This window comes from Pyxidicoccus trucidator (assembly GCF_010894435.1).
Taxonomy (GTDB): domain Bacteria; phylum Myxococcota; class Myxococcia; order Myxococcales; family Myxococcaceae; genus Myxococcus; species Myxococcus trucidator.
On the sequence record NZ_JAAIXZ010000001.1, the window covers coordinates 104006 to 161676 of the forward strand.

At 70.6% G+C, this 57671-nt stretch carries 45 protein-coding genes, 6 tRNA genes and 1 other RNA gene (1 of these 52 cut by a window edge); 34 read left to right on the forward strand and 18 right to left on the reverse strand.

The genetic code is table 11. The features are described from left to right. Positions 1-451: 451 nt before the first annotated feature. Positions 452-979, forward strand: coding sequence for a hypothetical protein (locus G4D85_RS00500; protein WP_164006837.1), 528 nt, complete (start codon positions 452-454; stop codon positions 977-979). Continuing rightward, entirely contained in the window at positions 976-1248 is a 273-nt protein-coding gene (locus tag G4D85_RS00505) for a type II toxin-antitoxin system RelE family toxin (RefSeq protein WP_164006840.1), read from the forward strand. Before G4D85_RS00500 ends, G4D85_RS00505 begins: the two co-directional genes overlap by 4 nt. On the opposite strand, the gene G4D85_RS50660 is transcribed toward G4D85_RS00505, so the two are convergent. The 3 genes from G4D85_RS50660 to G4D85_RS00520 form a co-directional block, all read right to left on the reverse strand. Continuing rightward, positions 1172-1519 (reverse strand): type II toxin-antitoxin system Phd/YefM family antitoxin, encoded by a 348-nt coding sequence (locus tag G4D85_RS50660; protein WP_420821685.1) that lies wholly within the window; start codon positions 1517-1519, stop codon positions 1172-1174. The genes G4D85_RS00505 and G4D85_RS50660 overlap by 77 nt on opposite strands. Before the next feature lie 211 nt (positions 1520-1730). Continuing rightward, positions 1731-2063 (reverse strand): hypothetical protein, encoded by a 333-nt coding sequence (locus G4D85_RS00515; protein ID WP_420821693.1) that lies wholly within the window; start codon positions 2061-2063, stop codon positions 1731-1733. Positions 2064-2112: 49 nt separating this feature from the next. Beyond that, complete coding sequence (locus G4D85_RS00520; RefSeq protein ID WP_164006846.1) at positions 2113-5856, reverse strand: tetratricopeptide repeat protein; 3744 nt, start codon at positions 5854-5856, stop codon at positions 2113-2115. Positions 5857-5947: 91 nt separating this feature from the next. Here G4D85_RS00520 and G4D85_RS00525 point away from each other — a divergent pair, with 91 nt between their 5' ends. After that, positions 5948-6364, forward strand: coding sequence for a hypothetical protein (locus G4D85_RS00525; protein ID WP_164006848.1), 417 nt, complete (start codon positions 5948-5950; stop codon positions 6362-6364). 403 nt (positions 6365-6767) lie between these two features. Here G4D85_RS00525 and G4D85_RS00530 read toward each other — a convergent pair whose 3' ends face one another. Together G4D85_RS00530 and G4D85_RS00535 are read right to left on the reverse strand one after the other, a co-directional pair. Further along, positions 6768-7691 (reverse strand): SDR family oxidoreductase, encoded by a 924-nt coding sequence (locus G4D85_RS00530; RefSeq protein ID WP_164006850.1) that lies wholly within the window; start codon positions 7689-7691, stop codon positions 6768-6770. Between the two features lie 38 nt (positions 7692-7729). Then, on the reverse strand, positions 7730-8584 hold the full coding sequence (locus G4D85_RS00535) for a lysophospholipid acyltransferase family protein (RefSeq protein ID WP_164006852.1): 855 nt from the start codon (positions 8582-8584) through the stop codon (positions 7730-7732). A gap of 138 nt (positions 8585-8722) precedes the next feature. Here G4D85_RS00535 and G4D85_RS00540 point away from each other — a divergent pair, with 138 nt between their 5' ends. Next, positions 8723-9376 carry an esterase/lipase family protein gene (locus G4D85_RS00540; RefSeq protein WP_164006854.1) on the forward strand — a complete coding sequence of 218 codons (654 nt, stop codon included), beginning with the start codon at positions 8723-8725 and terminating at the stop codon, positions 9374-9376. A gap of 23 nt (positions 9377-9399) precedes the next feature. Here G4D85_RS00540 and G4D85_RS00545 read toward each other — a convergent pair whose 3' ends face one another. The 3 genes from G4D85_RS00545 to G4D85_RS00555 are packed head-to-tail and all read right to left on the reverse strand — an operon-like array spanning position 9400 to position 12428. Next, positions 9400-10338: a polysaccharide deacetylase family protein gene (locus G4D85_RS00545; protein WP_164006856.1), complete on the reverse strand. Its 939-nt coding sequence runs from the start codon at positions 10336-10338 to the stop codon at positions 9400-9402. 26 nt (positions 10339-10364) lie between these two features. Next, a complete protein-coding gene (locus G4D85_RS00550) occupies positions 10365-11075 on the reverse strand; it encodes a glycosyltransferase family 2 protein (RefSeq protein WP_164006858.1) in 711 nt (236 codons plus the stop codon). Between the two features lie 39 nt (positions 11076-11114). Continuing rightward, positions 11115-12428 carry a protoporphyrinogen/coproporphyrinogen oxidase gene (locus G4D85_RS00555; protein WP_164006860.1) on the reverse strand — a complete coding sequence of 438 codons (1314 nt, stop codon included), beginning with the start codon at positions 12426-12428 and terminating at the stop codon, positions 11115-11117. Between the two features lie 236 nt (positions 12429-12664). Between G4D85_RS00555 and G4D85_RS00560 the strand changes: the two genes are divergently transcribed. From G4D85_RS00560 to ffs, 9 genes are all read left to right on the forward strand, one after another. Further along, complete coding sequence (locus G4D85_RS00560) at positions 12665-17311, forward strand: tetratricopeptide repeat protein (protein ID WP_164006862.1); 4647 nt, start codon at positions 12665-12667, stop codon at positions 17309-17311. 134 nt (positions 17312-17445) lie between these two features. Next, positions 17446-18726, forward strand: a complete 1281-nt coding sequence (gene serS, locus G4D85_RS00565) for a serine--tRNA ligase (RefSeq protein WP_164006864.1) — start codon at positions 17446-17448, stop codon at positions 18724-18726. 94 nt (positions 18727-18820) lie between these two features. Beyond that, positions 18821-18907 (forward strand) — tRNA-Ser (locus G4D85_RS00570). 42 nt (positions 18908-18949) lie between these two features. Beyond that, positions 18950-19039, forward strand: a tRNA-Ser gene (locus G4D85_RS00575). Positions 19040-19068: 29 nt separating this feature from the next. Continuing rightward, positions 19069-19145, forward strand: a tRNA-Arg gene (locus tag G4D85_RS00580). Between the two features lie 20 nt (positions 19146-19165). Further along, positions 19166-19633, forward strand: a complete 468-nt coding sequence (tadA, locus tag G4D85_RS00585; protein WP_164006866.1) for a tRNA adenosine(34) deaminase TadA — start codon at positions 19166-19168, stop codon at positions 19631-19633. A gap of 5 nt (positions 19634-19638) precedes the next feature. Beyond that, positions 19639-19725: transfer RNA gene (locus G4D85_RS00590), tRNA-Ser, on the forward strand. Positions 19726-19737: 12 nt separating this feature from the next. Continuing rightward, positions 19738-19824, forward strand: a tRNA-Ser gene (locus G4D85_RS00595). Positions 19825-19854: 30 nt separating this feature from the next. Next, positions 19855-19947: signal recognition particle sRNA small type (gene ffs, locus G4D85_RS00600), an RNA gene on the forward strand. A gap of 75 nt (positions 19948-20022) precedes the next feature. Here ffs and G4D85_RS00605 read toward each other — a convergent pair. Continuing rightward, positions 20023-21483, reverse strand: coding sequence for a glycosyltransferase family protein (locus tag G4D85_RS00605; protein ID WP_420821686.1), 1461 nt, complete (start codon positions 21481-21483; stop codon positions 20023-20025). A 116-nt stretch (positions 21484-21599) separates the two neighbouring features. On the opposite strand from G4D85_RS00605, the gene G4D85_RS00610 reads away from it, so the two are divergent. From G4D85_RS00610 to recR, 5 genes are all read left to right on the forward strand, one after another. Continuing rightward, the gene (locus tag G4D85_RS00610) at positions 21600-23138 is read left to right on the forward strand and encodes a phytoene desaturase family protein (RefSeq protein WP_164006869.1); all 1539 of its coding nucleotides are present in this window, start codon (positions 21600-21602) and stop codon (positions 23136-23138) included. Positions 23139-23208: 70 nt separating this feature from the next. Next, positions 23209-24423 carry a DNA polymerase III subunit gamma/tau gene (dnaX, locus tag G4D85_RS00615; RefSeq protein WP_164008988.1) on the forward strand — a complete coding sequence of 405 codons (1215 nt, stop codon included), beginning with the start codon at positions 23209-23211 and terminating at the stop codon, positions 24421-24423. A 172-nt stretch (positions 24424-24595) separates the two neighbouring features. After that, a complete protein-coding gene (locus G4D85_RS00620; RefSeq protein WP_205525370.1) occupies positions 24596-26035 on the forward strand; it encodes a DNA polymerase III subunit gamma/tau in 1440 nt (479 codons plus the stop codon). A 91-nt stretch (positions 26036-26126) separates the two neighbouring features. After that, the gene (locus G4D85_RS00625) at positions 26127-26444 is read left to right on the forward strand and encodes a YbaB/EbfC family nucleoid-associated protein (protein ID WP_164006871.1); all 318 of its coding nucleotides are present in this window, start codon (positions 26127-26129) and stop codon (positions 26442-26444) included. Between the two features lie 6 nt (positions 26445-26450). Continuing rightward, entirely contained in the window at positions 26451-27044 is a 594-nt protein-coding gene (gene recR, locus G4D85_RS00630; protein WP_164006873.1) for a recombination mediator RecR, read from the forward strand. 29 nt (positions 27045-27073) lie between these two features. Here recR and G4D85_RS00635 read toward each other — a convergent pair whose 3' ends face one another. Genes G4D85_RS00635 through G4D85_RS00645 form a run of 3 tightly spaced genes read right to left on the reverse strand, consistent with a single transcriptional unit; the run spans position 27074 to position 32495 of the window. Further along, complete coding sequence (locus tag G4D85_RS00635) at positions 27074-29032, reverse strand: protein kinase domain-containing protein (RefSeq protein WP_164006875.1); 1959 nt, start codon at positions 29030-29032, stop codon at positions 27074-27076. Positions 29033-29034: 2 nt separating this feature from the next. Then, on the reverse strand, positions 29035-31014 hold the full coding sequence (locus G4D85_RS00640) for a FecR family protein (protein ID WP_164006877.1): 1980 nt from the start codon (positions 31012-31014) through the stop codon (positions 29035-29037). Then, positions 31011-32495, reverse strand: coding sequence for an MSCRAMM family protein (locus G4D85_RS00645; RefSeq protein WP_240358991.1), 1485 nt, complete (start codon positions 32493-32495; stop codon positions 31011-31013). The genes G4D85_RS00640 and G4D85_RS00645 overlap by 4 nt, the downstream gene beginning before the upstream one ends. 355 nt (positions 32496-32850) lie before the next feature. Here G4D85_RS00645 and mglB point away from each other — a divergent pair, with 355 nt between their 5' ends. From mglB to G4D85_RS00705, 12 genes are all read left to right on the forward strand, one after another. Next, positions 32851-33330 carry a gliding-motility regulator GTPase-activating protein MglB gene (gene mglB / locus G4D85_RS00650; protein ID WP_002637270.1) on the forward strand — a complete coding sequence of 160 codons (480 nt, stop codon included), beginning with the start codon at positions 32851-32853 and terminating at the stop codon, positions 33328-33330. Positions 33331-33341: 11 nt separating this feature from the next. Continuing rightward, complete coding sequence (gene mglA / locus G4D85_RS00655) at positions 33342-33929, forward strand: gliding-motility regulator Ras-like GTPase MglA (RefSeq protein WP_015347803.1); 588 nt, start codon at positions 33342-33344, stop codon at positions 33927-33929. Positions 33930-34047: 118 nt separating this feature from the next. Then, a complete protein-coding gene (locus G4D85_RS00660) occupies positions 34048-34800 on the forward strand; it encodes a dihydrolipoamide acetyltransferase (RefSeq protein WP_164006882.1) in 753 nt (250 codons plus the stop codon). A gap of 10 nt (positions 34801-34810) precedes the next feature. Continuing rightward, on the forward strand, positions 34811-37252 hold the full coding sequence (locus G4D85_RS00665; protein ID WP_164006884.1) for a coiled-coil domain-containing protein: 2442 nt from the start codon (positions 34811-34813) through the stop codon (positions 37250-37252). Next, positions 37249-40644: a tetratricopeptide repeat protein gene (locus G4D85_RS00670; RefSeq protein ID WP_164006886.1), complete on the forward strand. Its 3396-nt coding sequence runs from the start codon at positions 37249-37251 to the stop codon at positions 40642-40644. Before G4D85_RS00665 ends, G4D85_RS00670 begins: the two co-directional genes overlap by 4 nt. Beyond that, positions 40641-42212 carry a tetratricopeptide repeat protein gene (locus tag G4D85_RS00675; RefSeq protein ID WP_164006888.1) on the forward strand — a complete coding sequence of 524 codons (1572 nt, stop codon included), beginning with the start codon at positions 40641-40643 and terminating at the stop codon, positions 42210-42212. The genes G4D85_RS00670 and G4D85_RS00675 overlap by 4 nt, the downstream gene beginning before the upstream one ends. Before the next feature lie 7 nt (positions 42213-42219). Beyond that, positions 42220-42504, forward strand: coding sequence for a hypothetical protein (locus tag G4D85_RS00680; protein WP_164006890.1), 285 nt, complete (start codon positions 42220-42222; stop codon positions 42502-42504). Positions 42505-42506: 2 nt separating this feature from the next. After that, a complete protein-coding gene (locus tag G4D85_RS00685) occupies positions 42507-43853 on the forward strand; it encodes an AgmX/PglI C-terminal domain-containing protein (protein WP_164006892.1) in 1347 nt (448 codons plus the stop codon). 13 nt (positions 43854-43866) lie between these two features. After that, positions 43867-44313 carry a cyclic nucleotide-binding domain-containing protein gene (locus G4D85_RS00690; protein WP_164006894.1) on the forward strand — a complete coding sequence of 149 codons (447 nt, stop codon included), beginning with the start codon at positions 43867-43869 and terminating at the stop codon, positions 44311-44313. Between the two features lie 97 nt (positions 44314-44410). Next, complete coding sequence (locus G4D85_RS00695; RefSeq protein ID WP_164006896.1) at positions 44411-44989, forward strand: hypothetical protein; 579 nt, start codon at positions 44411-44413, stop codon at positions 44987-44989. A 153-nt stretch (positions 44990-45142) separates the two neighbouring features. Continuing rightward, positions 45143-46414 (forward strand): porin family protein, encoded by a 1272-nt coding sequence (locus tag G4D85_RS00700; RefSeq protein WP_164006898.1) that lies wholly within the window; start codon positions 45143-45145, stop codon positions 46412-46414. 47 nt (positions 46415-46461) lie between these two features. Continuing rightward, on the forward strand, positions 46462-47073 hold the full coding sequence (locus G4D85_RS00705; protein WP_164006900.1) for a polysaccharide biosynthesis/export family protein: 612 nt from the start codon (positions 46462-46464) through the stop codon (positions 47071-47073). Here the strand turns inward: G4D85_RS00705 and G4D85_RS00710 are convergent. The 6 genes from G4D85_RS00710 to G4D85_RS00735 all read right to left on the reverse strand — a co-directional run bounded on the left by G4D85_RS00710 (position 47070) and on the right by G4D85_RS00735 (position 53330). Beyond that, positions 47070-47888 (reverse strand): inositol monophosphatase family protein, encoded by an 819-nt coding sequence (locus G4D85_RS00710; protein WP_164006902.1) that lies wholly within the window; start codon positions 47886-47888, stop codon positions 47070-47072. The genes G4D85_RS00705 and G4D85_RS00710 overlap by 4 nt on opposite strands. 17 nt (positions 47889-47905) lie before the next feature. After that, positions 47906-48472: a TlpA disulfide reductase family protein gene (locus tag G4D85_RS00715; RefSeq protein WP_164006904.1), complete on the reverse strand. Its 567-nt coding sequence runs from the start codon at positions 48470-48472 to the stop codon at positions 47906-47908. Position 48473: 1 nt separating this feature from the next. Continuing rightward, entirely contained in the window at positions 48474-49940 is a 1467-nt protein-coding gene (gene mpl / locus G4D85_RS00720; protein ID WP_164006906.1) for a UDP-N-acetylmuramate:L-alanyl-gamma-D-glutamyl-meso-diaminopimelate ligase, read from the reverse strand. Next, complete coding sequence (locus G4D85_RS00725) at positions 49933-51114, reverse strand: serine hydrolase domain-containing protein (RefSeq protein ID WP_164006908.1); 1182 nt, start codon at positions 51112-51114, stop codon at positions 49933-49935. Before G4D85_RS00725 ends, mpl begins: the two co-directional genes overlap by 8 nt. Beyond that, positions 51111-52022 (reverse strand): S66 peptidase family protein, encoded by a 912-nt coding sequence (locus G4D85_RS00730; RefSeq protein WP_164006909.1) that lies wholly within the window; start codon positions 52020-52022, stop codon positions 51111-51113. The genes G4D85_RS00725 and G4D85_RS00730 overlap by 4 nt, the downstream gene beginning before the upstream one ends. 108 nt (positions 52023-52130) lie before the next feature. After that, entirely contained in the window at positions 52131-53330 is a 1200-nt protein-coding gene (locus G4D85_RS00735) for an RsmB/NOP family class I SAM-dependent RNA methyltransferase (RefSeq protein WP_205525439.1), read from the reverse strand. A gap of 141 nt (positions 53331-53471) precedes the next feature. Here G4D85_RS00735 and G4D85_RS00740 point away from each other — a divergent pair. From G4D85_RS00740 to G4D85_RS00750, 4 genes are all read left to right on the forward strand, one after another. Beyond that, positions 53472-53544, forward strand: a tRNA-Asn gene (locus tag G4D85_RS00740). An 886-nt stretch (positions 53545-54430) separates the two neighbouring features. Beyond that, positions 54431-54556: a hypothetical protein gene (locus G4D85_RS50165; protein WP_275900258.1), complete on the forward strand. Its 126-nt coding sequence runs from the start codon at positions 54431-54433 to the stop codon at positions 54554-54556. A 330-nt stretch (positions 54557-54886) separates the two neighbouring features. After that, positions 54887-57094 (forward strand): FG-GAP-like repeat-containing protein, encoded by a 2208-nt coding sequence (locus tag G4D85_RS00745; protein WP_240358992.1) that lies wholly within the window; start codon positions 54887-54889, stop codon positions 57092-57094. Between the two features lie 386 nt (positions 57095-57480). Further along, positions 57481-57671, forward strand: the beginning of a protein-coding gene (locus tag G4D85_RS00750; protein ID WP_164006913.1) for a dihydrofolate reductase family protein. Its footprint extends 364 nt past the window's final position; the window shows 191 of its 555 coding nt (coding positions 1-191); it begins with the start codon at positions 57481-57483; its stop codon lies off the right edge, out of view.

Here is a 57671-nt window from a genome sequence, read left to right on the forward strand (position 1 = left end):
CCGCCCGCGCGGCGCCACGCCCGGCGCGCCACGAACAACCGCACCCCGCCCATGAGGGTGCCCACCACCAACGCGAGCATGAAGATGACCGCCACGGTGGTGATGCCGAAGACGACGCGCACGCCGAACTCGGTGATGCGGCCGGAGAAGTAGGCCGTGCGCAGCGGCTCCATGGCCCCGGCCATCTCCAGCGCGCGACTTGCTCCACCGCCACCCTTATCGGCGGAATAGCAGCGGACTCGGCTTCTCAGTCTCCTTCGAGAGGAAATCTTGAACCCGGCACGACTTGGGAGGTGTGCTTTGCGAGGAGCACTTCACTCGAAACCTAGCGCTCGGACGCCGACCACAACCGCTCATCTACACCTCCAGTGCTCAGCAAGGACCGAGCAGGAGGCCAGATAAGGAATTTAAACTTGTTGACCTAAATCGCTCCTTATGAGATAAAGGGATCATGGATAATCAACCCAAAGATCCCGATGAGAAGGAGGCCCTTCTTATCATGTTGACCGATGAGTTCATGCAATACAGCAAGCATGACCCTCAAAAATTCATAGCTATCGATATGCTTTTTGAGGAACTGGCCGGGCGAATGGACCACAAGCAACTTTGGGTCGTTGACGAACTGCTTGCGCTGCTCCGCACCGTGGGACGAGGGACGGTCATTGATGCGCTCCGCGCCCTCGACTCCATCGGCCTCGGGGACTTCGTGGTGGGACGCCGAGGGCAGCCCTCCCGCTTCCAGTGGAAATTTGACGCCCACTCCGTCACGGACGCATTGGAGGCATCGAAGTTCCAGGGAGCAACATCGCGCCAAAGCGGAGGCTCTCTGTCCGTCCAATCCAAGGCGCAGACACTGCTCAGCCACCACTTCCGGCTTCGACCCGACTTGACGGTGGAACTCCAACTCCCAGTAGACCTCTCTTCGACTGAAGCGGCGCGGCTGGCGGACTTCGTTCGAACCCTACCGTTCGCGCCATGACTTCGAAAAAGCCCGCCCTCTTTCGTATCGAATTCCTCGCTGCGGCTAGCAAACAATTGGCTGGCATCGCGCCGGTCCATCGCCGCCGCATCGCAGACAAGATCGACACACTCATCAGCAACCCACGTCCTTCAGGTGCCGAGTCGGTCAAGGGCAGCAACTACCTCCGCATTCGCATTGGGGATTACCGAGTCATCTACGAGATCGAGGACGACCGGCTGGTCGTCCTGGTCGTGCGAGTGGGGCACCGACGCGAGATCTACCGGTAGTGCGTTTGCCGGCAAGGCCGAGTTCCTCTTTCACTTTTTCCCAAGGAATGCGCGCCTGTCCCTCACTGTCTCGTAGTGCCTGCTCCGCAGCCGCGGAGTCGAGCCGGTCATCCAACGCCTCAAGCATCTCAAGATCCTCGACGGGGATGATGGCGACGAGCCTCTTCCCGTGACGAGTCAACACAACCCGCTCCTTGCCATAGGCAGCCCGGTTGAGAAGTTCCGCAAGTTCGTCGCGGGCTTTAGTGATGCTGACTTCCGCCATGTTCATTCCCCCAAAAACGTACGTTTCATACGTTATGGCAAGTCTCCTCCTTTTGCCACCGTTTCATACTCGGTAGCAGTAAGAGCCGACATGCACCTGAGAGGGCTCCAAGCCATTGGACCAGCGGCTGCCGCCATCTGGCCAATGCAGGTAGCCAATATCTCCTGAAGGAATCAGGGACTGAAGAATCAGGGGTAAGACGGTGCCAGAAGCGCGCTCAGCGCCCGCCCGCGCGGCGCCACGCCCGGCGCGCCACGAACAACCGCACCCCGCCCATGAGGGTGCCCACCACCAACGCGAGCATGAAGATGACCGCCACGGTGGTGATGCCGAAGACGACGCGCACGCCGAACTCGGTGATGCGGCCGGAGAAGTAGGCCGTGCGCAGCGGCTCCATGGCCCCGGCCATCTCCAGCGCGCGCGCCGGCAGCGAGTCCAGCGACAGCGACAGTCGCTGCAGGAACCGCGAGGGGAAGAAGCGCAGCGCCAGCTCCACCCCGAAGCCCACCACGAGGTAGAGCAACGAGAGCAGGAAGGCGTTGCCCCACATGATGCGCAGCAGCGAGGCAGCCTCGGGGCGGGTCGGGAAGGGCCTCACGCTATCTGGCCGCCTTCTTCTTCAGGGCCGGTAGCGCCTTCTTCACCCGCGCCGCCTCCGGTGAGCCATCCGCCAGCCGGAGGAAGGTCTCGTAGGACTCCACCGCCCGGGGCAGCTCCGCCGAGTCGCGCACCAGCACGTCCGCCAGCGCCAGGTGCGCCAGGCCGTCCGTGGGCTCCAGCTCCACGGCCTTCGCCAGCGCAGTCTTCGCCACCGGCTCCTGCCGCTGCTTGAGGGCCACCAGCCCCAGCGCCAGGTGCGAGCGCCCGGCATGCGGCGCCAGCCGCACCGCCTCGTCCGCCGCGGTGCGGGCGTCCTTCACCACGCCGGCCCCCAGCAGCACGCGCGCCATGGTGGCCTGCGCGAAGCCCTTGTCCCAGACGGTGGGCGCTCGGGAGGACAGGTCCTCCAGCGTCCGTGCGGCGGCGCGCCCGCCAGCGGGAAGCTGCGCGTAGATTTCGCCCACCCGGCCACAGGTGGCGTCGGGCCCCTCGCGCCGGGCGGCGGCGAAGGCCGCGTCCGCGTTGTCCACGTTGCCCTGGCGCAGGAAGGCGTGGGCAATCTCGCAGAAGGTGTCCGGGTCCTTCGGGTCCAGCTTGTTGGCGCGCTCGAGCGCCGAGAAGCCGCCCCGCGCGTCGCCCGCCGCAAAGAGGATGGCGGCGCGCAGCCGGTGCGCCTCCGCGTCGTCCGGCGCCAGCTTCGCCGCGCGGCCCACCGCCCCTTCCGCGTCCTTGCGGCGGCCGGCGTGGTACAGCGCCAGCGCGAAGCCCTTGTGTGCCCCCGCGCTGCCCGGGTTCTCCAGCTGCCACGCCTCGAACTGCTTGAGGGCCTCGGGCGTGCGGCCCAGGGCCAGCAGCGTGCGGCCCAGCGCGTCGCGGGACTCGCCGTGCGCGCCGTTGCGCTCCACCGCCTGCGTCAGCGGCTTGAGGGCCATGTCCGGCAGCCCGCGCGCCAGCAGCAGCCGCCCCAGCGAGCAGGAGCCCTCGTAGTCACGCGGGTCCTTCTGCGCCTCCTCGAACTGGGCCTGCGCCTTGTCGAAGGCGCGCTCACGCCAGTACACCTGCCCCAGCGCCAGCCGCATGTCGCTGCGCGGGCGCTTGGACGCCGCGAGCGCCTTCTCCAGCAGCTCGCGCGCCTGGGACGCGTTGCCCTCTGCGGCGTCCGCCAGGGCCAGCCAGGACACGGCCTCGGGCGGGTAGCGGTCATTCACCCGGGTGCGCGCCAGCTCCGTGCGGGCGCGCTTCCAGTCACCCAGCCGCGCGTAGGCCGCGCCACGCACCAGCGCCACCTTGCGGCCACCGTCCGCGTCCAGGCGCGTCAGCACCTCGCGCTCGCGGTCCCGGTCCAGCAGCGTGCGACCCAGTCCCTCGCGGGCCTCGTCGCTCTTGGGCTGCACCTTGAGGGCGGCCTCGTACGCGGACTGCGCCGCGTCCAGCTTGCCGGCCCTACGACTGGCGGCGCCCAGCGCGAGGTGGAACTCCAGCGCCATCGGCCCCTGCGTGCCCTTGGCCAGCAGGGCGCGGGCCTCCTCATGCTTCCCCTTCGCGGAGAGCAGCTCGCCGTGCACCAGTTGCTGGCGCGCCTTCAGCGCGGAGGGCAGCTTCGCGTCCTCGGCGAGCGGCGCCACGTCCGCCAGCGCCGCGTCCAGGTCCTGGTCCAGCGCGAGCCGCGCCTCGGCGAGGCCGATGCGGGCCGAGGGGTGCTCGGGAGACTTCTTGCGGGCGCGCTCGAACATCTCGACGGCCTGCGGGAAGTCCTCGGAGGCGAGGTAGTAATTGCCCAGGGCCACCAGCGCGCGCACGTTGACGACCGAAGCCCGCAGCGCACGGTCGAAGCGCTCCAGCGCCTTCTTCTCGTCCTTGTCCTTCGCCTCCAGCAGCAGCCGGGCGGCGAGCGCGTGGACCTCGGTGTTGTCCTCCGTGGAGGTGAGCAGCGCGCGGCGCGCGGGCTCGCGCCCACGGTCATCGGCCACCAGCACGTTGGTGGCGAGCACCAGGCCCGGCGAGCCCTCCTTCACACCCGGCTTCTCCAGCGCCTCCAGCGCCAGCCGCCGGTCTTCCGGAGACATGCCGTGGTCCGCGAAGCGCAGCGCGTGCGTCCAGGCGGTGAGCGCCCAGGCCCGGCTGCTGCTCTCGTCCATCTCCCGCGCGAGCTGCAGCTGCGTGAGCGCCGCCTCCAGCGAGGCGTGCGTGTCCTGGACGGTGAGGTCCTCGGCCCGGGCCAGCGCCTCGTTCAGCGTCTGCCCGCCGTTGTCCGCGCTGATCTTGATGAAGCCGACGATGATGATGGCCAGCACCACCACCGCCACCACGGCGCCGGCCATCTTCACGCCGTGCCGGGCGATGAACGAGGTCTTCGCGGCCTCGCGGTCCAGCTTCTCCCGCAGCTCCTTCTCGTAGGCGGCGGTGAGCGCCTCCGTGTCGGGCGCGCTGGCCTTGGCCTTCGCCTTCACGACGGGCGTGGCGGTCGCGGTGGCATCCGGAATGTCGTCGAGCAGCGAGCGCTTTCCACCTGACGGGCGCACCGCCGAGGGCGCGCGGGCGGCGACAGGGGCCTGCCCGGTGGGCTCGGGAGGCGGCAGGTCGCCCAGCAGTCCACCCGAGGCCGCAATCGTGGGCTTCGCGGTGGTGAACTCGCCGGACAGCAGCAGCGGCATCTCGCTGGTGCCCTCGGGCGGGGGGACGTCGAGCAGACCGGGGCCCCCAGCGTCCGAACCCCCATCACCGGAGGAGTCCTCCTCACCAGCGGCGGGCTCCGAGCTCCCCTCGGACGCGGCGGAAGCCTCGTTCTCGGACGAGCCTCGCGTCTCCACCGAAGCCGCGGCACCCGCGCCGTCGGCGGCGCCGTCCTCGTCATCCAGCGACAGGTCCAGCCCCGGCAGCTCCGTGCCGGACGCCGGCCGCAGCACGGGAACCGGCCGGTTCATCAATCCCAGCGAGGACGCCGCATCGCCCGCGGTGCCACCCGCCCCGACGGCGGCGTGTTCGCCCGTGGCGACACGGCCGGCCTTCCCGGACGCACCCGGTTGCCCGGCTCCGGCGTCGTCACCCGCCGCCGGCCCGGCTCCCGCCTCGGCCGCGCCCGGCGTGCGTGCGCCCGCATCAGTCCCAGCCGCCTTGCGCGCACCCGCCTCGGCGCCACCGTCCGCACCCGCCGGCTTCGCCTTCCCTGCTTCACCGAGCGCCGCCGAGCGCCGCCGAGCCGCCGCCATGGGTGCCGCGGCGTCAGCCACCTCCGCGCGCGCGCCCTCGGTGGACGCCGGTTCCTCGGCCTCGCCCTCGGACGACGTCTTGGCCTTCTCCAGCCCCATCAGGTCCGCGAAGACAGGGGCCGGGCCACCGGCCAGCGCCTGCTGGGCCTGCTCCAGCCACAGCTTCACGCGCCCGTCATTGGGCTGCAGCGCCACCGCCTTGCGGAGGATGGGCAGCGCCGAGCGGTACAGCCCGCGCTGCAGCAGCACCTCGCCAATGAGGTTGTACGCGTACGGGTTGTCCTTCTCGATGCTGATGGCCTGGTCGAACTGCTCCATCGCCTCCGCGGGACGCCCCAACTGGATGAGGGCCTTGCCCCACAGCACCCGGCCCACGGTGGACGTGGGGTGGTGGGAGATGCCCTGCCCGCAGACCTCGATGGCGCGCGCCGCGTCCCCCTTTTCCAGCAGGGCCTTGGCGAGCTCGACGAAGACGGAAGAAGTGGGGTCCTGCCGGAGGAGCTGCTCGTATCGCTCCACCATCGACTTGGCCATGTGCGCTCACGACTCCGGTACTCGGGAGGGGAGCGGGACCATAGCACCACGTCCTCGTCCGGGGCTGCTGGCGGGTGTTACCGTCCCACGCGTGAAACGCCTGCCTGCCCTCTTTCTCGTGCTCGTCCTCGGGGCGTGCGCAACCACGTCCAAGAAATCCAACCTGGAGGCACTCAAGCCCACCGTGGAGAGCTTCCACCAGCTCATCCGGTGGCGAGACTACCGCTCGGCCGCCCGCCTCATCGTCCCGGAGCGCCGCACGGACTTCCAGCGCGCCCGAATCGACCTGCACGACGAGAGAGACCTCACCATCACCGACTACGAAATCGAGGACGTGAAGCTGTCGGACGACGGGCAGCGCGCCACCGTGCAGAGCCGCATCCAGTGGATGCGCCTGCCGTCCGCATCCGAGCGCACCGCCCTCGTCACCTCGGAGTTCGTCTTCCGGAACGGGACGTGGCTGCTGGAGCGACAGCTCGACGGGCCCTTCGAGGGCGAGCTGCCGTAGAAAAGAAACCGCCCACCGTCTCGGGGCCGGCCGAGGCGGTGGGCGTCGGGTGCTCCCCAATGGAGCGCCCTACAAGAAACCGCCCACCGTCTCGGGGCCGGCCGAGACGGTAGGCGTCGGGAACTCCCCAATGGAGTGCCCTACAGGATGGCGGAGGCGACGCTGTGTCCAGGCCCGCGTCGCCGCGCCGTTTCGTGGGCTTCCTAGAGCAATGCGAGTGCCAGCCTCCTTGCGAGTCTTTGGAGGAGGACACGCCATTGGAGATTCAAGGACTTGCAATCCCAGACGCCTGGACGCCCGCCTGCTCTACCGCCCCGGTCCTGACATCACTGTCAGGGCGATGTGCAGGGGGCGTCACGTCAGGCGTGACACCCATGTCAGGGGGCCTCGGACTTTCCCGCCGCTACTCGCCCTGCACGGAGCGGATGGTGTCCCGCATGGAGTTGCGGGGCTTCCAGTCCACGTCCTTCGTCCAGCGGCTGCCGTCCACGGCACACAGGAACTGGATGTGGTCCAGCTCCGGGGGCGGGAAGTTGGCGAGCCGGTACTTGAACAGCGTGCGCAGCAGCGGGCGGGCCAGGGGGTGCGGCACGGGGATGGGGCTGTTGCCCAGCTCGCGCATGACGGCGGACAGGGGCACCTCGCCGGGTCCCACCACGTTGTAGACGCCCTTGGGCTCGGGGCGGAGGGCCTGCACCATGGCGCGCGCGACGTCCTCCACGTGGATGAGCTGCACCATGGGGTCGAAGCCGGCCATCACCCACGGGCGGCGCAGGCGCAGGTAGTTGGAGGGCGCGTTTTTGATGGTGGGCCCGACGATGTGGACGGGGCGGAGGATGACCGTCTCGATGTGGGGGTGCTTCCAGAAGAAGCCATGCGCGAGCATGTCCACTTCGATGAGGTCCCTCACCCCGGAGAAGCGGCTGGCCGCCATCAGCGGCGCGTCCTCGGTGAGGAAGTTCGAGTTGTCCGGACTGGGCCCGTAGACGTTGGCCGAGGAGAGGACCACGACCTTCTTCACGCCGTACTTCGCGCAGTACTCCAGCAGGCGCGTGGTGCCCACGACGTTGAAGGAGTGGTGCTCCTCCTCGCTCATCCGCGGGTCATGCATGATGCCCATGTGGATGACGGCTTTGACCTCGTTCTTGCGGAAGACGTCCTCCGCCTTCTTCTTCCGCAGGTCGAGCTCGTACATCTCCACGTCTTTGGGCCGGCCCACGAAGGGGCGCCGGTCGATGCCGATGATGCGCTCGTGCTTGTGGAGCAGCTTGGCGAGCGTGCGGCCGAGGTTGCCGCTGATGCCCGTGACGACGACGGCCGGTCTCATGGTGCCTGCCTCCCTAGCACCTCCACCACCTCCCGGGCTCACCAGAACACCCCACGACGCTCCTTGAGGCCCTGGTGCAGCATGGACTGAATCGCCGCCTTCACGGTGCGGACCTTCTTGTCCAGCTCGCTGTCCTCGTCATCCGCGCGTCCGGTGAAGCGCAGCGGGTCCCCGTAATAGATGCGGTACTTCGTCGGCAGGGGGATGGGCAGCCCCGTGGGCGTGACGGGGAAGGACGGGAAGCCGAGCAGCTTCGCCACCGGCTTGAGGTTCATCAGCGCGGGGGCCTGCTCCTCGGCGCCGACGACGGCAATCGGGATGATGGGCGTGTGCGTCTCCAGCGCGAGCCGCATGAAGCCCAGCCCGAACTCCTGGAGCTGGTAGCGCTGGGGCCACAGCTTGTTGATGCCGCGCTGGCCCTCGGGGAAGACGAGGATGGCCTCCTCCGCGTCCAGCAGCCGGCGGCAGTTCTCGGGGGTGCCCACAATCTGCCCCATGCGGGCCATGAAGGTGGACACGTAGGGCAGTGAGGGCACCCACTTCTCCACCATGCTGCGGATGGCGCGCGGCGGGCTGGCCTCCAGCATCATGGAGACGCCAATCATGGCCCCGTCCAGCGGCAGCTGGCCCGAGTGGTTGGACACCAGCAGCACCCGGCCCGCGGGCACCTTCTCGATGCCGTACGTCTCCACCCGGAAGTAGTTCCGGTAGAGCCACAGGAAGGGCGCCACGGCGGACAGGCTGTAGTCGAGGTTGTAGCCGAACGGGTCGACGCCGTACTCGTTCTCCGGGCGGGCGAGCGCCATGAGCCGGCCCTTCTGCTCGTCATTGGCGAGCCGGTCCGTCCAGTCGCGCAGGCCCTTCTTCACTCGGTCGGTCAGACGCTCCAGCATAGGGAGGGTTCTTTACACCACCGGCCCCCGCTCCGGGAGGGACGGAGTACGCTGGCGGACACGCCGGGCCCATTTCCCCCCGCGCATGCGAGTGTGTGACGCTCGTCCTGCCGTGCGTGGCTGATAGGAGGTTGTGCGGTGACGACTGCCGTGGCCCGGGCGCCGGCCCCGCTCCTGGCGCCCGTGGAACAGCGGGCTCCGGTGCTGCTCGTCCATGGCATCGACGACAACGCGAGCGCCTTCGACGCCATGCGCGAGCGGCTGGAGCGTGAGGGCTGGGCCCACGTCCACGCCTTCTCCCTGGTGCCCAATGACGGCTCGGAAGGAGTGCCCGCGATGGCCCGGCAGGTGGCCCGGGAGGCCGAGGCGCTCCGGGCGCGCACGGGCGCGCGGCGGGTGGACGTGGTGGGCTTCAGCATGGGGGCGCTCGTCACGCGCTGCTGGCTGCAGCTGCAGGGCGGGCGGCTGGTGGTGCGGCGCTTCATCTCCATCTCCGGGCCGCACGCGGGCACCCGGATGGCGTGGCTGCGCCGGGGCAAGGGCGTGCGGCAGATGCGGCCCCGGAGCGGGCTCTTGCGCGACCTCCAGAGTGACAGGCGCCCCTGGGGCGAGGTGGAGGTCCACAGCTTCTGGACGCCCTGGGATTTGACCATCTTCCCCGCCTCCAGCTCGCGGCTGCAGGGCGCCTCCGAGCGCACCTTCCCCGTCCTGCTGCACCCGTGGATGATTTCCGACCGGCGCGTCCTCGACGCGGTGGTGGAGGTGCTCGGCTCACCGGCCGTGGCCCGCTGAAGGCAGGCCCCTCTCGCGGGCCCTCAGAGGGTGGCGGAGAGCCGCCCGGCGGCCTCGCGCAGGGTGACGACGTCACACTCCGCCTTCAGCCAGCCGAAGACTTCGCGCAGCCGCTCCATTTTATGGGCGGCGCTCACGCGCAAGTCCCGCTGCTGCCGCACCAGCTCCAGGGGAACGCCGTCGGACGCGTCCAGCACGTCCACCCCGTGCAGCTCGAAGTTGAAGAAGGCGTCCTTGCGGCACGAGCGCCAGGCCGCGCGCAGGGCGGACAGCGGCAGCGTGGTGGCGAACGTGCCGATGAAGGGGAAGCGCACGCCCGGCGTCACCGCCATGGGCAGCTCCAGCACCGCGCCCGTCCCCCGCTGGTAGGGCCGAGCCGGGTCCGGCCGGTACGGCACCCGGGGCGCCAGCAGCACGCGCGGCGTGTCCAGCACCGAGCGCGAGGGCCGCCCCACCAGCGCCAGCGCCCCCATCACCGCCGCCTTGGCCGCGTAGTACGGCGCGGCGGGGAACGCGGACGAGCCATACCGGTAGCCCTGAGCCACCGTGGCCGCATAGAGGTCCGCGTTCAGCGTGTAGCCCGGGGCGCGGAAGCCCTCCGGCCTCGCGCCCGTGGCCGCGAGGATGGCCGCGTCCGCGCGGGCCAGGTCCTCGCGGATGGCGGAGGGGCCCCGGCGCGTGAGCGCGTAGTCATGCGCGTGGCTGTGGCTGGCCACCTCGATTCCCGCCGCGTGGGCGGCGCGCATCCCCGCCGCGGCGCCCGGGTCCGACTCGAGGTCCTCGCCAATGGCGAAGAAGGTGCCCGGCGCGCCCAGCCCGTCCAGCAGCTCGCGGAAGCGGGGCACCGCCACCGCGTGCACCAGCGTGCGGGCGCGCTCGTCCAGCAGCGACTCGGGCAGGCCGTGGATGCGGCAGTAGTGCGGCAGCGAGTCGAGGTCGACGGAGATGGACGCCAGCCGCACGGGTGCGCCCTCCCCGGGCTCGGAGCTCACGTCCCCCGGACGCGGATGACGTAGAACAGCTTGCCCACGTTCTTGAGGACGTTGGGCACGCGCTTGAACAGGTGGATGGAGGGCTGGCGCTTCTCGTGGAGCTGGATGGGAATCTCCAGCACCTTCAGCCCCTCGCGCCAGGCGCGGATGACGAACTCGCTGGCGAACACGTCCATGTCCACCACGCACTTCTGGATGACGGGCAGCAGCGCCTCGCGGCGGAAGGCCTTCAGCCCGTGCGTGTCCGTGCCCTGGAAGCCCAGCGCGACTTTCAGCAGGCCGTTGTGCACGCGCGTGGCCGCCCGACGCACCAGCGGGCGCTGGTCACTGGCGCCCTTGGCTGCCTTGGAGCCCACCACCATGTCCGCCTCGCCCCGCTCCAGCCTCGGCAGCGCCGAGTCGTAGAAGGTGAGGTCGCACAGGTCGATTTCGTCGCAGACCACGTAGGTGCCGCGGGCCATGAGGATGCCGGCCTTGAGCGCGGAGCCGTAGTTGGGCCGCTCCGAGTGGAACCAGCGCAGGCGCGGGTTCGCCGCGCACAGCTCCTCGAGGATTCGCGGCGTGGCGTCTCGCGAGCCGTTCTCCGCGAAGATGATTTCGTAGTCGAGCCCGCGCGCGTCCAGCCCCTGGCGCAGCTCCTCCGCCGCCGAGCGGATGATGGACTCCTCGTTGTAGACCGGAATGACGACGGAGAGGTGCGGGGCCATGGAATTGGGTCCCTGAGATATGGGGCTGGGGGCGGTGCGTCAACCGTTCAGCGTGCGGGCGCAGGCGCGGCCCGCGAGGATGGCGTCCTCCATGGAGGAGTACTCCCACTGCCCGTAGCGCCCGGCGATGAGGATGCCCGCGTGCTCCAGGAAGCGGAGGATTTCGGCCTTCGCCGGCCCGTACGCATCGTCATAGAGCACGTACGCGTGCGGAATCTCGCGCGCCTGGGCAAAGAGCACGTCGTCCGCCGAGTGAATCATCTGGGAGCGCACCAGGTCCTCCACCGCGTACTTCTCCGCGGTGGCGGGGGCCATCTCGCCGTGGTGGCTGTACTCCACGTAGAAGGTGGAGGTGTCCGGCGGCGCCAGCGGCGCGTACACCGCCGAGGGCGAGCCGATGCGGTACGTGTGGAACTCCGGCTCCGGCAGGTAGATCCAATGCCAGGGCTGGCGGTTGGCCCCGCGCGCGGCCACGGCCACGTAGGTGACGGTGGTGGCGCGCAGCCGCTTCGCCGCGGCCACGACTTCGTCGGGCACGCCCGAGCCGCTCCTGGCCAGCAGCGCCACCAGCCCGGGCAGGGAGATGCTGGACACCAGCCCGGAATAGGGCAGCACGCGGCCGTCGGACAGCGTGATTCTGCGCGCCTTCCAGTCGACGGAGGTGGGCTCGGTGTTGACGCTCAGCTCGCCGCCCTGGAGGTGGCGCAGCATGGCGCGGGCGAGGCTTTCGATTCCGCCCTCGCGCGGGTAGACGAAGGAGGCGTTGTAGCCCACCTGGTCGCTGCCGGCGCCCAGCGCTCCGTCCACCACCTCCTTGAGGTTGGGGCGGGGCACGAAGCGACCCACCCAGGCGGCGGACAGCTCGCGCGGGTGCACCGTCCAGAGCTTCTGGTTGTAGGGCACCATGAAGTTCTTCGCGAAGCCCTCGCCCATGTAGCGGAGGATGAACTCCTCGAAGTTGCGCGGCTCGCGCTCGCGGAGCGCCCGGCCCTTCTCGCCGTGGATGGCCTCCACGTAGCCGACGAGGTTCTCCGCCACGACGTCCGGCGGCAGGCCGTGGGTGTTCACCTGGTACGGGAAGCGGGTGAACACGCCGCGGGTGAAGATGCCCGCCTTGCGCTGGATGCGGACCATCTGCTCCGGCAACCAGACGGTGTTCACCAGCTCCTGGATTTCCGGATCGCGCAGGTGGAGCCAGTGGCCGGTGGGGTCGAAGTAACACCCATCGATGACCTCGGTCTTGATGAGCCCGCCGACCCGGTCCGACTTCTCGATGAGGCGCCAGGGCTTCCGGAGGAAGTGGGCGGTGGACAAGCCCGCGAGTCCCGCGCCAAGGATGACGATGGGTTCCATGCCGGCCCGGGTCTACCACCTCCGCTCTTGGAGGGGGAAAACGAACGCAGGCGCCCCCCTGCGGGTGGACAGAGCCCTCGCCTGCCCGCTCGGGAAGCCAAGGGAGGGGGCATTGCGGCATCGCGTGCGCGTTCTTTCCGGGCTGGAAACGGCTCTGCTACCCTGCGCGCACCGCGAAGGCGCTCCGATGCCTGCTCGCGAGCACTCGCGCCTGTCGGTCCCGTCGAAGGAAACCCATGAAAGTCTCCTGCCCGTCTTGCCAGACGAACTACAACATCGATGACAAGCGGATCCCGCCCGGCGGCGCGAAGCTCAAGTGCGCCCGGTGCCAGACGACCTTTCCCATCAAGCTCGAAGCGGTGAGCGCACCGGCGCCGTCCGCGCCGCAGGCCGCCATTCCCCTGCCGGGCGCCGCGCCGCAGGCCGCCGCCATCCCCCTGCCGGGCGCCGCGCCGTCCTCAGAGGCCATTCCGCTGCCGGGCGCCGCGCCGGACGCGGACGCGTTCAGCTTCGATGACGGCGCCTCCGCCGCCATCCCGCTGCCGGGCGCCGCGCCCTCCGCCGGGGCCATCCCCCTGGACGCGGGCGCGATTCCCCTACCCGGCGCCGCCGCGCCCCGGGCCGCCGCCATTCCGCTGCCGGGCGCCGCCGCGCCGCAGTCCGCCGCCATTCCCCTGCCGGGTGCCGCCCCCTCCTCGCAGGCCATCCCCTTGCCGGGGAGCGCGCCGCAGTCGGCGGCCATCCCCCTGCCGGGTGCCGCGCCGAGGGCCGCCGCCATCCCGCTCGGCGCCGCCCCCGAAGCCATTCCCCTGCCGGGCGCCGCGCCCGAGGCGGACCCGTTCAGCTTCGATGACGGTGCATCCTTCGAGGCGCCCGCCGCCATTCCGCTGCCGGGCGTGGCGGCGCCCCGGGCCGAGGCCATTCCCCTGCCGGGCGCGGCCTCGCCGATGGACGCGTTCAGCGAGTACGACGACAGCCCCGCGCCCGCGCCCGAGAACCGGGACGTGACGCGCGTCGTCCGCATCCCGCTGCCCAGCGACGCGTACCGCGAGCCGCCGCCGCCCGCCGCGCCGCCGGCCTACGGCACCACCGACGAGGTGCGAGGTACCGCCCGCGACTTCGACTTCTCCGAGGAGCCGCAGCCGCTGGAGGTGGCCTCCGAGGGCTTCAGCGCCCCCGTGGAGCCCGGCACCGCGCGCGACTTCGACTTCTCCGACGATTCGCTGCCCGTCCCCGCACAGGCCGCGCCCCCGGCGGACCCCTTCGCCTTCGACATCGAGTCCCAGAGCGGCGAGGCCCAGGCCTACGCCATGCCGCCCACTCCCAACCGTGGAGAGGGCATCGACTTCGGCGCCGCCCCGGCCGAGGCGGACCCGTTCGCCCTGCCCCCGCCGCCGGACGCCTACGCGCAGCCGCCCATGGGCGCGGATGACCCGTTCGCCCTGCCCCCGCCGCCGGACGCCTACGCGCCCGAGGCGGACGCCTTCGCCCTGCCGCCCCCACCCGACGCGTACGCGCTGCCGCCCATGGGCGCGGACGACCCGTTCGCCCTGCCCCCGCCGCCGGACGCGGGCGCGCCCTCGTTCGACTTCGGCGAGCTGCCGGCCCCCGCGGGGGAGAATCCGTTCGCGCTGCCGCCGCCGCCGATGTCGGGGGCGATGGACTACTCCGACCTGCCCTCCCCAGCCGCGCCCCAGGCGCAGGCCATGGACTTCTCGGACCTGCCTGCCCCGGCCGCGCCGCCGCAGGACCTGTCCTTCGACTTCGCCGACGCGCCGGCCGCCCCCGGCGCGGATCCGTTCGCCGTGGACTTCTCGGCCGCTCCGTCGGCCGCGCCCGCACCGGACTTCAACCTCGACTTCGCCGACCCGCCGCCCCCGTCCGCCCCCGTCAACCCGACGGTGGACTTCGGTGACGTGGACTTCGGCTCGCCGCCCCCGTCCGCCTCGGCCGGCATCCCCGACGCGCTCGAGTTCGACCCCACCGCGAGGCCCGGCGACGACCTGGAGGCGGACCTCTCCGACCCGCTGCCCCCGCCGCCCAACGCGGGCCCCGCGGACGGCCTGGAGATGCTGTCGTTCATCGACGACGCCGCCGGCAAGGACGCGGGCGCCCAGGCCGGCGCCAAGGTGCGCCGCTTCCACGTCCGCCGCCGCTCGGGCAAGGTGTTCGGCCCGTTCGACGAGGGCGTCATCGTCAAGATGCTGGAGGACGGACAGCTGCTCGGCAACGAGGACGTCTCCACGGACTCGGAGAGCTGGTCGCCCATCGGCACGATTCCCACCTTCGCCGCCGCCATCCAGCGGCTGATGGAGGGCCCGGCCAGCAAGATGGTGTCCCCCACCGCGGCGCCGGCCACGGTCACCGCCGAGGCGCCCCGCGCCGACGCCGCGCCGCAGGACAACATGAGGCGGCTGGAGCAGCTGTACGAGGGCCGCATGGCCGGCGTGGCCGTGGTGGACCGCAGCGGCGCCACGGAGAAGTGGAAGAAGCGCATCCCCTTGATGGTGGCCGCCGGGGTCGGCGTGGTGATTCTGGGCATCGGCGCGGGCATGGAGTTCGGCTCGCGCTACGGCGCCTTCGGCCGCCGCGCCCTCTTCCCCGCCCGCGTCGCCGCCGGCTCGCCCCTGGCGAAGCAGGTGGAGGACGCGCGCCAGGCGCTGCTCCAGGACACCTTCGCCAGCTACAAGCAGGCGCACGCCCTCAGCACCCAGGCGCTCCAGCAGGGCGAGTACCCCGCGGTGCGCTCCCTGTGGTGCCAGTCCGTGCACTACCTCCAGCGCCGCTACTCCGCCGCGGACCCGAACGAGATGGGGCGCTGCCGTATTGCGATGCCGGACATCGAGCTGCTCGGCCAGAAGGACGTGGACGTCGTCAAGGCCGCCGCGGCCATGGCCCTCACCAGCCGCCAGCCGGACACGGTGCTCGCGGCGCTCACGGATGCGTACAGCCGCGAGGCCCACCAGGGAGACCTGGAGCTGGCCTTCCTGCTGGCCGAGGCCTATTCGCAGAAGCGCGACGACGCCCGCGCCCTCGAGACGCTGACCAAGATTCTGGCGCGTGACGCGAAGTCCGCCAAGGCGCACCACGCCCTGGGCAACCTGCACCAGACAGCGGGCCGCGCGGACGAGGCCGCCGCCGCGTACGCCGCGGCGCTGGAGGCCGACCCGAAGCACGCCGCCTCCGCGGTGGAGCTGGCCGCGGTGGAGCTGCTGGTGCGCAAGGACGGAGACAAGGGCGCCCAGGCCGTGGACCGCGCCCTGGCGGAAGACGTCCAGTCCGCGCTGGGCCCGGCGGAGCTCGCCCGCGCCCGCGGACTCAAGGGCGTGGCCCTCTTCCAGCAGCACAAGCCGAAGGAGGCCGAGGCCGAGCTGAAGGCCGCGCTGGAGAAGGACCCCGAGTCCGCCTTCACCAAGGCCCAGCTCGCCCGCGTGCTGCGCGCCCAGCGCAACTACGACGGCGCGCTGGCGCTCTACGAGCAGTTGGCCACCAAGGAGCCCGAGAATCTGGAGTACGCGGACGGCCACATCACCGCGATGGTGATGACGGGGAAGATGCAGGCCGCGCTGGACGCCGTGCAGAAGGCCAACGAGCGCTTCCCCAGCGAGGCGCGCATTGCCTACCTCTACGGCCGCATCGAGGATGCGCTCGACAAGGTCACCGAGGCCGAGGGCCACTACAAGCGCGCCATCGCCGCGGACGACAAGCTGGTGGAGGCCAGCCTCTACCTGGGCCGCTTCTACCTGCGCCAGCGCCGCAACGCGGAGGCCCGCACGCAGCTGGAGCTGGCGGCGTCCAAGGCGCCGGACCACCCCGGCGTGCGTTCCGGCCTGGGCGAGCTGGCCCTGGCGGAGAACAATGCGCTGCTGGGCCAGCAGGAGTTCGAGCGGGCCGTGCAGCTGGACCCCAACCTCGCCGACGCCCACCTGGGCCTGTCGCGCGTGGCGCTGCTGTCCGGTGATTTGGAGAAGGCGAAGTCCGAGGCCAACCGCGCCCTGGAGCTGGACCCCCATCTCTTGAAGGACGGCCGGTTGCAGCGTGGCATCGTCCTGTGGCGGCTGGGCCAGCTCGACGAGGCCGTCACCGAGCTGGAGAAGGCCAAGGTGGAGGACCCCCGCTCCACCACCACGCCGATTACCCTGGGCGCGGTGCTGCTGGAGAAGGGCGACCTGGCCGGCGCGGAGAGCAACCTTGGCCTGGCGCTGAGCAACGAGCCCTCCAACCACGAGGCGCTCTACTACCTGGGGCTCGTCAAGGCGAAGCGGCTGGAGTTCACCGGCGCCGTGGACAACATGCGCAAGGCGGTGGAGCGCGCGCCCACGCGGCCGGACTACCACTACGCCTATGGCGTCATCCTGCGGGACGCCAAGAACCTGCCGGACGCCATGGCGGAGTGGCGCAAGGCCGTGGAACTGGACGCGAAGAACGCGGACGCCCACGAGGCGCTCGGCCATGCCCTGCTGGAGGGCGGCGAGTTCGAGGAGGCCATCACCTCCTTCGAGGCCAGCCTGAAGGCCGACCCGCGCCGCACCCGGGTGCTGGGCTCCATCGGCGATGCGTACTTCAGCGCCGCGCGCTGGAACGACGCCGTGAGGCGCTACCAGACGGCGCTCAAGGAGGACCCGAAGCTGACCTACGTCTATTACAAGGTCGCCCGCGCCTTCACCGAGCAGGCCCAGTACGCCAAGGCCATCGACTGGTACCGCAAGGCCACCTCCGTCGAGCCGGAGAACCCGATGTCCTACTACTACCTGGGCTACGCCTATAAGGAGCGCAACAAGCGCCGCGAGGCCGTCCAGGCGTTCAAGGACTACCTCTCCCGCAAGCCCGACGCGACGGACAAGAAGGACATCGAGGACGAAATCTACGACCTGCAGAACTAGTCCGGAGCGGGCGTCCGGCCGGGGCCAGGGCCCCGGCCGGCGTCAGGCCGGAAGGGGCCGGGGCGTCCGCCCCTGAGCAGCCCGGGTGCGAGGAACCTTGCTGGCCCCCACCCGGGGTGACTACAAGGCGCCCCATGCTGGACCTCCGGAACGTTGCGCAGAACTTCGATGCCGTTGTCGCCCGCCTGAAGACGCGGGGCGGCAGCCTGGACCTGGGCCCCTTCCAGCGCCTCTTCGCCGAGCGGCGCGAGCTGTACGTCTCCATGGAGTCGCTGTCCGCCCGGCGGAACGCGGCCAACGAGGAGATGAAGCGCAAGGCGAAGGAGGACCCCAAGGCGCTGGACGCGCTGCGCGGCGACCTCCGCGCCGTCTCCCAGGACATCAAGGAGAAGGAGGCCCGCCTCAAGGAAGTGGAGGAGGAGCTCAGCCGCATCCTCCTGCTCATCCCCAACGTGCCGCACGAGTCGGTGCCCGTGGGCGCCGGCGCCGAGGACAACGTCCAGGTGCGCACCTGGGGCGAGAAGCCCAACCTCCTCTTCACGCCCAAGCAGCACTTCGAGCTGGGCGAGAAGCTGGGCATGCTCGACTTCGAGCGCGCCGCCAAGGTGTCCGGCAGCCGCTTCGCCTTCTACAAGGGCGCGCTGGCGCGGCTGGAGCGGGCGCTCGTCACGTTCATGATCGACGTGCACTCCCAGAAGGGCTACCTGGAGATGCTCCCGCCCTACCTGGTGCTGCGCGAGACGATGATGGGCACCGGGCAGCTGCCGAAGTTCGAGGACGACGCCTTCAAGACGCTGGGGGAGCCGGAGCGCTTCCTCATCCCCACGGCGGAAGTGCCCGTCACCAACTACCACTCGGACGAAATCCTCGAGGGCGAGCAGCTCCCCCTGCGCTACTGCGCCTTCAGCCCGTGCTTCCGGGCCGAGGCCGGCTCGGCGGGCAAGGACACGCGCGGCCTCATCCGCCAGCACCAGTTCCACAAGGTGGAGCTGGTGAAGTTCTCCCCGCCGGAGAAGAGCCTGGACGAGCTGGAGACGATGACGGACGACGCTTGCGACATCCTCCGTCGACTGGGACTGCACCACCGCGTCATGCTGCTGTGCACCGGAGACATGGGCTTCGGCGCCCGCAAGACGTACGACATCGAGGTCTGGCTGCCCGGCCAGGACAGCTACCGCGAGATTTCCTCCTGCTCGGACTGCGGCGACTTCCAGGCCCGTCGGGCGAAGATCCGGTTCCGGGCCCAGAAGGGGGACAAGCCCCAGCTCGTCCACACGCTCAACGGAAGCGGCCTGGCGGTGGGGCGTACGAGCATCGCCATCCTGGAGAACTACCAGCGCGAGGACGGAAGCGTGGCCATCCCGGAGGCGTTGTGGCCGTACATGGGGGGGCTGAAGGAGCTGAAGCCACTTTGAGCCTTGAATCCGGCTTGCAACGGGCCCCGAATAAGGTAGAAGGGCGGCCCCACGGTCGCCGTCGGACCAAGGGACTCCGCCGGCTCTGAAGCATGGAGGCGTGGCCGAGCGGCTGAAGGCAGCGGTCTTGAAAACCGCAGAGGGTGCAAGCTCTCCGTAGGTTCGAATCCTACCGCCTCCGATTTTGTGCTTGAGTTTTGCGGTTCTTTGACAGAAAAAAGCTGGAGAGATGGCCGAGAGGCTGAAGGCACAGGTTTGCTAAACCTGCATACTCGAAAGGGTATCGAGGGTTCGAATCCCTCTCTCTCCGCCACTTGTTGTAGTAGCAGCGCCGGAAGAAATGCTCCCTTAGCTCAGCTGGATAGAGCGTCGGACTACGAATCCGAAGGCCGGAGGTTCGAATCCTCCAGGGAGCGCCACTTCTTTCGAGCCAGTCTCCATGAGTGACGACGAAGCTTTCATGCAGCAGGCGCTTGCGCTCGCGCGGGAAGCCGCGGAACTCGGAGAGGTCCCCGTCGGTGCGGTTGCGGTGTTTGACGGAAACGTCATTGGCACCGGCTTCAACCGCCGCGAGGTGGACCGACACCCGCTCGCTCACGCAGAGATGCTGGCCATGGATGCCGCGGCCAGGAAGCTGGGAGTGTGGCGACTCTCAGGCGTCACCCTGTACGTGACGCTGGAGCCGTGCGCGATGTGCGCTGGAGCGCTGGTGCAGTCCCGGGTGACACGGCTCGTCTTTGGAGCCTCGGACCCCAAGGCAGGCGCGGTAGGCTCGCTCTACAATCTGGCCGAGGAGCCCCGGCATAACCACCGGCTCCAGGTGACAAGTGGCATCCTGGCGGACGAAAGCCGCCTGCTTTTGAAGACGTTCTTCGAGCGCCTGCGCGCGAGGAAACGTGAAAACTGAATACTGGAGAGCTGGCCGAGTGGTCGAAGGCACCTGACTCGAAATCAGGCGTACCGGTAACGGTACCGTAGGTTCGAATCCTACGCTCTCCGCTCCAGACTTATGGAGAGGTGGCCGAGCGGTTGAAGGCGCACGCCTGGAACGCGTGTATATCTGAAAGGGTATCGTGGGTTCGAATCCCACCCTCTCCGTTGTTGTTTCAGCAGTAGGTTGTTACAGACTTTGTGGTCGGGACAACGTGGGGGCGCGAACCCCGCCAGGTCCGGAAGGAAGCAACGGTAGCGTACTTCCGCGTGTGTCCCGGCCGTTTCTTGTGAGGAGCCGGCACCCTGTCTCAGGGTGCTGGCTCTTCGCCTTTGCGGGCAGGCCCTCGCTCGGGCCGTCCGCGGCTACTCGCGGACGAGGAGTGTCTCGCGGCCGATTCTGCGCGCCACGCGGAAGCCGGCGGCCTGGAGCTCCGTGAGGGCCCGGTCCTCGAAGGTGACGGCGCGGTTGAAGTTCCTGTCCCGCATGGCGTGCTGGAAGGCGCCGTCATGCGGCCAGTCGCAGGTGAGCCAGGGAATCTGCTGGCCCAGGTAGAAGAAGCCGCCGGCGCCCCACAGCCCCTCGTTGACGATGAGCAGGCCGCGAGCCCCTCCCCCTTCGGTGGCGGCGACGATGGCGCGGAACTGGTCCGCCCGCAGGTCGCCCGACGGGTAGTCGGCGGCCACCTGCAGGCCCGCTCCCACGGCGAGCGCGGCGAGGCCCCACCGGAGGAAGGGCTGGGCCCGAGTGGTGATGAAGACGGCCACCGGCGGCGCGGCGGCCAGCACGGCCAGCACCAGGCCGGGATAGAGGAAGCGCTCCTCCTTGTGCGCGGTGGCCAGCAGCACTCCGGTGTACACGGCCGCGCACCACAGCGGCAGGGACAGCACGCGCCGCTGGCGCAGGGAGGCGAGGCCCACGACCGCCGCGGCCCCCGCCCAGAGGGGCACGGCGGAGAGGAGCGGTCGCGCGTAGAAGCCAGGGGACGAGGAGCCGAAGCGGGCCGCGGCCTCCCCGGAGAAGACGTTGAAGCGCGCGTAGGCGATGAACGAGTGGAAGGGAGAGCCCCAGGTGGCCCAATCCAGGGCGCCCAGTCCCGCCGCCACCGCCAGCCCGCCCGCGCAGGTGAAGGCCAGCAGCCGCCAGCGGCGCGCGCCCACCAGCCACACCAGCGCGGCGAGGACGAAGATGGCGGAGGGGTAGCGCGCCACCACCGCCAGCCCCAGGGCCATGCCGCCGACGAGGCCCGCGCGGACCGGGCGCTCGCGCCTGTCCAGCGCCTCCATGGCCACGACGAGGAAGGACGCGGAGATGGACTCTCCCAGCGTGCGCCCCGCGAAGACGAGCACCGGCCCGTACAGGCCCACCAGGAGGGCGGCCAGCCACCCACCCGCCGGGCCCGCGCGGCGCGAGGCGAAGCGGTACGCGGCCCAGAGACTCCAGGCGTGCAGGGCCGCCTGGGGAATGGCCACCACCGCCCGGTATCCCTGGGGATGCGTGATTCCGAGCAGGTCCGCCAGCTTGAGGAAGCCGGCCAGCACTCCGGGCACGGCCCAGTTGCGGATGCCGTCCTTCCACTCCCAGGCCAGCACGCCGTAGCCGTGGACGCGCCACCAGGCCGGCTCCAGCGCCTGATACACCTCGTCCGGGTGGATGCGGCCCAGCTGCAGCACGGCGATGACGGCCGGCAGCAGCGCCACCAGCGGCAGCAGGAGGACGGGCCAGCGCCGGCCGTTGCGCGGCGCGGCACCGGGCACGTCCGGAGTCGGCTCGGGTGTTGAGTCGGGAACGGCGAAGGCCGGGAGCTGGGGTGCGGGCGCGGACACGGGCGCGGAGGACTCTCCCCGCCCCGGAGCCCGGGCGCAAGGTGCGTTGCGTTTGTCCGCCTGCCCTCCGCTCGGGTAGGAACGCAGGAAACCCAGCAGCAGGAGGAGGAGACGACATGCCGGACGTCATCGTGGTGGGCGCGGGCCACAATGGACTCGTGACAGCGGCGCTGCTGGCGCGCAGGGGGCTCTCTGTCACCGTCCTGGAGGAGAAGGACGTGATTGGCGGCGCCTGCCGCACGGAGTACCCCTTCCGCACCGCGCCGAAGCTGGGCGTGTCCACCGGCGCGTACCTCCTGGGGCTGATGCCGCCGGAGCTGCTGCGCGAGCTGGAGCTGGACCTGCCCCTCAAGCGGAGGGACCCGCATTACTTCCTGCCCACCACCGGCAAGCGCTACCTGCTGTTCGGCTCGGACGAGCGGGAGCTGAAGCGCCAGTTCCTCGAGTTCTTCTCCCAGGCGGACTGGGAGGCCAACCAGGCGATGAACGCCGAGCTGGCCGCGCTGCGCGACGACATCGCTCCGACGTGGCTCCAGTCTCCCGTGTCGATTGAGGAGACCGCCGAGCGCTTCGTCCGCCCTGCCCTGCGCCAGCACTTCGTGCGGCTGTGCCGGGGCACCGCGCGCGAGTACCTGGAGCGCTTCGGCTTCAAGTCCGACTTCGTGAAGGCCATGTACGCGGTGACGGACGCCTTCTCCGGCCTGGACGGCGGCTATGACACGCCCGGCACGGGCATGAATCTGCTCGTCCACAACATGTGCCGGCTGCCCGGCAGCGGCGGCACGTGGATGATTGTCGGCGGCGGCATGGGCACCGTCACCCAGTCCATCGCCAACGTCGCGCGGAAGTACGGCGCGCAGATTCGCACCGGCGCGAAGGTGGCCTCCGTGCGCGTGGACCGGGGCGTGGTGAAGGGCGTGGTGCTGGCGAATGGCGAGGAGGTGAACGCTTCCGTGGTGGTGTCCAACGGCGACCCCTTCCGCACGCTGAAGCTGGTGGACTCGGCGGCGCTGCCCGCGGACTACCGGGCGAAGGTGGACGCCATGGCGACACCGGGCACCACGCTGAAGGTGAACCTCTGCCTCAAGGACCTGCCCACCTTCACCTGCCTCCCCCAGGACCGCGGCCAGTTCGGCCCCACCATCCACCTGCTGCCGCAGGAGGACGACGTGCTCGGGGCGCTGGCGCGCGCCTACAAGGACACGCAGGAGGGGCGGCTGTCGGAGTTCCCCTCCATCGAGTGGTACATCCACACCACGGTGGACCCGTCGCTGCGCGATGCCGAGGGGCACCACAACTCGGCCCTCTTCGTGGAGTGGGTGCCCTACGAGCTCAAGGGCACCACGTGGGAGAAGGAGGAGTCGCGCTACGTGCAAAAGCTCCTGTCCATCTGCGACCGCTTCGCCCCCGGCACCAGCGACCTGGTGCAGGAGACCTTCACCCTCACGCCCCCGAAAATCGAGAAGCACTTCGGCATCACCGGGGGCCACATCCATCATGTGGACAACAAGCTGGGCTTCACCGACCGGCTGCCCTACGAGACGCCGGTCCAGGGGCTCTACTTCTGTAGCGCCGGGTGCCACCCCGCGGGCAGCGTCATCGGCGCGGCCGGACACAACGCGGCCGGCGTGGTGCTACAGGCGCTCGGACGCTGAGTACAATCCCACCTGGTGGGCAGGCCGCGAGATGGATCATTCACGCCGTCGTGTTTAGATGACCAACCCCATGAGCTACCTCGTCCTCGCGCGTAAATGGCGTCCGCAGAAATTCGATGACATGACCGGACAGGAGCACGTCGTCCGGACGGTCGCGAACGCCATCAAGATGGACCGGGTCGCCCACGCGTACCTGTTCTGCGGTCCGCGTGGGGTGGGCAAGACGACGGCCGCCCGCCTGCTCGCCAAGGCGCTCAACTGCGAGAAGGGCCCCACGGCGAACCCGTGTGGCGAGTGCCGCGCCTGCACGGAGATTGCCGCCGGCACCAGCGTGGACGTGGCGGAGATCGACGGTGCCTCCAACAACGGCGTGGAGAACGTCCGCGAGATTCGCGAGAACGCCAAGTACCTGCCGCAGCGGGACAGGCACAAGATCTACATCATCGACGAGGTCCACATGCTGTCGGGGGCGGCGTTCAACGCGCTGCTCAAGACGCTGGAGGAGCCGCCCGGGCACGTGAAGTTCATCTTCGCGACCACCGAGGCGCACAAGCTCCCGGACACCATCCTCTCGCGCTGCCAGCGCCACAACTTCCGGCGGATTCCGGCGGCGCGGATGCTCCAGCGGCTCCAGGAGATCTGCAAGGCAGAGGGGGCCGGCATCTCCGACCGCTCGCTGTCCCTGGTGGTGCGTCAGTCCGAGGGAGGCATGCGCGACGCGCTCAGCCTCCTGGACCAGATTCTCGCCTCGTGTGGGGCCAACGCCTCGGACGAGGACGTGGCCGAGGCGCTGGGCGCCATCGACCGCACGATGGTGCAGGACTTCGCCGAGGCGCTGGTGCGCAAGGACGCGAAGCGCATCCTGGAGCGCGTGGAGGAGGTCTTCAACCGGGGCCTGGACCTGAAGCGGCTGGCGGAGGAGCTGGCCCTGCAGCTGCGGCACCTCTTCGTCACCAAGACGCTGAACCAGGCCCCGGACGAGCTGGCCGAGTCCGAGCAGAAGGCGCTCATCGCGCTGGCGAAGGAAGCGGAGACCGCGCAGCTCACGCGCCTCTTCGACGTGGTGCACGGCTGCGTGTGGGACGTGTCGCGCGCGGCCCAGCCGAGGCTCGCGCTGGAGATGGCCCTGCTCAAGGCCATCCAGCTGTCGCCGGGCGGCTCCATCCCGGAGCTGCTCGCTCGCGTGGACAAGCTCGCGGCCGGACTGTCCCCGACGGACGGCAACGCCAAGAACACCGCTGGAGCGCCGGGAGGTCGCTCCAGTCCCACGAACTTTCGCGCCTGAGTCCCGGCACGACGCACCTCCGCGCGCCGCGGAGCCCCTGCGACAGGTAGAGCCGATGCGCTCGGCGGAGCCCGTGCGCTACGCCGAAGCCCCGCACACCGCCGAAGCCCCACGGCACGCTGAGCCGATGCGGGCGTCGGAAGCCGCGCCGCGCTACGGCGAAGCTCCACACATGGCCGAGGCACAGCGCTTCGCCGAGCCGATGCGCTCGGGAACGGCCATTCCGGTCATGCCCCCCATGGCTCCGACCGGGCCCATCATGGACGACCTGCCGCCTTCGGCCGCGCGTCCGCTGTCGTTCCTGCGCAACGGTGGAGGCGCTGGCGCCACCGCGATGGCGGCCGCGTCGCCCTCGGCCGTCCCCGCCTACGCCGCCGAGGACCTGGTGCCCTCCGGCCCGCTCATGGACGGGTTGCCGCCGTCGGCCGCTCGCCCGCTCTCCTTCCTCCGCAAGGGCGGAGCCGCCCAGCCCGCGGCTCCCGCGGTGCCACCACAGGCTCCGGCCGGAGCCACGCCGCTGTCGCGAACCACCGAGCCCGCGCCCACGGTCCGCGTCACCAACGTGCGCAAGCCGGAGCCATCGGGGCCTTCCGAGCCCTCGGACTACGGAGAGGACGACGATTCGCGCTACTACCCGGAGGAGGCTTCGCCCGAGGGCTGTGCCTCCGGCGAGTGCATCCCCGACGCCGCCGAGTCCGCGCTCGACTCCGTCGCCGCGACGCCTGTCGCTGACACGGCCACCGTGCATGCTCCCGCCATCTTCGAGCCAGCACTCGGCTCCGTGGCCACAGCGTCCGCCGCGCTCGCGTCCGCCCCCGCCAGCCTCCCATCCGAGTCCGGCCCTATAACGGCTGCGCCCGCGTCCCTCGGGTCCACGCCCGGTTCCCTGGCCGCCACGCCCGCCGCGCTCGCGTCCGCCCCCGTGGCCGGCGCTGCCCATGCACCCACGTCCGGCAATGGGCTCCCCACCGCCGCACGCGCCCCCGCCTCCGCCCCACCCGCTGGGGCCCCGCGCGCCTTCGCGCCTGCTCCGCCCGCGGCGCCCGTCACCCGCGCCCCCGTCGCTCCGTCCGCACCGGACCTCGAGCCTGAACCGGAGCCAGAGCCCGCCGCGGCGCCGGCCCCAGTCGCGCGGAGCCGGGACAACCCCAACCTGCCCCTCATCGACCGGTGGCGGGCGGCGGTGGAGACCCTGAAGGGCACGTCCCTCCGTCACGGGACGGCGCTGGCCAACGGGCGCCTCATGTCCATGAAGGCGGGGGAAATCATCCTGGGCTACCTCCCCACGGCCGGCCTCCACCGGATGACGGTGTCCGCCGCCGCCGGCAAGGCCGTCATCGACAAGGCCCTGGCCGAGCACTTCGGCCGGCCGGTGAAGCTGTCCTTCCAGGACATCACCGCGGACGACACCCGGGCCACGCTGAGCATCGCCGAGCAGGACGCCCAGAGCCGCTCCAACCACGAGAAGAGCACGGAGGGCAAGGTTCGCGGCCACCCCGCCGTCCGCGCGGTGCTCAAGTTCCTGGGAGGCGAAATCGAGCACATCCAGGTCTACGAGCCCGAGCGCCCATCGGCCGTCCCGACGGCCGACACCCCGGACGACAGCGCCTGACAACCACCGCGAGCAACGGTAGGGTGCGCCTCTCTCAACGCCCGGGCGGGCCCAATGACGGCGCCCGCTCCCACGAGTACCGAGGAAGCACATGCCTGGCGTCGACCTGAACTACTTCATCCGGCAGGCGAACAAGCTGACGGAGAAGATTGAAGAGCGGAAGCAGCAGCTGGCGGAGGAGACCGTCGAGGCCAAGGCCGGCGAAGGCCGCGTCACCGTGGTCGCCAACGGCATCCAGGAGATCCGCAGCATCAAGATCGACAAGTCCGCCATCGACCCCAACGACACGTCGATGCTCGAGGACCTCATCACCGCCGCGGTGAACGCTGCCCTGACGAGCAGCCGTCAGCACATGCAGCGCGAGCTCGCGAAAATCTCCGGCGGCATCAAGATCCCCGGCGTTACCTGATACCGGATGACTCCCGACCCGCTGAATCGACTTGTCGCCCAGCTCGCGAAGCTGCCGGGCATTGGCGAGAAGACCGCCCAGCGCCTCGCGTTCCACATCCTGCGGGCGCCCGGCGAGTACGCCTCGGACCTGTCCCAGGCCATCCGTGAGGTGAAGGAGAAGGTGCACCTGTGCGTGCGCTGTTTCTCCCTCACCGACACGGAGACGTGTGGCTTCTGCCGGGACTCCCGCCGCGACGAGCGCGTGCTCTGCGTGGTGGAGACGTACTCCGACCTGATGGCGCTGGAGCGCACCCGCGAGTTCAAGGGCCGCTACCACGTCCTGCACGGCGTGCTGTCACCGCTGGAAGGCGTGGGCCCGGAGCAGCTCCGCATCAAGGAGTTGCTGGAGCGGCTCAACGACAGCCGGGTGGAGGAGCTCATCGTCGCCACCAACCCGGACGTCGAGGGCGAGGCCACCGCGCTCTACCTCACGCGCCTGCTCAAGCCCATGGGCCTGCGCGTCACCCGCATCGCCCAGGGCCTGCCCATGGGCGGAGACCTGGAGTTCGCGGACCAGGCCACGCTGGCGAAGGCGCTGTCCGCCCGCCGCGACATGTAGCCCGCGTGCGGCGCCGGACTCCGGCGCCGCTACTGCGTCACCCGCCACGAGAAGGGCATCACCACCGTCACTTCCTGGTCCCTGTGGGCCGGGAAGCGCAGCCGCTCCGTCTGCGTCTCCAGGCAGCGGCCCACGCCCGACGAGGCCAGTGGCCCTCGCGTCCCCGCCTGCACCTTGCCCGACGAGGCGATGGTGAGCTGCACCTGCACCTCGCCCTGCGTCGACGGCAGGTCCGCCTTGAAGCGCTCGAAGCACGAGGTGATGCGGGCCCGCCCGCGCGACACCACCCGCTGGATGTCGTCGATGCCCAGCGTCACCAGCTTCTTCGCGGAGGTGCGCGGCTCCGGAATGGACTTGCCGGTCGGCACCGCGACCTCCTCTGTCGAGTCCGAGCCCGCTGACGCGGCAGTAGCCACCATCCCCGCGGCGCCCGAGGGAGCCGGAGTTCCCACCTGCGCGTCGGTGGCCGCCGCTCCCGCGACGCCCGTGGGAGCCGGAGTCCCAGGCTCCGCGGCCATCGCGCCGACCTCGGGCGCGCTGCCCGTGGCCACGGCAGGCGCCGCACCGTCCGGAGCGCTTCCGGCCGGCGAGGCCGTCCCAGTCACCGCCACGGGAGTCGGGGTGCCCTGTCCCCTCACCTCTTCCACGGGCGTGTGGACGATGGACGGAGACGCCTCGACCTTCCGCACGGTGGTGTAGCCGACGACGGCCGCACCGGCGAGCAGCAGCCCTCCCGCGAGCCCGATGGCGATATTGCGCCAGCGCCGGGCACCGGAGGGGGCGGACGTGGCGGACACCCGCGACCCGGCCGCCTCGCCACTAACGGCATGCACGGCAGGAGCCTGGGCCGGCCTCATCGGCCCCTGGGCCACCGCGGCCTCCGCGCCCTGGGGATTCTGGCCGCCGTACACGTTCGTCGGCGGCTTCTCCATCCCCGGCGCCTGCACGGGCGAGCCCTCCGTGCCGTGCGTGGCGGTGAGGGTGGCCAGCGTGGGGATGCGGGTGCGCTCGGTGACGCGCTCCTCGCCGAAGTGGCCGCGCAGGAAGGCGCCCAGGTGCGAGGTGCCAGCGGAGCTCAGGTTCTCCCCGAGGAACGCCTCCAGCGCCTCCGCGAACGCCTCCGCGGTGGGGTAGCGCTCCTCGGGCTTGTAGGCCATGGCCTTGAGGATGATGGCCTCCAGCTCCTCGGGCAGGTCCGCCCGCAGCTCGCGCGGGCGCTTGAAGTCGCCCTGCAGCAGCGCGTTGAGCACCGCCAGGTCGTTGTCCCGCGAGAAGGGCCGCACGTGGGTGAGCGCCTCGTACAGGCTCACTCCCAGCGCGAAGACGTCCGCGCGCCGGTCCACCTCCTTCCCCTGCGCCTGCTCCGGCGCCATGTACATGTACTTGCCCTTCACCACGCCGGTGCGCGTGTTGGCGAGCCTGGACTCGGCCTTGGCGATGCCGAAGTCCAGCACCTTCACCTGCCCCTGGTACGTCAGGTACAGGTTGGAGGGAGAGATGTCGCGGTGGACGATGTTCAGCGGCTGCCCGGACTCGTTGCAGAACTCGTGGGCGTAGTGCAGCCCCTGCGCCGCGTCGATGAGCACCCGCAGCACCACGGGGAAGGGCACGTACTGCCGCCGCCGTCCCGCCACCCGCAGCGTCGTGGAGAAGTCCTCGCCCGCGAGGTACTCCATGCAGATGTAGTAGCAGCCCTCGGTGAAGCCGAGCTCCTGAATCTGCACGATGTTGGGGTGGGACAGCTTCGCCGCCAGCCGCGCCTCGTCGCGGAACATCTCCACGAAGTCGGGGATGTTCGACAGGTGCGGCAACATGCGCTTGATGACGACGTTGCGCTCGAAGTTGTCGGCGCCCAGCAGCTTGGCCAGGAAGATTTCCGCCATGCCGCCCTCGGCCAGCTTCCGCACCAGCACGTACTGGCCATAGGGGCGGAGCAGGGGTGGGGCGGCGACCTCGGGAACGGGTCGGGTCGTCTGGGGGGGAACCATCCTCACGGCCCTCGCTGTCTCAGGGTGCGCACCGTGTACACCTCCGGGGCACCGGGTCGGCTCATCTTAAACACCAGCAGCGGGGGTGTGCCCAACGGCTCCACCCATGTGCTGAAGCGGTGTTTGCCATCCAGCGGCACCGGACGTCCATTGATGGACAGGCGGGCGTCCACCGGCGCCACCCCGGTGGCCCGCACCTTGTCCCCGGCCCGCGTGCCGTTGCGAGGCGACGTCACCACCAGCATCGGCACCGAGTTGTCGTAGACCAGCTCCAGCTTGTTCATCCGCCCGCCCTTCAGCTGTGCTCCCGAGGCCGACAACGGCGTGACGGACCACAGGTAGCTGCCCTCTCCCAGCGCCCCCGCGTCCAGCGCGGCGCGCGTGTCCGGAACGGTGCGCTCCGCCACCGGCGTGCCCAGCGCGCCCACGCGGTACACCGCCACGCGGTAGCTCGCCGCCGAGGCCTCCTCGCCATAGGTGAAAGTCACGGCCGGAGGCTTGTCCTGGTAGAAGATGGTCGTCTTCTCCGGCCCCTCCGGCACCACGTTGCGCACCCGGTCCAGGTCGCGCGACAGGCGCTCCGGCGCGAAGGCCGCGCTGCCCTTCGCCACCTCCGTCCCGTCCTTGCGGCGCACCCGCCAGTGGAGCACGCCGCGCGAGGGCGCCGACACGTTGACGAAGGGCTGGAACACCGTCCCCGCCACCACCGGGCGCGTGAAGCCGGCATCCAGCGCCACCTCCACCACCGCCTCACCCTCGCCCTCCCAGGTGAGTGCCACCTCGGACAGCCCCTGGTGGAACACCTCCGCGCCGGCGCCCGGCCCCAGGACCAGCGCCGCCTGCGAGAGCGGCTCCACGCGGGCGGTGCCCGACTCGCCCTCCAGCCTGGCGCGCTCGCCCGCGCGCAGGGGCTGCCTCGACGCGCCTCGCACCAGCGTCACCTGCCCGGTGAAGGCGTCCACGAGGTAGCCACCCGCCGTGCGCCGCACCTCCACCCCCGCCGCGCCGTTGCCCTCCAGACTCAGCCCCGGCAGCACCACGCGGCTGGTGCGGCCCGGCGCCAGCTGGAGTCCCAGCCCGCCCTGCCGCAGGTCCACCCGCGCCTCGTCCGTGTTGCCGCCCTGCCCCGCCGACTCCAGCACCAGCTCCGTGCCCGAGCCCAGCGACAGCACGGAGGACGAGCCCTCCAGCGCCAGCACCGCCGTGCCGCCAGGACGCGTGCGCACGCCGTCTCCCGGCGCCAGCACCTCGCCCTGCTTCTTCACCGGCCGCCAGCGCACCGTCCCCTGGGGACGCACCTCCGCGCGGCCCGCGCCCAGGCGCACCGTCACCGGAATCGGCGCCAGCTCCACCACGCGCGGCGCGCGCACCACCTCCACCTTGCCACCCGCCACCGCCACGGACTCGCCCTCCGTGGCGCGGAGCTGCTGACCGTCCTTGCCCACGAACTCGATGGCGCCCAGCCGCACCTCCACGCTGCCCGCGTCCTCCGCCACCGCCACGCGCACCTCGCTGGGCGCATCCGAGCCCACGCGGGTGAGACCGAAGGGCGTGAGGATGCTCAGCGTCACCTTCGTCCCCGCGCTCCCGGCGCGCGGCACCGCGGGCACGCGCGACAGGACGATGCCGCGCTCCACCTGCATGACGATGCCGCCCGAGTCCTTCCCCATGGCGAAGCGTGCGTCCGGGCCCACCTCCACCGAGCGCCCATCCGGGAAGCGCACCGTGGCCGCGCCTCCGACGCCCGTCTCCACCGCGTCACCTTCATACAGAGGCCCTTCGGCGGCGGGGACTGGCGTGCCCCCGCGCTCCAGCCGCACCTCGCCGGACAGGCCCTCCAGGCGCCCCAGCTCCGCCCCCGGGCCCGCGTCGGGCGTGGGGGCGGCGGCCACGGGCGGCGTCGCTGGCGGCGTGGCCGCGTCCTCGTCGCACCCCGAGGCGAGGAGCAGGAGGGCCAGGAACCAGGGGCGCGGGAAGCTCACCGTTTCTGCCTCGGGAAGAGATCGACGTTGAAGATGGCCTGCTCGCCGTCACGCAGCTTGACGCTCTTCGTCTGCGACAGGTGCCCGGGGGCGGAGATGGTGATGCGGTAGGTGCCGCCCTTCACCCGGACGTTGAAGGCGCCCTTCGTGTCCGCTCGCGTGCGCACCTTCGCCAGGGGAATGCGGAGCGTGGCCGCCAGCGGCTTGCCGCCCCGCGTGCTGCGCACCTGTCCGGTGAGGGTGGCCGGGCCGCTCTTGCGCTCCGACGCGAGCGGCACCGACAGCGCCGCCTCCTGCCCCGCGACGACGATGGCCGCCTCCTCCGCCGGACGGAAGCCCGGGGACTTCACCGTCACCGCCACCGGCCCTGGCGCCAGGTCCTTCACCCGCGCCTGCCCCATCATGTCCGTGCGCACCTCCCTCGCGCCCACCGCCACGCGCACGCCCGGCAGCGGCACGCCCGTCTGCGAGTTCACCACCGTCACCCGCAGCGCGCCCGTGGGCGGAGGAAGCTTTTGCGCACGCACCTCCAGCGCCGCGCGCCCGCCGTCCTCCACGGTGGCCCGTGCCTCGCCGGGCGCATAGCCCTCCGCGCTCACCCGCGCGGCCACCTCGCCCGGGGGCAGCTCCGCCTCCACGAGGCCCTGGGCGTCCGCCACGCGCTCCACGTCGCCCAGCACCACCCGCGCGCCCGGCAGCGGCGCGCCCGACTCCGCGTCCAGCACCCGCACCGACAGCGACCCCGCCGGCACGCGCGCCGGAGGCGGTGGTGGCGCCACGGGCGCGGAGTCATTCCAGGAGAACTCCAGCGCCGCGCCCACCCGGCGCAGCCGCTGCTCCGAGCGCGTCCCGTCCGCCAGCGTCACCGTGTCCTGCACGTGCTGGAAGTCCAGCACCAGCGTGCCGCCCCACCGCGCCGCGCTCTTCAGCGGCACCAGCAGCGCGCCTCCCGCCGAGAAGCCCGTCGCCTCCGCCTCCGTGCCCGACGCATCTCTCGCCGCCAGCGTCACCGGCAGCTCGCCGCGTGCCTCCAGCTTCAGCCCCGCGAACAGCGGCACCAACAAGCGCCCGCTCACCAGCGCCGCGTGCCGCACGCCCCGCGCCAGCACCGGCTCCGACGAGCTTCCGAAGAGCGGCAGCTGCGCGAAGCCGTACCCCGCGCCCACCTCCGCCCGCACCGGCCCGAGGAACAGGCGCGCCCGAGGGCCCACCGACGCGCGCAGCAGGCTGCCGCCGGTGATCCGCAGCGCGCCCTCCTTCAAATCGAACGCCTCGCGCTGCACGCCCGCCCACGCGCCCAGCCACGGCCCCACCCACCCCGTGCCCACCGCCGCCAGGTCGTTCGGCGTGAGCCCCTCATAGGTGAGCCCCGGCCCTACATCCGACTGCTGCCCGTTCCGCAGGGCCATGCCGTAGCGCAGGCGCAGCGTGGCGTGCTCGGCCACCTGCTCCGCCCGGGCGGACAGCGGGGAGGCCAGCACGAGGAGCACCAGCGCCAGGCGCGCCAGGAAGGGATGAAGGGGAACGGGGGGATGCAAAGCCCGGCCGAGTATAGAGAAAGCCGCGAAGGCTCCCAACCCCGGGGCACCCGAGGTCCCCGAAAGGGCCCGGAACCCCCGTGCCCACACGCCCCTCCCCCCTACAGGCCGACCGGGCGGCATGGGGACGGCCTCCGAACCTGCTCGGGGAAGCGGATGGCTTCTTGCTGGAGTGGATATGCTTTGCTAAGCATCCTCACGGTCGGTGACGCCTCGTCTAACCTCCGGGATTCACTCCAGAAACAATCGGAGCGCCGCCGTGAGCGGGGCGAGCGAACGCTGAGGAGCGCATACGCCCATGGGCACGCAACTGGTGATGTACGAAGAGGAGTTCACCAAGATCAACGCCGTTTGCGACCGGTTGACCAAGGACGCGAACGCGAAGGTGGTCTTCCTCGTCGACAAGAACGGGCAGCTCATCTCCTCGGCCGGTCAGACGCAGAACATCGACACCACCTCGCTGGCCTCGCTGACGGCCGGCAACGTGGCCGCGATGGGCGGACTCGCCAAGCTGATCGGTGAGAACGAGTTCCCCAACCAGTTCCATGAGGGCGCGAAGGACTCGCTCTACATGACCATCGTCGGCAGCCGGGTGGTGCTGGTCGTCATCTTCGACAACCGCACCAGCCTGGGTCTCGTCCGCCTTCGCATCAAGAAGGCCAGCGACGAGCTCACGAAGATCTTCGAGAGCCTGGTGAAGAAGACCGACAGTCCGGGAGCCGGGTCGCCCTTCGCCGAGATCTCCGACGACGATATCGACAACCTCTTCAGCGAGTAAGCCGGGAAGCCATGTCCTTCATCAACTACTCATCCCGCGAAATCAACTGCAAGATTGTCTATTACGGCCCCGGTCTCTGCGGGAAGACGACCAACCTCCAGTACATCTACAACAAGACCGCCGCCGAGACGAAGGGCAAGCTCATCTCCCTCTCCACGGAGACGGACCGCACGCTCTTCTTCGACTTCCTCCCGCTGTCGCTCGGAGAGATTCGCGGCTTCAAGACCCGCTTCCACCTGTACACGGTGCCCGGTCAGGTCTTCTACGACGCCAGCCGCAAGCTCATCCTCAAGGGCGTGGACGGCGTGGTCTTCGTCGCCGACAGTCAGATCGAGCGCATGGAGGCCAACATGGAGTCGATTGAGAACCTCCGTGTGAACCTCGCCGAGCAGGGCTACGACCTGAACAAGATTCCGTACGTGGTCCAGTACAACAAGCGGGATCTGCCCAACGCGGTGACGGTCGAGGAGATGCGCAAGGCGCTCAACCCGCGCAACATCCCCGAGTACCAGGCCGTGGCTCCCACGGGCGTCGGCGTGTTCGACACCCTCAAGGCCGTGGCGAAGCTGGTCCTCACGGAGCTCAAGAAGGGCGGCTGAAGCAAGCCTCCGGGCGGGCGCAGGCTGCTCGCACCGGTCGTGACAAGACGGCCCGAGGGGAAGGGTGCTATGACCCCGTACCGTCGGGTCGGGCCGTCCAGCTTGTTGAGGTCGCACCGTGCGTGTCGCTGCCGCCACCTTCCACCTCCTCGCGCTCCTGAGCGCCACCGCCTGGATGCCGGCGCTCGCGCAGGAGCCCTCCGCCACACCGCCCGCCGCCGCGCGGGCTCCGCAAGCCGCCCAGGCCTCGGAGTCCGTGGCGCCCGCGGGCGGACCCCAGACGGCGGACGAGGCCTTCGACACCCGCGTGAAGACGCTGGAGGAGCAGGTCGTCGACCTGAAGGAGAAGATCTACCGCTCCAAGGCGCGGCTGCTGCTCCTGCAGGAGTCGGTGCTGGGCGGTGACGTCTCCACCGGCTCGCGCGCGGTCATCCTCCACAAGAACGAGATGGGCGGCTCCTTCCTGTTGGAGTCGGTGGCGTACGCGCTGGACGGCGCGCCCATCTACACCCAGGTGGACACCGAGGGAGACCTCGGCAAGCGCCTGGAGTTCGAAATCTTCAACGGCCGCATCGTCCCCGGGCAGCACCAGATTGCCGTGCGGCTGGTGTACCGCGGCAACGGCTACGGCGTGTTCAGCTACCTGGAGGGCTACAAGTTCAAGGTGCAGTCCAGCTACACCTTCAACGCGGAGCCCGGGAAGCTGTCCACCGTGCGCGTGGTGGGCTTCGAGCAGGGCGGCATGACGACGGACCTGAAGGACCGGCCCGCGGTGCGCTACGACATCGAAGTGTCGAAGGACCCCGGCCGCAAGGTACCGACCGCGGACGGCACGCCCGACGCGGCCACCACCTCCTCCGAGACGAAGTAGGGACCGACTGGTGAACGCGTCGCTCCGCGCCCTCGCCCTCGCGGCCGCCCTGCTGGGCACCGCGCCCGCTGCCGCCGCCGAGCCCGGCCCGGCGCCGCGCCCGGCGCCGGGCCCGTCCATGCGCGACCTGGCGCAGCAGCTCGACGCCGTGGAGCGCGGCCTCAAGGGCACCGAGGAGAACCTGCGCTTCGTCGAGACGCAGTACACGAACCGCACCGAGCCCAGCGAGGACGACTCGCGCGAGCGCCGCTTCTCCGACGGCGAAATCCAGTACCTCCTGGGCGACTGGCCGGCGGCGGCCGTCCTCTTCTATGACCTGGTGAGCGAGCCGCGGTTCCGCGCGCACCCGCGCTACGCCGACGCGCTCTTCTACCTGGCGGACTCGCTCCTCCAGCAGCAGAACTACATCGGCGCGAGGCTCTACCTCCGCGAGCTGATGTCGCTGCCCACCTCGGCCAGCCGCTACCGCGACGCGCTGTCGCGCTTCCTGGTGGTGGCCGGACGGCTCAACCACTACGAGGGCATCGACGCGTACGTGGAGAAGGCCCGGGCCATGTCCGGCGGGCAGCTGCCGGCGGAGATGGCGTACGTCCACGCGAAGTGGCTCTTCCGCCGCTCCGACGTGCCGCCCGAGGAGCGCATCGCCCGCGCGCGCGCCGCCTTCACCCCGCTGGCCCAGGCGCCGGAGGGCGCGTTCCGCCTCCAGGCCGCCTACCACCTGGGCGTGCTGTCCGTGCAGGCCGGCGATTTGCCCGGGGCCATCCAGCAGTTCCAGCAGCTGGCCACCCCACCCTCCGCGCAGACCTCGCAGGTGGACGCCGTGCCCCCAGGCGTGCGGCGCCCGGCCACCGGCACGTCCCCGGAAGCGGATGCGCAGCGCGTGCGGGAGCTGGCGCTGATGTCGCTGGGGCGGCTCTTGTACGAGACGGGCCGCTTCGACGAGGCGCTGGACCGCTACGGCCAGGTGCCACGCGACAGCGAGTCCTTCCCGGACTCGCTCTACGAGGTGGCCTGGGTCCACGTGAAGATGGGCAACCACCAGCTGGCGAAGAACGCCATCGACATCCTGCTGATGGTGGCGCCCGACTCGCAGCTCGCGCCCGAGGCGCGCCTGCTCCAGGGCAACCTGCTGCAGAAGCTGCGTCAGTACGACACGTCCATCGAGACGTACTCGCACGTCATCGGCACCTTCCGCCCGGTGCGGGACACGATGGACAAGCTGCTGAGCGTGGACCGGGACCCGGTGGTGTACTTCGACCGGCTGCTGGCGCGCACGGACTCCGCTCCGGACATCAGCACGCTGCTGCCCCCGGTGGCGCTGAAGTACGCCACCACGCAGCGCGAGGTGGCCGAAGCGATACGGATGGTGGGCGACATCGACAGCGGCCGGAAGGGCGCGGACGAGGCGCAAGATGTGGCCCAGCGCATCCTCCAGGCGCTGGACACGCGCGGGCTGGAGACCTTCCCTGAGCTGCAGGAGGGCTACACGCGCGCGGACGCGGTGGACACCGCCCTCACCCACGCCGAGGCGTCGCTGGTGCGCGTGGAGACGTCGCTGCTGGAGGACGTGCTCACCGCCGGGGAGCGCGAGCAGCTGACCGGCCTCCGCCTCGAGCGCGAGGCCCTGGGCGCGCGATTCGCGAAGCTGCCCACCACCATTCAGGAGCTGGAGGAGCGGCGCCAGCGCATGCAGACCCGCGTGGACGAGGTGGACCGCGAGGCCTTCCGCCTGGGCTACGAGCTGCGCAACCTGGAGGCCGTCACCACCTCCATCCGCAAGTGGGTGGACGACACGCGCCTCGAGCGCAAGTCGGACCCGGAAGAGGAGCGCGAGTTCCTGGTGCAGCTCCAGGCCGAGACGCAGACGCTGACCGAGCTGCAGGGCGAGCTGGCGGCGACGCGCGCGCGGCTGGCGGACGAGCGCAACGCCGCGGCCACGCAGCTGGCCGGCGAGCAGACCATCCGCACCGGCTATGCCGAGGCGCTGCGCCGCGAGCACGAGGTGCTGGGCACCGCCGAGGGGCGGCTGCCCGCGGACGCCGCGAGCGCGCTGCGCAAGGCGCATGACGTGCGGAGCCGGACGGACGCGCTGCGCACCCGCGTGGCCACGGCCCGGAGCGTGCTGCGCGCCCGGGTGGAGACACGCGGCCGCGTCATCCGCGAGAAGGTGGTGGCGGAGCAGGAGCTGCTCAATCGCTACGAGGCCGAGGTGGCCTCCGTCACGGGCGACGCGCGCAACCTCGTGGGCCGCATCGCCTACCAGAGCTTCCGCCGCGTGCGTCAGCAGTTCTACGACCTGGTGCTGAAGGCGGACGTGGGCGTGGTGGACGTGGCCTTCACCGAGAAGCAGGACAAGACGACGGAAATCCAGAAGCTGTCCGCGCAGAAGGACAAGGCCCTGCGCGAGCTGGACAACGAGTTCCGGGACGTGCTGGTGGAGGACCGTCAGTGATGCGCCGCGGCCTCCTCGCAGCCCTGCTCGCCCTCGCCTCCGTCCCCGCCGCTGCCCAGGACGCCGGGAAGGGCGAAGCGCCCGCCGCCGCGGAGGCCTCGTCCACCGCGAAGGCTCCGGCCTCCGCGCCCGCGGAGTACCTCAAGGGCCTGGGCCGCACGCCCGAGCAGGAAGCGCTGCTCCAGGACGTGAGCCGCGCGATGAAGACGTACGAGGAGGAGTCCCGCGAGTTCCACCGCGAGGTGCAGCAGCTGGTGGAGCGCAAGTACGAGCAGAAGCGCGGCTCGCTGGCGGGTTCGTACGAGAAGGCCATCCGCGACCTGGAGGCCCAGGAGCGCAAGGAGCGGCTGGACGCCATCGCCCGCTTCGAGGAGTTCCTCCGCCGCTACCCCGACGAGCCGCGCTATACGCCGGACGTGATGTTCCGCCTCGCGGAGCTGTACTACGAGCGCTCCTCGGACGAGCACCTGCTGGCGAGCAAGGAGTACCGCGAGCGGCTGGAAGCGCTCGACGGCAACCCCGACGGCGACGTCCCCACCGAGCCGACGGTGGACTTCGCGGACTCCATCGCGCTGTACCGCAAGCTGCTGAAGCAGTTCCCGGACTACCGCCTCAACGACGGCGCCACGTACCTGCTGGGCTACTGCCTGGAGGAACAGAAGCAGTTCGACGAGAGCCTCGCCACCTACGAGCAGCTCATCGCGGGCTACCCGAAGAGCCGCTTCGCCACCGAGGCGTGGGTGCGCATCGGCGAGCACTGGTTCGAGGACTACGAGGACCCGCGGGCGCTCGACAAGGCCGCCCTGGCCTTCGAGGCCGCCAGCCGCGACACCTCGCACCCGCTCTACGACAAGGCCGTCTACAAGCTGGGGTGGACGTACTACCGGATGGACCGCTTCGACGAGGCGGTGGACTCCTTCCTCACGCTCGCGGACTTCTACGAGGCCCAGCGCGTGGCCCGGGGCGACGAGAAGGCCGGTGGAGATTTGCGCGAGGAGGCCCTCCAGTACGTGGCCATCTCCCTCGCGGACGAGACGTGGGGCGGCATGCCTCGGGCGCAGGCCCTCTTCGAGAAGCGCGGCCCCCGCCCCTACGAGGCGGACGTGTACCGGCGCCTGGGCAACGTCTACTTCGACCAGACGAAGTACCCGGCCGCCATCGAGGCGTACCGGCTGGTGCTCCAGAAGGACCCGCTCGCCCCGGACGCGCCCCGGCTGCAGCAGCGCATCGTCCAGGCCTATACGGGCGACCGGCTGATGGTGGAGTCCTTCACCGAGTCGGAGCAGCTGGCCACCCTCTACCAGCCGGGCACCGCCTGGTACGAGAAGAACAAGGGCGACCCGGAGGTGCTCTCCGAGGCGAACGCCCTGGTCGAGCGCAGCCTGTACGGCACCGCCACGTACCACCACCAGCAGGCGCTGGTGTTCAAGCAGGAAGGCAAGTTCGAGCAGGCCAACACGGGCTTCCAGGTGGCCGCGCGCGCGTACGGCGCCTACCTGGAGCGCTTCCCCCGCAGCAAGAGCGCGGGCGAGATGCGCTTCTACCACGCTGAGTGCCTCTACAACTCCTTCCAGTTCGCCGCCGCCGCGAAGGGCTACGAGCTGGTGCGCGACACGGGAGTGGCGGACAAGCACCGCGATGACTCCGCCCTCAACGCGGTGCTCGCGTGGCAGCAGCAGCTCGTCCTCGACGTGCAGTCCGGGGCGGCGCCGGACCTGAAGCCCCTGCGCTCCACCGAGCGCCCCGAGGGCGAGGTGGTGAAGCCCGTCGCCTTCACGGCCACCGAGCAGAAGCTCGTCGTCGCGTCGGACAAGTACCTGGCCATGCTCCCCAAGGGCGAGAAGGCGCCGGGCATCGCCTACAAGGCCGCGGAGCTGCACTACTCGCACAACGACTTCCCCGAGGCGCGTCGGCGCTTCGAGTCCATCGTCCAGACGTACCCGAAGCACGAGGTGGCGAAGTACTCCACCAACCTCATCGTCGAGACGTTCCTCATCGACAAGGACTGGAAGAGCGTGGAGGAGGTCAGCGCGCGGCTGGCCAGCAACTCGCAGGTCATCGACCCGTCGAGCGACCTCCACAAGGACCTGGTCAAGTTCAAGCTCGCCGGCCGCTTCAAGCTGGCCGACCAGCTCATGGCCGAGGGGAAGAACGACGAGGCCGCGAAGAAGTACATCGCGCTGGTCGACGAGGAGCCGCGCCACGAGTTCGCGGACAAGGCGCTCAACAACGCCGCGGTGGCCTACGAGAACACGCGCCGCTTCGACTCCGCGCTGAAGCTGTACGAGCGCATCTACCGCGAGTACCCGAAGTCGCCGCTGGCGGACGCTGCGCTGTTCCGGGTGGCCGTGAATGCGGAGAACTCGTACGACTTCGACAAGGCGGTGGCCAACTACCAGAAGCTGGTGAAGGACTACCCGGCGTCGAAGGACCGCGAGGCGGCGCTCTTCAACACGGGCCGCCTGCTGGAGGGCCAGCAGCGCTACCCCGAGGCGGCGGCGGCCTTCCTGCGCTACGCGGACCTGTTCCCCAACGCCGAGGACGCGCCGAAGAACCAGTACCGCGCCGCCATCATCTACGAGAAGCAGGGCAACCCACGCGGGCAGATTCGCGCGCTCCAGGAGTTCGTGACCAAGTTCTCCCGCAAGCCCGGCCAGGTGGAGCTGGTGGTGGACGCGTACCGGCGCATGGGTGACGCGCACGACAAGCTGGGCAACGAGCGCGAGGCGCAGCGCGCGTGGACGCAGGCGGCGGGCGAGTTCGACCGGCGCAAGCTCCAGCCGGACACGTACCCGCTGGCGGCGGACGCGGCCGCCTATGGCCGCTTCCAGGCGGCGGAGGCCGAGCTGAAGAAGTTCGACCGGCTGCGCATTGGCGGCCGGGGCAAGGCGCTAGAGCGCAGCTTCACGGCGAAGCGCAACGCGGTGAAGTCCGTCAACGAGGCCTACGCGCGCGTCTACCCGTACAAGCGGCTGGAGTGGACGCTGGCGGCGCTGTACCGGCGCGGTCATGCGCTGGAGCGCTTCGCCAACACCATCATCGAGACGCCGGTGCCGGTGGAGGTGAAGCGGCTGGGCGAGGAGGCGGTGGTCGTCTACCAGGACCAGCTCGCGCAGCAGACGACGGCGCTGGAAGAGGCCGCGGTGGAGAGCTACGCGGCCACGCTGGCGGAGGCGAGGAAGAATCGCATCTCCAACGAGTGGACGCGCCGCACGCTGGAAGCGCTCAACCGCTTCCGCCCCAAGGAATACCCGGTGCTGAAGGAGCCCAAGCAGGCCCTCTCCTCGGACGGCGCCTACCCGGATGGACTGGTGGGCAGCGTGGACGGACCGAGGACGCCTGACCCCACCAGCCCGGAAGCCCCGAAGCTGTCCGGCGGAGGTGACAAGTGAGCTCCACCCCGCGCATCCCCGGCGCCCGTGCGCTCGCCGCCGTGGCGCTCGCGTCCGGACTGCTGCTGTCCGCGTGTGCCTCTGGCCCTCAGCCAGTCCCCGACACCACAGCGACTGCGCCCGCGACGGACGGCACCGCCGCCACTCCCGATGCGGGCACGGCCGGCATGGAAGCCAGGGCCGCGACGCCCCTGGCGCGTCCCGAGCCTGCTCGCGGCCCTGCGCGGGACTTCGCGCGCGCGGTGGAGATTGCCCACCAGGGCGAGCTGACCGCGGCCGAGGCGGCGCTGCAGGCGCTGACGCGGGAGCAGCCGAAGCTCGACTACGCGTGGACGAACCTGGGCATCGTGCAGGAGCGCCTGGGCCGGCCCGACGACGCCGAGCGCTCCTACCGGCAGGCGCTGGCGGTGGCTCCCGAGCAGGAGGCCGCCTGGGACTGCCTCGCGCGCCTGTATGGCCGCACGGGCCGCGCGGTGAAGCTGGAGGCGGAGCTGCGCGGGCTGCTCGATGCCCGGAAGGACTCGGTGCCGCTGCGCACCGCGCTGGCCATCACCCTGCTCCAGCAGAAGAAGCACGAGTCCGCCGCCGCCGAGGCCAAGCTGGCGCTCAAGGGCGATGAGCGCCACGTGCGCGCCATGCAGGTGCTGGCGCAGGTCTACTACCGCGAGGGCAAGTACGAGCTGTCGCGCATGGTGCTGGAGAACGCCCGAGCCATCGACGCCGGAGAAGCCGCCACGCACAACGCGCTGGGGCTGGTGTACCTGGCCCTCAAGGCGCGGCCGCAGGCGCTGGAGGCGTTCAAGGAGGCCGCGCGGCTGCGCCCGGACTTCGCCGAGGCGCGCAACAACTTCGGCGCCCTGCTCAACGAGGCGCAGGACTACCCCGCCGCCGTCGCGGAGCTGGAGGCCGCGGTGCGGGCCGCGCCGGACTTCGCCTCCGCGCGCCTCAACCTGGGCAACGCGTACCGGGGCCAGGGGGACTTCGCCCGCGCCCGGGCCGAGTACGAGCAGGTCCTCAAGCTGCGGCCGGACTCGGCGGACCCGCTCTTCAACCTCGCCATCCTCTACCTGGACGTGGAGCCGCCCGAGGTGGACACGCTCGAGCGCTACAAGACGGTCATCAGCTACTTCGAGCAGTACCAGGGCAAGGGCGGCAAGGACGAGCGCATCGACCAGTACGTGAAGGACGCGCGCAAGGGCATCGAGCGCGAGGAGCGCCGACGCGAGCGCGAGCGCAAGGACCAGCTCCGCAAGGCCGAGGAGCAGCAGAAGGCCGAGGCCGACAAGGCCGCCGCCGAGAAGGCCGCTGCCGAGAAACTCGCCGCTGAGCAGAAGGCCGCCGCCGAGAAGCAGGCCCAGCCCGCCGCCGAGGCGCCTCCCCCGGCCCCCAAGGGCAAGAAGGCGAAGGCCCCGCCGAAGAAGAAGTCCACCGCCGCCACCGCCGAGGCCTCCGAGGGAACTCCGTCACCCGGCGCGGTGTCCCAGCCTGGGGGGGCACCCTCTCCCACCAATCCCTCCCCTGCCCCCGCGCCGGCCGGCTCGGGTAAGCTCGCCACCGACTCCCAGTAAGGCCGCCATGCGCACCGCCCTCGCCCTCCTCATGCTGCTCGCCGCCGCGCCCGTGCTCGCGCAGGACTCCGCGTCCTCGGGCAGTGGCACATCCGGCGCCAGCCCGGCTCCGAGCACGGGCAAGAAGCCGCGCAAGGTCATCCGCCTGGATGCCATCACCGTCGAGGGGCGCATCCAGAAGCCCCAGGCCTTCTACATCCTTCCACGCTCCAACCTGAGCTTCGACGAGCTGAGCCGCACGGAGACCTTCGTGCCCAAGGTCGTCAAGAGCGTGGAGCAGGACCCCTTCTAACCATGGCAGCCACTCCGCAGACCAAGCTGCTCCGCGTCGGCGTCATCCAGAACGGCCGCATCGTCGAGGAGCACCACGTCCGGCGCGACAATGTGACCATCGGTCACGACGCCCGGAACACCATCGTCCTGCCCTCGGCCGACAACCGGCCGGCCCGCTTCGCGCTGCTGGAGAACCAGGGCCAGCAGTTCCAGCTCGTCATCGACGAGACGATGCAGGGCCGCGTCAACCTCGGCTCCTCGGACGTGGACTTCGACTCGCTACGCTCGCAGGGCATGGCCACCCGCCGCGGCGACCTCTACGTCCTGCCGCTGCAGGAGACCGCCCGCGGCAAGGTGGAGCTGGGCGACGTCACCCTCTTCTTCCAGTTCGTCGCGCCGCCTCTCGAGGAGGCCAGGCCGGTGCTGCCCGCGGACATCCGCGTCAGCCGCTGGCAGACGATGGACCGCGTCTTCTTCGGCATCCTCGCGGCCTCGCTCTTCCTGCACTTCTCCGGCGCCGCGCTCATCATCTCCGCCGAGGCCCCCAAGGAGCCCGAGCTGGCCCTGGACCAGTTGGATGACCGCTTCGTGCGCGCCATCATCCCCCAGCGCCCGGTGGAGGCCCCGCGCGTCGCCGACTCCGGCGCCGCCGAGGCGCCCAAGGACGACAAGCCGGGCGATGAGGGCAAGGACGCGGCGGACAAGCCCGCGGCCAACAAGCCCGCCGGTGACGCCGCCGAGCGCCGCGCCGAGGTGGTGAAGAAGGTCGCCGGCAAGGGCCTGCTCAAGATTCTCGGCTCCAACAGCGGCGGGGGCCAGGGCGCCTTCGCGGACGTGCTGGGTGGGGCCAGTGGTGGCGGGGACATCGCCGCGGCGCTGGCTGGCGCGGGCGGCGTGGGCGTGGCCACCGAGGCCTCCGTGGGCGGCGGCACCGGCCCGCGCGGCGGCGGTGCCGGCACGGTGACGGGCATCGGCGAGGTGGGCACCCAGGGCGGCGGCAAGGTGGACCTGGGCACCAAGAAGGAGACCGCGGTGCAGGGCCGGGTGCAGGACGCGACCCCGGACGTGGAGAGCTCGGACGTGGACCGCGCGGCGCTGGCCCGCTACGTCCGCTCGCGCCTCAAGTCCATCCAGAGCTGCTACGAGAAGGAGCTGAAGCGGAACCCCAACCTCAAGGGCAAGGTGGTGGTGCGCTTCGTCATCAAGCCCTCGGGCCGGGCCGGCGAAATCGAAATCGAGGAGAACACCCTGGGCAGCGAGGCGGTGGGCAGCTGCATCCGCACCACCATCCGCAACTGGGCGTTCCCCTTCAAGCCCGACTCAGACACCGCCGTTTCCTATCCCTTCGTCTTCTCTCCGGCGGGCTAGGCTCTGGGGCACCATGGAGAAGCTGTCCGTCATCGCCTCTTCACCCCTCTTCGAGATGCTCTCCCCCGCGGAGCTCACCCGGCTGGCCGAGCTCGCCCGGGTGCGGCGCTTCGGTGCCGGTGAGGTCGTCTTCGAGGAGGGAGACCTGGGCGACAGCCTCTTCGTCATCGTCGACGGCCAGGTGGAAGTCGTCCGTCGCCAGCCCGGCGGCGAGGTGCACCCCCTCACCGTCCTGTCCTCCCCCGAGTTCTTCGGGGAGATGGGCCTCATCGACAAGGACTACCGCTCCGCCACCGTGCGCGCGAAGACGGATGCCAACCTGCTACAGCTCACCGCGCAGGACCTCCGCGCCTTCCGTCAGGCCCACGGCGAGGGCTTCACCTTCGTCGTCGTCAACATCGCCCGAAGCCTGTCTGCTCGCCTGCGGGAGGCCAATGTCCGCCTCGCGGGTAAGGCGTGAAAACCCCGCTGGAGTCGGCCCGGCGTCGGTTTGACACCCCACCCCCCGGACTCTACGCTTTGACCTTCTTGGAAGGGCCGGGAGAGCCGTGAGGCGCATGCGCACCGTGGGAACGCTCGTCGTGGTACTCGCCGCCGGGGTGGCGCTGGCGCAGGGCCAGGCACTGGCGCCGTCCCAGCCCGTGGCCAAGCCGCCCGCCCCCGCCCTGTCCGCCTTCGAGAAGGCCGACGACGTGCCGGACGGCGAGAAGCTCGAGCGCAGCACCCAGGCCCTGGGCGTCATGCGCGAGGTGCTCCGCCAGGTGCTGGGCAAGGTGGAAGAGGCGCGGCGCACCAAGGACGTGGTGAAGCTCAACTGCGCCAACGAGAAGCTCACCCAGATCAAGGGCCTGCTGCGCATCTCCGAGCAGGCCGACGTGTCGCTCCAGGAGGCCCTCTCCACCAAGGAGACCTCCACCAGCGACCACGAATACACCAAGGTCATGATCGCGCGGCAGAAGGTGGGGCAGCTGCGCTCCGAGGCCGAGGAGTGCATCGGCCAGCTGGCCTTCCGCACGGACGAGAACCTCTTCGTGGAGGTTGAAGAGCCGGAGAACCTGCCTGGAGGGGACCCCACCCGCCCGCCGCCCCCGGACGTCATCGTCGTCCGCCCGCCTCCGGCCAGCCCCATCCGGTAGCACCCCGTGTGCCCTCCGGCTCACCGAGCAAGTCTCCATCCTGTGTCCAACAATGATTTCGGCCCGGGGGAATGCGCGTGTTATGACGCCATGGGCCGTGAGCGCGAAAGGTGGGAGAGGGTACCCCTGCCACCTGGGAAGTCCTTCTGAGCCATGAAGCAGCAGCCAGGGAAATTCTGGGGGGGATGGGGTGTGCTGGCGCTGCTGGCGCTCGGCGGCACCGCCACGGCCCAGGACTCCGTCGCGGCTCCGGCCTCGGGTGGCAATGGCATCAAGGTGGGCAGCGGACGGCTGCACCCGTACTTCGACCTGGAGACGCGGCTCGACAGCGGTGTGGGCTACTTCGCCCAGCCCGCGGGTGAGGCGCCGAACCCGTCGGGCCTCTCGACGAACCTGTCCGGTGAGTTCGCGATGCACTTCCGGCCGGGGTTCCGCCTGGAAGTGCCCTCCTCCAAGCTGGCCCTCAACCTCGCCGGCAACCTGGACTACGTGCTGTACACGGGCCTGATGACGCCCGACTCGGGCGCGGCCTCGTACCTGGCGGGCGCGGCGGACCTGCTGGCGCGCCTCAACCCGGACGCCCCGCTGTCGCTGGAGGTGTCGGACCAGTTCGTGCGCTCGGACCGCACGCGCACGGCGGCCATTGGCGCGGGCGTGCTCAGCCTCTTCAACGAGGCGCGGGTGAGATTGCCGTGGAGGCCGGGTGGCGGCGCGGTGGAGCTCACGCCCGGCGCGGCCTACGCGGTGGAGTTCTTCCAGCCGCTGGGCGCCACCAACCCGGTGGACTGCACGGAGGGGGTGTGCGACCCGCTCACGGCGGACCGGTTCGACTACGGCAACCTGCGCTTCGGGCTGGAGGGCCGCTGGCGCTTCCTGCCGAAGACGGCCGTGGTGCTGGACACCGGCGTGGACCTGCGCAGCTACTTCAACGACGGCAGCCCGGACGCCACGCTGCTGCGCGCGATGATGGGCGTGGCGGGCCTCGTGTCGCCCCGCGTGGCGGTGACGGCCAAGGCGGGCTGGGGGCAGAACCTGGCGGCCACGGGCGGTGGCACCTTCATCGCCCAGTTGGAGGGCACGTACCTCTTCAGCCCCACCATGACCTTCAAGGGCGGCTACCTGCGCACGCTGGAGCCGGTGGCGGCCTACGGCCTGTTCACCGACAACCGCGGCTACGGGGAGGTGCGGGCCCTCCTGGGCGGCAAGCTGGGGCTGCACGCGGGCGGCGCGGTGGACTTCCTCGGCTTCACCGGCGAGCGCACCGACACGCTCATCAGCCTGGACGCGGGCCCCGAGTACCAGTTCCGCCCGTGGCTCAGCGGAGCGGCCGGCTACACGCTGAGCTCCCGTTCGTCCTCCGTGGCGGGCGGCGGCCTCAACTACACGCGCCATGAGGGGTATGTTCGCCTCTCGGTGACGTACTGAAGCGCACCGCCCCTGCCCTGGCGACACGCCGGGGCGCCCCATTCCGGATGAAGACTTCTCGCTCCTCCCTGGCCGTGGTGCTCCTCGCGGCGCTCCCCGCGTGCTTCGGCACGGCCCGCCCACCGCCTCCGACGCCCACGCCAGCAGCCGAGGCGGGCGAGGCGCGCGCGGGCGGCGGCACGCTGGGCCCCGGGGACGTGGTGGAGGTGCGCGTCTTCCAGGAGCCCGAGCACTCCGGCACCTGGCGCGTGTCCCCCGAGGGCACCATCGACTATCCCCTGTGCGGCAAGGTGCCGCTGGAGGGGAAGACGCCCAGCGGGGCGGCGGACGCGCTGCAGACGTGCCTTGCGCGCTACGTGCGCCGGCCGCAGGTGTCGGTGCTCATCCGCGAGTACAACTCGCAGAAGGTCTTCGTCTTCGGCGAGGTGCAGAAGCCCGGCACCTTCCCGGTGGACGGGGAGATGTCCATCGTCCAGGCGATTACGCTGGCGGGCGGCTTCACCAAGCTGGCGGCGAAGAACAACACGCTGGTGACGCGCGTGGTGGACGGGCAGGAGCGCAAGATTCGCGTGCCCGTCGAGGACATCGGCGTGGGGCGCGAGAAGAACTTCCTGCTCCAGCCCGGCGACATCGTCTTCGTGCCGGAGAGCTTCTTCTAGCCGCGCGGCTTCCAGCCCAGGTCGTCCACGAAGCGCTTCGCCTCGGTCAGCAGCTCCGGGGCCAGCGCGGGGGCCGCGGCCACCACGTCCCCACGCATGACGCTGAAGGGCGCGCCGGTGACGTGGCGGATGACGCCGCCAGCCTCCTCCACCAGCAGCGAGCCCGCGGCGATGTCCCACGGCTTGAGGCCGAACTCGAAGAAGCCGTCGAAGCGCCCCGCCGCCACGTAGGCCAGGTCCAAGGCGGCGCTGCCGGTGCGGCGCATGCCCTGGGCGCGGAGGATGAAGCGGTTGAAGAGGCCCACCGGCCCCTCCGGGCGCTCGCGCACGTCGTACGGGAAGCCCGTGCACAGCAGGGCCTTGTCCAGCGTGGCGACGCCGCTGGCGCGCAGCGGGCGGCCATTCAGCGTGGCGCCCTCGCCCCGCGCGGCGGAGAACAGCTCGTCCAGCATCGGGTCATAGACGACGCCCGCGAGGATGCCGTCCGGGCCTTCCACGGCCACGCTGACGCAGAAGTGGGGCACGCGGTGGGCGTAGTTGGTGGTGCCGTCCAGCGGGTCCACCAGCCAGCGCAGGGGGTTGGTGCCCTCGGAGGCGCCGCTCTCCTCGGCGAGGATGGCGTGCGTCGGGTGGCGCCCGCGGATGAAGGCCAGCAGCGCCTCCTCCGAGGCCTTGTCCGCGTCCGTCACCAGGTCGATGCCGCCCTTGTACTCAACCGTGCGCTCGCCCAGGAAACGGTCCGCGAGGATGCGGCCGGCGAGGCGGGCGCCCTCCTCCGCGGTGCGGCGCAGGGTGGCGGGCGTGTCCTGGGACATGACGGCTCTTTCCTTTGCTAGGGCGCGGGCTCGGCGAGCAGCGCCTCGAGGTGCGACTGGTAGCGCGTGACGAACTCCTCGGCGAAGCCCTCCTCGACGTGGCGCACCACGCCGCGGCGGTCGATGTAATAGCTGGTGGGCATGCCCTTCACCTTCAACGTGCGCTCGGCCACCTGGGCGTTCTCGTCCAGGAGGATGGGCAGCCCCACCTTCGTCTCCTGGAGGAAGGGGGCAATGGCGCGCGCGTCCTCGTCCACGTTGAGCGCGTAGATTTTCAGGCCCCGGCCCGCGTACTCGCGCGCGAGGTTCTCATAGAAGGGCAGCGCGTCCCGGCACGGCTCGCACCACGTGGCCCACACGTCCAGCAGCACCACGCTGCCCCTGTCGCTGGCGAGGTCATACGGCTCGCCACCCGGGTAGCGCTTCACCTGGAACACCAGCGGAGCGCCCGCTCGGGCCTCCGGCGACGCCTCCGCGCCGCCGCCGCTCGGAGCGGGACTCGTCAGCGGCGGCAGCGTGGACTTCGCGCAGCCAGCCAGCGAGAGGGTGCTCGCGAGGACCGCGAGGAACAAAGGCGTGCGCATGTCAGGTCCCCATCCGTGCCTTGAGGGCGGTGAGCAGCTTGTCGATGAAGCCGCCGAAGGCGCCGTTGCTCATGACGAGCAGCACGTCGCCGTGGCGGGACTCGCGGGCCACCAGGTCCACCAGCGCCTGCACGTCCGTGGAGCCCTCCGCGGCGATGCCCTGGGCCTTGAGGTCGTCCACCAGCTTGCGGACGTCCAATTCCTGGTCCACGGGCACCTTGTCGTGGCGCTCGGGCACCTTGAGGCTGGCGCGGGCCGCGCCGGTGAAGGCGTGGGCGTAGTCCTCCTGGTGGATGTTGCGGCGGCTGGTGTTGGAGCGCGGCTCGAAGATGGCCCACAGCCTCCGCTCGGGGTAGCGGTGGTGGACGGCGGCGATGGTCTCCCGCACCGCGGTGGGGTGGTGCGCGAAGTCGTCCACCACCATGATGCCGCCCGGCTCGCCGCGCAGCTCCTGCCGGCGCTTCACGCCGCTGAACGTCCCCAGGCCCTTGCGCACTTCCTCGAAGGACAGGCCCAGGCCGCGCGCCGCGGCGATGACAGCCAGCGCGTTCTCCACGTTGTGCAGGCCGCCCATGGGCAGGTCCACCGTGCCCAGCGACTGCCCGCGCTCCACCACGTCGAAGCGCGCGCCCGCGGGGCCGAAGGACACGTTGCGCGGCGTGTAGTCCGCGTCCGCGCCCTCCTTCGCCACGTACGTCACCACGCGCCCCTTGCAGCCCTCGCGCGCCAGCTTCACGGCGTTGGGGTACGCGGAGCAGACGACGAGCTGCCCGTCCTGCGGAATCAGCCGGACGAACTTCTCGAAGGTGGCCTCGTAGTGGGGCAAGTCGCGGAAGATGTCCGCGTGGTCGAACTCCACGCTGGTGAGGATGGCGGTGCGCGGCCGGTAGTGGAGGAACTTGGAGCCCTTGTCCCAGTACGCGGTGTCGTACTCGTCGCCCTCGACGACGAAGTGCGGGCCCTTCCCCACGCGGTAGTTGCCCGAGTAGTTCTGGGTGACGCCGCCCACGAGGAAGGACGGGTCCTTCCCGGCCTCCACCAGCACGTGGGCCATCATGGAGGACGTCGTCGTCTTCCCGTGCGTGCCGGCCACCACCACCGAGTGCGAGCGGTCCAGGAAGAGCGAGCCCAGCGCGGCGGGGAAGCTCATCTGCTTGAGGCCGCGCTCGCGGACGGCGGTGGCCTCCGGGTTCACCCGGCGGATGACGTTGCCGATGATGACGAGGTCCGGCTTCGCCGCGTCCAGGTTCTCCGGACGGTAGGGCGAGGAGGCCGGAATGCCCCACGCCTTGAGCATGTCGCTCATGGGCGGGTAGACATTCTCGTCGCTGCCGGTAACTTCATAGCCGGCGGCCTTGAGCATGCCGGCGAAGGAGCCCATGCCGGTGCCGGCCACACCCACCAGGTGGATGCGGCGCACGCTGCCGGGTTCGAGAGTCTCGAGGACGTTTCCGTTGTCGTCAGCCATGCGTTCCCTGCTTCAAGTCGGTGAGCTCGAGCGCCTCCACGACGAGGTCGTGGAAGACAGGTCGGAAGTCGCGGATGCGCACTTCCTGGCGGCCGTTGGCCACGCGGTTGGTGACGAGCGCCACCACCAGCGCGCGGCGCAGGTCCACCCAGAGACTGGTGCCGGTGAAGCCCAGGTGCCCCACGGCCCCCGGCGGCGTGTCGCCGAGGTAGTGGCCCGCGCTGGACATCGTCGCCGACGGCGAGTCGAAGCCCATGGAGCGCGTGCTGCCCGCCACCAGCGAATCGGTGGCCAGCAGGCGGTGCCACAGCGGGCCGGGCGCAAGCGCGGCGCCACCGGAGCACCCGTCCAGCACGGCCTGCCCGAAGCGGGCCACGTCCACCGCGGTGCCGAAGAGGCCCGCGTGCCCGGCCACGCCGTCCATCACCCAGGCATTGTCGTCGTCCACCTCTCCGGGCCGCGTGGGCGCCGTGGGCACGTCCTTCCACAGTCCCTCCTGGCCGGGCGCGGGCTCGCGCGGGCGCGTGGCGCCGGTGGGCGCGGGGGTGGCGTCCGCGGGGAAGTCCGTGAGGCGATGGAAGCGCGCGGACAGGCCCAGCGGCTCGGCGATGTGGCGCGTGAAGAGCACGTCCAGCGGCGCGTCCGCGGCGCGGGAGAGGATTTCGCCGAGGAGGATGAAACCCACGTCGCTGTACGCGGCGCGGGTGCGCGGCTCGGCGGCGAGCGGCGTGGCGGCGGCGGCCTGCACGACTTCCTCGCGAACACGGGCGCGCAGGGCGGAGGGGCAGTCCGCGTCGAGCAGCTCCGGGTGCGCGGTGAGCGCCTGGGCGAAGAAGGGCACGAAGGGCGGCAGGCCCGAGCGGTGGTAGAGCAGGTCCGCCACGGTGGCGCCCGCGTTGCCCACGGGCGAGCCGGGGAAGTAGCGGGACACGAGCGTGTCCGGGCCCACCTTCCCTTCCGTCCACAGGCGCAGGAACAGGGTGGCGGTGCTCATCGCCTTGGTGACGGAGGCAAGGTCGAAGCGCGTGTCACCGGAGACCTTGCCCACCACGCCGCCGAAGACCTGGACGCCCCGGTGCAGGACGACGGCCTGGGCGGCAGGGAAGACGCCAATCTTGCAGGCCTCGTCGAGGACGGTCTGCAGAATCGCGATGGGGTGGGGACTGCCGCTCATTCGCGCACGGCTCCTTCGAGGAAGGTGAGGCGCGCGGCGTCCGCGTCCAACCGGACCTGGGTGCCCAGGGCGACGGGGTAGTTGAGCTCACCGTGGCCGATGGGGAAGCCGGCGGCGCAGGGCAGGCCCGCCTCCCTCGCCAGCTCGCGGAGCACGTCCGCGCCGGAGTAGCCCGAGTCCCGCTCCTCGCACGAGGAGAAGTCACCCAGGACGATGCCGCGCACGCGCGAGAAGACGCCCGCCAGTCGCAGGTGCGTCCACATGCGGTCGAGGCGGTAGGGGCGCTCGGTGACGTCCTCCAGCAAGAGCACCGCGCCGTCGAGCGGCGGCATGTACGACGTGCCGATGAGCCGGGAGAGGACGGAGAGGTTGCCTCCGACGAGGTGCCCCTCCGCCATGCCGGGCACGTAGGTGGCCGTACCCGTCAGCGGCGGCGGAGCCTCCGGCGACTCCAGGAGGCGGAACAGGTAGTCACGCACTTCCGGAGGCTGCTTGCCGAGCTGCGTGAGGACGGGCCCGTGGATGGAGACCCGGCCGAGCACCTGCAAGGCGCCGTGGATGGAGGTGACGTCGGAGAAGCCGACGAAGGCGTTGGACGCGGCGTCGGCGAAGGGGAGGTCCGGGAGCATCCGGGCGCTGCCGTAGCCGCCGCGCGCGCAGAAGATGGCTCGGGCCTCGCGGTCCAGCAGGGCGCGGGAGAGCTCCTCGATGCGCCGGGGGTCCTCGCCCGCGAGGTAGCGGTGGGAGGAGAAGATGTCGGGGCGGTGGACGGGGGTGTACCGCTCCGCGATGACGGCGAGGCCCACCTCGAAGCCGGGGCGGTCGAAGGCGGAGGCGGGAGCGACGACATGGACGGTGTCGCGGGGACGGAGCGAGAGGGGCTTGAGCCAGCGCACGTGGCGCTTCATAGCACCCGGGCCGTGGGGGGCACGTCGATTCGAGGCACGGGGGCCCGAAGCGTTGAGTACCCCTGTCCGTCGTAACGAGGACACTGCGGCCGCTCGAAGCCCCCTTCCCTACCCGGCCGACCGCTCCATCACCGCGGCGAAGAAGGCGTCGGTGCCGTGCCGGTGCGGCGCGACGAAGAGGAACTCGTCCCGGACACAGGCGGCCGGGAGCCAGCCCGCACCCGGGCGCACGAGGCGGAACTCGGGCCGGGAGGCCAGGAACGCGGTGACGATGTCCTCGTTCTCCGCGCGGTTCACCGTGCAGGTGGCGTAGACGAGCCGGCCGCCGGGACGCACGAGGTCCCCGGCGTGCTGGAGGATGTCCTGCTGGAGCGGCGGGAAGTGGGCGAGGACCTCCGGCCCGGAGTGGAAGCGCAGGTCGGGGCCCCGGCGGAGCGAGCCCAGCTCCGAGCACGGGGCGTCCACCAGGACGCGGTCGGCGCCGAGGTTCGGGCTCGGCGGGGAGCGGAGCACCTGCACGCGGGTGAGGCCCGCGCGGGCGGCGCGCTGGAGGAGCCTGTCCAGCCGCTCGGGGTCCGGGTCGTGGGCCATCAGCCGACCGGCGTCCTTCATCTCCGCGCCCAGGAGGAGCGTCTTGCCCCCGGCGCCCGCGCACAGGTCGAGCACCGTCTCCCCGGGGCGGGCCTCCACCAGGAGGCCGAGGAGCTGGCTGCCCTCGTCCTGGACCTCGAAGAGGCCCTCGCGGAGGGAGGGGAGACCGTAGAGGTTGGGACGGGGGCCCTCGACGAGGAGCGCCAGGGGGCTCCAGGAGCCGGGGCGGGTGGTGACGCCCTCGGAGCGCAGGCGCTCGGCGAGGGCGTCGCGGGAGGTCCGCAGCGGGTTGGCGCGGAGGGTGATGGGGCCGGGGACGTTGAGGTGGGCGCAGAAGTCCTCGGCCTCGGGACCCAGCTCGCGGGCGAAGTGGTCGGCGAGCCAGTCCGGCAGGGAGGCCCGGAGGGCGAGCGTGGGGGCTTCCCCGGTGACGAGGACGGGGGGCGGCCCCTCCCCCACCCCGGCCAGGGCGGCGGCCTCCGGGGCGGGCACGCCGGCCAGGCCGTGCAGCAGGGCGTAGAGGAGGAAGGGAGGCGTGGCGTCGTCACGGCCGAGGAGGAAGCCGAGGCGGCGGCGCCACAGGCCCACGTTGAAGACGGCCTCCTTGAGGGCCTGGCGCTGCCCCCGGGAGAGGTGCCGGTGGTCTCGGAGGGTGCGGTCCAGGACGCGCTCGGCCGCGGAGCCGGCGAGCACCTGGGCGATGGCCTCCGAGGCGATGGAGACCAGACCGGCCAGCGCCGACCAGGGCTGCGAGTGAAGCCGGGAGAGCGGATCAAACGGGACTGTTGACAGGGAGGGCTCCGTTCTCTAGAAAGCGCGTCATCACGGCGACGCAGTGCCGCCGTGTGCCGGTCATATTCCCCGATAGCTCAGCCGGTAGAGCGGGTGACTGTTAATCACTAGGTCCGAGGTTCGAGTCCTCGTCGGGGAGCAAGAAATGCAGGGCCTTGGGCGAAAGTCCAAGGCCCTTTTTCTTTTGCCCTCTCTGCCCGTGATCAAGATACGGGCAGCTCCCGGACGTTCGCCCCAATGGAGGGCGCGGGCGCATGGGCGAGAGCACGAGCAAGAGCCAGGACTCGAACAGCTCAAGCGCTTCGAGACCGACCCGGAGCACTACAGCCCGGCGGGCTCGCCGCACGAGGCGCCCATCTACCTCGATGCGCCGCTCGCGGCTGAATTCCTCGCCTGCTCGCGCGACGTGGACAAAACAGCGCCACCTGGGTGAAGAAGCAGCAGGGCTACCTCGCGTGGTGGGCCGACCAGTTCAGGGGCCAGAACCTGTGGAAGGTCACGCTCCTGGACGACATCCTCAAGCGCCTCTACTCCTGACTGCGCAAGGTGAAGCACGTCCTCTCCGTGGCCGAAGGACCCGACGTTCGGACGGCTCACCGTGCCCCAGGCCGGAGCAGTGGAAGCGGACCAAGGTCAGGCCCCGGTAGCACTCACTGCCTGCTCGCACGCGAGCACCTTGCGCCTCACTGGAGTGACGGAATGGACGTGAAGCCGGCACCGGCTGGCATGTCTCGGAACTGGTGCGCTTCGGAACCTGTCAACGCGGATGAGACAGCGAGTTCGAGAGATTACTGCGCAGCCTCCTGTGAGTTGGCGAGCCGCCCAGGGTTGTTGATCCAGACTGCGTTCGGAAGGGCCTGCGGCCTGGGTGCGCCACAAGGGAAGCGCTCGGGGTGAGCGTGGCGCGAACGCCTTCGGTGTAGAGCTTGTCCCTGGCTCGGTGCAAGTACCGCGGAGCGCTGGCCCAGGGGAAAGCCTCTCGCAACTGCTGCTTCGTCCATTCCTCCGTCGGGTGCGCTGTCACATTGCTCCAGGAGGAAACCTCCACCATCTCCATCGATGGCCAGGAGCGCGACCTCTTCGTCTCCGCGAACGTGTCGTGTGTGACGGGGAAGTCCTCCTCGCGCGCCTGTGTCTCCGCGCATGGATGACTGGCGCTCGCGGGCGTGCTGGCGCTGCTCGGCTGCTGGCGTCGTCTTCGCGCGAAGGTCCGACGCCTCGCCGCGTTCCTGGGGCTCACCGGTGCGGTCGGCGGTTCGCGGCCCTTCCCTGTCACGGCCCCGTCGATTCGCGGCGGCAGGCGGATGCATGTCATGGACTTTGTGTCCATCGTACTCAAGTGCTTTTCGACTGCTGGCCTGAGGACACTGGCCATCCATGTGTTGCGCACCGAACCGTTGGGCGCAAGGAGGGGTGCCGTTCATTCCAGGGGGGGACGGTCCATTCCGGGCTCCATCCTGCTCCTCGGGGGAAGACACTCGATGCGAAGCCGTCCTGGTGTGCCGTGGTCGTGGGGACTGGGCGTGATGCTGGCCTTGTCACTGGGGGCGTGTGGTGTGGAGTCTTTGGAGGAGAAGGTCCGTCCTCCGGAAGAGGGAGTGTCGCAAGAGGACGACGGAGCGTTGACGCGTGAGCGTCCGCAAGCCTCGTTGACGTGGGACCCGTATGCGGACGCGGTGGCGTCGGGCACCACGGCGACGGTTCTCAACGCGAGCGCGGCGCTGGGCGCTCCGGACGGGCAGGCCGCGACACTGCTGGGCTTGCTCAACGCGGCGCTGGTGCTGGACCTGGGTCAGGGCGAGGAAGGCACCGGCGACCTGCGCGTCTACTACCGGGGCCTGTCGTTGGCGCTGGTGGCCCAGGTGGACTTCCTGAAGGCGGATGGGACCTTCATCGGCTCCAGCTCGTTGCACCTGGTGGAGCTGGGCCTGGGGACGCATATCGCCGTGGCGACGTACCCGGGGAACGTGCCCTATCGCTACGTGCGCCTGAGGGGTGCGGTCGCGCTCTACCTGGTGGACGCGGTGGAGACGTCGCTGCGGCCCGTCTGTGGTGACGGAGTGCTGAGCGGATTCGAAGTCTGTGACGACGGCAATCAACTCTCGGGAGACGGCTGCAACAGCGTCTGCCAGGTGGAGCCGGGCTACACCTGCACGGGAGCGCCGACAGTGTGTACCGACATCGACGAGTGCGCCGCCGGTACCGACAACTGCAACGAAAACGCCACCTGCACCAACATCGGGGGCTCCTTCACCTGCGCCTGCAATGCGGGGTACGAGGGCGACGGCGTGACCTGCACCAGCACCGACGAGTGCGCCGCAAACCCCTGCCTGAACGGTGGCACCTGCATCGACGGCGTGGGTAGCTACACCTGCAAGTGCGCGCCCACCTACGAGGGGAACAACTGCCAGTCTTGCTCAGGCACCCTCGCGGACTGCAACGCGAACTCGTCCGACGGCTGCGAGGTGAACCTCCAGAGCGACGTCGACAGTTGCGGCGCCTGCGGCATCGTGTGCTCGACGGGCCAGATCTGCTCGAACGCCACCTGCCAGACCGCCCCCACCGGCCAGGTCCCCGGCACGCCGGTCAGCTCCCCCGCGAACCACAACCCGCTGGCCCCGGCGGTCGCCGATGTGAATGGCGACGGCAAGCTCGACATCCTGGTGACCAATGCCGAATCCGGGTCGACCCAGACTCCCTCTGGCTCGCTCTCCGTCTTCCTGGGGAATGGCGACGCCAGCGTCCAGTCGGAGGTCAACTACGGGAGCGCCTCGCTCTCCAGCAACGCGGTCGTGGCCGTGGACGTGGACGGCGACGGGTGGCTCGACGCCGTCACCGTCAACGGCCAGACCAACCTGCCCCTCATCAACGGAGACATCAGCGTCTACAAGAACCTGGGCTCGAGCGCGCCCGGGACCTTCGGCGCGCCGACGAGCTTCACCACTGGCACCCCGGGCTCCGTCCACCTCTGCACCGGGGACTTCGATCACAACGGGGTGGCTGACATCGCCACGACCAGCGTGACCCAGAGCCAGGTGAGCGTGCTCTTCGGCACCGGCGCGGGCAACTTCGGCGCGCCCACGTTCATCGGCATCCAGAGCACCGGCGGCACTCAGTCGACCATCGCCTGCCGTGACCTGAACAGCGATGGCTTCTCCGATATCGTGGTGACGAGCCCCGCCAGCGCACGCCTGTCGGTCCTCATCAACCAGGGAGACGGCACGTTCGCCGCACCCGTCGCCTACAGCAATTCCGCCAGCGGCCAGACGGCGGGCATCGCCTTCGGCGACGCCGACGGCGACGGCACGCTCGACATCCTCTCGAACGGCGCGGCCGGCCGGTACCTCTTCTTCTTCAAAGGGAACGGCAACGGCACCTTCGCGAGCGGCGTTCAGTCAACCGCCGCGGCCGCTACGGCCGCCAACTCGGCGCTGGGCGTCGTGGCCGGTGACTTCAACGGCGATGGCAAGCTCGACGCCTACATCCTCGTTACAGCGGCCTCGGGCGGCGTCCGCCCGATGACCGGCAACGGCAATGGAGGCTTCACCTCGGGCACCGTCGTCACGACTGGCGCCTCGCCTGGCCTCAACGCCATCGCCACCGCGGACATGGACGCGGATGGGTACGCCGATCTCATCCTGACCAACAGGGGCTCCGGCACAGTGACCGTGGTCCCCAACGGACTCTAAGTCGCTGTCCGCGATACCGCGATGGGGCGGTGTGCCCTGAGTTCAGCGCGGTCTCGGTAGGAGAATCGGTGCGCCGCGTGCTTCGCGCGCGGCGCACCGAAAGACGCGCAGGCGCCTGACCCGACCTCACCTCCACAGAGGCCGTATTCCACACGGGTGCAGGACCACGCGGCGTGCTCGGATCAACGTGTGTCACGAGCCAGCCGCATGGGGCCACCCGTAGCCAGGGACATGGGGTCTGGTTTCCGCGCGCAGTGCGCAGCAGATCCGGGTGATGGCTTGGAGGGTGTCGAGTTTCTGCGCGCCGATACCCACCGGGGATGGGGCATTGCGTCGCTGGCTCGGGCTGCTGCGCGCTGGGCGCGCTTTTCGTAGAATCCCACGCCATGAACCTCCTCACCTTCGGTCTCAACGTAACTTTGGACGGGTGCACCGATCACACCCAGGGCATCGCGGACGACGAGCTGCACGACTATTGGACGCAGCTCATGGAGCAGAGCGGGGCGATGCTCTTCGGGCGCAACACCTACGAGCTGATGGAGGGAGCCTGGCCCGCGGTGGCACGCGACGAAAAGGC

Coding starts and splice junctions, on each gene's coding strand:
- G4D85_RS00500 (WP_164006837.1), top strand. CDS start 452: ATGGATAATCAACCCAAAGATCCCGATGAGAAGGAGGCCCTTCTTATC.
- G4D85_RS00505 (WP_164006840.1), top strand. CDS start 976: ATGACTTCGAAAAAGCCCGCCCTCTTTCGTATCGAATTCCTCGCTGCG.
- G4D85_RS50660 (WP_420821685.1), bottom strand. CDS start 1,519: ATGAACATGGCGGAAGTCAGCATCACTAAAGCCCGCGACGAACTTGCG.
- G4D85_RS00515 (WP_420821693.1), bottom strand. CDS start 2,063: ATGTGGGGCAACGCCTTCCTGCTCTCGTTGCTCTACCTCGTGGTGGGC.
- G4D85_RS00520 (WP_164006846.1), bottom strand. CDS start 5,856: ATGGCCAAGTCGATGGTGGAGCGATACGAGCAGCTCCTCCGGCAGGAC.
- G4D85_RS00530 (WP_164006850.1), bottom strand. CDS start 7,691: ATGAGACCGGCCGTCGTCGTCACGGGCATCAGCGGCAACCTCGGCCGC.
- G4D85_RS00535 (WP_164006852.1), bottom strand. CDS start 8,584: ATGCTGGAGCGTCTGACCGACCGAGTGAAGAAGGGCCTGCGCGACTGG.
- G4D85_RS00550 (WP_164006858.1), bottom strand. CDS start 11,075: ATGGCCCCGCACCTCTCCGTCGTCATTCCGGTCTACAACGAGGAGTCC.
- G4D85_RS00555 (WP_164006860.1), bottom strand. CDS start 12,428: ATGGAACCCATCGTCATCCTTGGCGCGGGACTCGCGGGCTTGTCCACC.
- G4D85_RS00560 (WP_164006862.1), top strand. CDS start 12,665: ATGAAAGTCTCCTGCCCGTCTTGCCAGACGAACTACAACATCGATGAC.
- serS (WP_164006864.1), top strand. CDS start 17,446: ATGCTGGACCTCCGGAACGTTGCGCAGAACTTCGATGCCGTTGTCGCC.
- tadA (WP_164006866.1), top strand. CDS start 19,166: ATGAGTGACGACGAAGCTTTCATGCAGCAGGCGCTTGCGCTCGCGCGG.
- G4D85_RS00610 (WP_164006869.1), top strand. CDS start 21,600: ATGCCGGACGTCATCGTGGTGGGCGCGGGCCACAATGGACTCGTGACA.
- dnaX (WP_164008988.1), top strand. CDS start 23,209: ATGAGCTACCTCGTCCTCGCGCGTAAATGGCGTCCGCAGAAATTCGAT.
- G4D85_RS00620 (WP_205525370.1), top strand. CDS start 24,596: ATGGCCGAGGCACAGCGCTTCGCCGAGCCGATGCGCTCGGGAACGGCC.
- G4D85_RS00625 (WP_164006871.1), top strand. CDS start 26,127: ATGCCTGGCGTCGACCTGAACTACTTCATCCGGCAGGCGAACAAGCTG.
- recR (WP_164006873.1), top strand. CDS start 26,451: ATGACTCCCGACCCGCTGAATCGACTTGTCGCCCAGCTCGCGAAGCTG.
- G4D85_RS00635 (WP_164006875.1), bottom strand. CDS start 29,032: ATGGTTCCCCCCCAGACGACCCGACCCGTTCCCGAGGTCGCCGCCCCA.
- mglB (WP_002637270.1), top strand. CDS start 32,851: ATGGGCACGCAACTGGTGATGTACGAAGAGGAGTTCACCAAGATCAAC.
- mglA (WP_015347803.1), top strand. CDS start 33,342: ATGTCCTTCATCAACTACTCATCCCGCGAAATCAACTGCAAGATTGTC.
- G4D85_RS00680 (WP_164006890.1), top strand. CDS start 42,220: ATGCGCACCGCCCTCGCCCTCCTCATGCTGCTCGCCGCCGCGCCCGTG.
- G4D85_RS00685 (WP_164006892.1), top strand. CDS start 42,507: ATGGCAGCCACTCCGCAGACCAAGCTGCTCCGCGTCGGCGTCATCCAG.
- G4D85_RS00690 (WP_164006894.1), top strand. CDS start 43,867: ATGGAGAAGCTGTCCGTCATCGCCTCTTCACCCCTCTTCGAGATGCTC.
- G4D85_RS00695 (WP_164006896.1), top strand. CDS start 44,411: ATGCGCACCGTGGGAACGCTCGTCGTGGTACTCGCCGCCGGGGTGGCG.
- G4D85_RS00700 (WP_164006898.1), top strand. CDS start 45,143: ATGAAGCAGCAGCCAGGGAAATTCTGGGGGGGATGGGGTGTGCTGGCG.
- G4D85_RS00705 (WP_164006900.1), top strand. CDS start 46,462: ATGAAGACTTCTCGCTCCTCCCTGGCCGTGGTGCTCCTCGCGGCGCTC.
- G4D85_RS00710 (WP_164006902.1), bottom strand. CDS start 47,888: ATGTCCCAGGACACGCCCGCCACCCTGCGCCGCACCGCGGAGGAGGGC.
- G4D85_RS00715 (WP_164006904.1), bottom strand. CDS start 48,472: ATGCGCACGCCTTTGTTCCTCGCGGTCCTCGCGAGCACCCTCTCGCTG.
- mpl (WP_164006906.1), bottom strand. CDS start 49,940: ATGGCTGACGACAACGGAAACGTCCTCGAGACTCTCGAACCCGGCAGC.
- G4D85_RS00725 (WP_164006908.1), bottom strand. CDS start 51,114: ATGAGCGGCAGTCCCCACCCCATCGCGATTCTGCAGACCGTCCTCGAC.
- G4D85_RS00730 (WP_164006909.1), bottom strand. CDS start 52,022: ATGAAGCGCCACGTGCGCTGGCTCAAGCCCCTCTCGCTCCGTCCCCGC.
- G4D85_RS00745 (WP_240358992.1), top strand. CDS start 54,887: ATGCGAAGCCGTCCTGGTGTGCCGTGGTCGTGGGGACTGGGCGTGATG.